Source organism: Metapseudomonas cellulosilytica, assembly GCF_049334135.1.
Taxonomy (GTDB): Bacteria; Pseudomonadota; Gammaproteobacteria; order Pseudomonadales; family Pseudomonadaceae; genus Metapseudomonas.
In genome coordinates this window covers 1-52,468 of record NZ_JBHZGN010000033.1, presented here as the reverse complement: position 1 = coordinate 52,468, position 52,468 = coordinate 1, and the positions used below count along the sequence as shown (strand labels likewise).

Below are 52,468 nucleotides of genomic sequence, written 5' to 3'. Positions count from 1 at the left end.
GGGCAAGCAGATCGTTTGCGCGGCGATGCGCAAGCTGCTGCACATCGCCTATGGCGTGCTGAAATCGGGTCGGCCATTCGATCCGAAACTGGCCCTTGCCCACTAAGGGGCAAGACGGTATCTACGGGGCCGCCATTCCATCGCCCCTCAGAGGAAGAAGTCGGTGCTATCGAGCCCCATGCTCACGCCGCCCAGGTTGAGCGCGTACTTGCCCGGGCAGTTGGCCACGTGGGCGCGGCCGGTGTGGATATCGCGGAAGGCGCGGTTGATGCCGTGTTTGCGGAAGATGGTGGACGCACCGCTGTTGTACATCAGCGCTTCCACCGCCTGGGCGCACTTGTCCGGGACTATGGCGGAGTCGTAGCGCATCTTCACCCGCTCGGCCATGGTCAGCGGCTCGCCGGCCTTGGCGCGCTGCATCATCAGCTCGAAGTTGCGCAGCAGCACGGTGCGGCATTCGTCCACCGTGACCATGGCGTTGGCCAGGGCGGTCTGGGCGCCGGGGTCCTGGATGATCTTGCGGCCATCGTTGACGCCGACCCGGCCCTTGTTGGCCTCGATGAACAGGTCGATGGCGCCTTGCAACGCGCCGATGGTGGAGGACGACACCGCGCGCACGAAGATCTGACCGAACGGCAGGCGGAACAGCGGCGAGGTGTTCACCGCGTTGCCCGGGCTGTTCTGCATGAAGCCGTCAATGGAGCGGTGGGTGTGGTACTCGGGCACGAATACGTCTTCCACCAGGACGTCATGGGAGCCGGTGGCTTCCAGGCCCATCACGTCCCAGTTGTCGATGATGCTGTAGTTGCTGCGCGGAACCAGGAAGGTGCGGTAGTCCGGGCCGTCGCCTTCCTTGGCCGGCGGCACCATGGCGCCGAGGAAGGCCCACTGGCAGTGCTTGCTGCCGGAGGAGAAGCCCCAGCGACCGCTGAGGCGGTAGCCGCCGTCGACGCGGGTGACCTTGCCCACCGGCATATAGGACGAGGAGATCAGCACGCTCGAATCCTGGCCCCAGACATCTTGCGCTGCACGGTCATCGAACAGCGCCAGCTGCCAGTTGTGGATCGCCACCACGCCCAGCACCCAGGCCGAAGACATGCAGCCCTCGGCGAGGGTCATCTGCACTTCGAAGAAGTCCTTGGGTTCCAGTTCATAGCCTTCCCAGCGCGCCGGCTGGAGGATGCGGAAGAAGCCCGCCTCCTGGAAGTCACGGATGGTCTCTTCGGGCAGCTGGCCGTTCTTCGCGGCCAGCGGCGCGCGTTCGCGCAGCACCGGCACCAGTTCGCGGGCACGCTGCTTCAGGCGTTGGCGGATCAGGTCGTGGTCGAGCATGTTGTTGTTCTCCTGTTGAAGGCTTTTTCCACCCATCGCCGGGCATTCAAACAACCGGCAAGGGGCGGGGCATCCCTCAAACGGACCATATGGCTTGTGGGGGCGAATTCATTTGCGAACGCACGAACGCGAAGATGGGATGCGGCACGGCCTGCTTCTTGTAGGGGCGAATTCATTCGCCAAGGGCAGCGCAGCTGCCCCCTTGGGCCTCGCAGGGCAGACCTTCTGCCTGCTTGGCGAATGAATTCGCCCCTACAGGGAGGTCGCCTGGCAGACCGTCGGAGTGACTAGTCCCCTCGGACGATGTTGCGGCGCGGGTCAAGGCGAAGAATCGGCATCACTGTGAGAACAACAAGAGGGCCGTGCCATGAGCCAGGCTGATCTGAAAGGCGACATGCTCCAGGCGATGCGTCGTCTGGCCAAGTCCGTGACCATCATCACCACCAGCAACGGCCAGGAGCGTTTCGCCATGTCCGCCACTGCGGTGGATTCGCTTTCCACCGAGCCGCCATCGCTGCTGATCTGCGTGAACAAGACCGCGTCCCTGCACGCGGTGCTGGATGCCGGCGCGGATTTCTGCGTGAACATCCTCGGCCTGGAACAGGAGGAGCTATCCCACCTGTGCAGCGGCCCGGTGAAGGGCGAAGCGCGCTTCCAGCGTGGCGACTGGCGCAGCAGTTCCACCGGCGTTCCCTACCTGGGCGATGCCCAGTCGGCGATCCTCTGCCAGCAGGATGGCAAATTCAGCTACGGCACCCACACGGTGTTCATCGGCCGCATCGTCGAGATCCACAACAGCGCCGAGATCAGCCCGCTGGTCTACCTCAACGGTGCCTACACCACCACCGCGCCTTCCCTGGCTGTTGCAGGCTGAGGGTCGGAAATGACCGTGATGGAGCAGCACCCGGAAAGCCCGCTGCGGGTCACTGACCCCGCCCAGGTCGCCTGGGACGACAGCGCCGACCTGTTGGTGGTGGGCTTCGGCGGTGCCGGTGTCTGCGCCGCGCTGGAGGCTCGCGGCCAGGGCGTTTCCGTGCTGGCCCTGGAACGCTTCGCCGGTGGCGGCGCCACGGCCCGCAGCGGCGGCGTGGTGTATGCCGGTGGCGGCACCCCGCAGCAGGCCGAGGCCGGGGTGAAGGACTCGCCTGAGGCGATGTTCGCCTACCTCCGCCAGGAAGTCGGCGATGCCGTGTCCGCCGAGACGCTGCAGGATTTCTGTTTGCGCAGCCGCGACAACCTGGCCTGGCTGGAGCGGCAAGGCGCCGGCTTCCAGGGCAGCGTGCCGCCGGTGAAAACCTCCTACCCGAGCGACAAGTACTTTCTCTACTACTCCGGCAACGAGGCGGTGCCGAGCTACGCCGCCGAGGCCCGGCCGGCCCCACGCGGGCACCGCGCCCTCGGCTCGGGCATGTCCGGCTACAACCTGTACACACCCCTCAAGGCCAGCGCCCTGCGCCAGGGCGTGCGCCTGCGCAGCCAGTGCGAAGTGCGCCGCCTGGTGGTGGACGGCAGTGGCCGGGTGATCGGTGTCGAGGCCTGGGAAATCCCGGCGGGCAGTCGCGCCGCGCGGCGCCATGCGCGCCTGGCACATTGGACCGACGCCGTGCATCCCTATGCACCGGCCCTGGCCGATCGGCTGCGGCGCAAGATCAGGGCGCTGGAGCTGGCCCATGCCGAGCGTCGGCTGATCCGTGCCGGGCATGGCGTGGTGCTCTCTGCCGGTGGTTTCGTGTTCAACCGCGCCATGCTCACCGTGCATGCGCCGCGCTACCTGGATGGCCTGCCGCTGGGCACCAGCGGCTGCAATGGCGCCGGCATCCGCCTGGGGCACAGCGCCGGCGGCGCCCTGCAGCGCATGGAAAAGGTCAGCGCCTGGCGCTTCATCAACCCGCCGTTGGCCTGGGCCAAGGGCGTGATCGTCAATGCCGCCGGGCAGCGCTACTGCAACGAAGAGGTCTACGGCGCCAAGCTGGGCCATGCCATGGTGGAAGAGCAGGGTGGCCGCGCCATCCTGATCATCAACCGTGCCCTGTTCCGCGAGGCCTTCGCGCAGATCGGACCGGGCAAGGTCTGGTCCTTCCAGCGCCTGCCGGCCCTGCTCAACCTGCTGTTCAACGCCCGGCGCGGCAACAGCATCGGCCAGTTGGCCGAGCGCATCGGCCTGCCCCGCGATGCCCTGGAGCAGACCCTGGCGGCCTACAACGCCGCCGCGCGGGGCGATCGCGAGGATGCCTTCGGCAAGTCCCGCGGCTTTCTCGCGTCGATGGATGAAGGTCCCTGGTACGCCCTGGATCTGTCCTTCGCCAGCAAGCTCTACCCCTGCCCGGTGATCACCCTCGGCGGGCTGCGTGTCTGCGAGCGCAGTGGCCAGGTGCTCGACCAGGACGGACAGCCGATTCCCGGCCTGTTCAGCGCCGGTCGCAATGCGGTGGGCGTCGCTTCCAACTTTTACGTATCCGGCCTGTCCCTGGCCGACTGCGTCTACTCGGGGCGCCGTGCCGGCGCCCAGGTGGCCGGTCTGGTCCGGGCTGCCAAGGCTTCCCAAGGAGAACAACAATGAAACGAGTCGAAGGCAAGGTCTGCATCGTCACCGGCGCCGCCAGTGGTGCGGGGCGCGCAGACGCCCAGCTGCTGGCCAGCGAGGGGGCGAAGGTGGTGCTCACCGACCTCAATGAAGAGGCCGGTCGCCAGGCGGCCGCGGAGATCGGCGAGAACGCCATTTTCATTCGCCAGGACATTTCCAGCGAGGCCGATTGGCAGCACGTCATCAAGCTCACCCTGGAGACTTTCGGCCGCCTCGACGTGCTGGTGAACAACGCCGGCATCCTCGCCCTGGCCAGTATCGAGGACACAAGCCTGGAGCTCTGGCAGAAGATCCAGCGGATCAACAGCGACGGCTATTTCCTCGGCTGCAAGTACGCCATCGCGGCGATGAAGGACAGCGGCGGCGGCTCCATCATCAACATGTCGTCGGTGGCGGCACTGGGTGGCATGCCGGCCTTCTGCGCCTACTCCGCCTCCAAGGGCGCGGTGGCCGCGCTGACCCGTTCGGTGGCGGTGCACTGCAAGCAGCAGGGCTACCGCATCCGCTGCAACAGCGTGCACCCGGACGGCATCAACACCCCCATGACCCAGCCCCTGACTGGCCTGCAGGATGTGCCGCAGGACGTGCTGGACCAGGACCCGAAGAACCGCATGTGCGCCCCGCGCGACATCGCCAACCTGGTGGTTTTCCTGGCCTCGGACGAGTCGCGCTTCATCAATGGCAGCGAGCTGCGCATCGATAACGCGCAGACCGTCAGCGGCCTGCTTTGATCCGGAGATGAACATGGGCAGCGCGCAGCCACTGGCAATCGAACCCCAGCAGTCCGGCGGCTTCCAGCTGGAAGTGGCCGAGGTGATCGCCGAGACCCACGACAGCCGCTCGGTGGTGTTGCGGATTCCGGCGGGGATGGAGGATCGCTTCCGCTACAAGCCGGGGCAGTTCCTCAGCTTTCGCGTGGTGCTCGGCGGCAAGCGCCTGACGCGCTGCTACTCCATGTCCAGTTCGCCGGACTGCGACAGCCTGCCCAAGGTCACCATCAAGCGGGTGGACGGCGGCCGGGTGTCCAACTGGTTCAACGACCAGGTGCGTGCCGGCGACCGGCTGGACGTCCTGCCGCCGGCCGGGCACTTCCACCTGCGCGCAGGCGAGCATGACCTGGTGCTGTTCGGTGGCGGCTCGGGGATCACCCCGGTGTTCTCCATCCTCAAGTCGGCGCTGAAGACCAGCCAGCGCCGCATCAAACTGGTGTACGCCAACCGCGACGAGTCCTCGGTGATCTTCCGCGATGAGCTGAAGGCGCTGGCCAAGGCCCACGTCGACCAGCTGGAAGTGATCCATGTGCTGGATTCGGTGCAGGGCTTCCTCACGGACGGCGAAGTGCGCCAACTGGTGCGTGGCCACGCCGGTGCGGAGTTCTACATCTGCGGGCCGGGGCCGTTCATGGATACGGTGGAGCGGGCCTTGCTCGCGGCCGGTGAGAGCATGGATCGCATCCATGTGGAGCGCTTCGTCTCGCCGCCCGATCCGGATGAGGTGGTCGCCGAGCCGGTCGAGGCGGGTGGTGTCGAGGTCGAATCCGTCCAGGTCGAGCTGGACGGCGTGCTCGCGGAAGTGGCCTGGACGCCCGGCGAGACCTTGCTGCAGAGCATGCGCAATGCCGGCCTGGATGCGCCCTATTCCTGCGAGGAGGGCTTCTGTGGCGCCTGCATGTGCAAGGTGGAGGAGGGCGAAGTGGTCCTTTCCCGCAACGATATTCTCAGCCCCGCCGAACTGGCCGAAGGCTGGACCCTGGCGTGCCAGGGCCGCCCGGGCAGCGCGCGGCTGAAACTGAGGTTCCCGGAGTGACAGCCGGGAGCTGCCGCCCTGCCGGGTGGTATTGAGCGTGTATGTCTGTGCCTTTATACCCGGCTTCGGCCGGGTATTTTTTTTAGCACCCGGTGGCGCAGTGTGTAGGGTGGAAGTCGCTTTTCACTTCCACCGGCAGTGTTTCCGGTGGGCGTCGGTGGTGGATCGGTAAAGCGTGATCCACCCTACGGCCGCTATGCGGCTTTCGCGATTGAAATCGCTCCCACATTGAGCCTGGGCGTAGTCTCAACGGACGATCAACAGCCTAACCCTCCGGGGTTAGACTGCGACGCAGGCTCCACTCCCATTAGAACAAGAGCGAGGAATCACCATGGCACGTCTTGCGAACAAGGTCGCCGTCATCACCGGCGGCGCATCGGGTATCGGCCTGGCTTGCGTACGCCGCTTCGCCGAGGAAGGCGCACAGGTGGTCGGGCTGGATATGGGCGAGCCGCGCCCTGAGGCTGCCGCGAGCCTGGAAGGGCTGCAGCCGGCGCCGCTGTTCATGACCCTGGACGTTCGTGACGAGGACCGGGTGCAGGCCGTGATGGACGAAGTGGTGAAGCGCTTCGGCCGCGTCGACGCCCTGGTCAATGCCGCCGGCATCGCCAGCCGGGGCAGCATCACCGAGACCAGCACCGAGGAATGGCGCCGCGTGCTGGACATCCATCTCACCGGCAGCATGCTGACCAGCAAGCACGTGCTGCCGCAGATGGTCGCCCAGCGCAGCGGCTCGATCATCAACTTCGGCTCGATCTTCGGCCTCCAGGGTTGCGACGGCAACGCCGCCTACAACACCGCCAAGGGCGGTATCAGCCAGCTCACCCGCTCCATGGCCATCGACTACGGCTACGCCAACATCCGCGTCAACGGCCTGTGCCCGGGGCTGATCGACACCCCCATGACGCAGATGGTCAAGGAGCAGAAGGAGTTCCACGCCTACTTCGCCTCGCAGCACATGCTCTGCCGGGCCGGGCAGCCGGAAGAGGTAGCCAGCGTGGCGCTGTTCCTCGCCTCCGACGACTCCTCCTTCGTCAGCGGCCAGATGATCGCCGTGGACGGCGGCTTCTCCGCCGGCCGCCGCTTCGCACCGCCGCAAGCCTGATTTCCGATTCCCACCACGGCCGGCTCTTCCCGGCCGTTGTCCCGTTGCGCCCCGAGAAAAGCCCATGACCGACCTGGAAAGCGCCCTGACCATTCCTGAACTGCTGGCCGCCGCCGCGACCCGTTACGGCGAGTCCATGGCCATCGAGGACGACAGCACCCGCATCAGCTACCAGCGCCTCGACCAACTGCGCCGCCAGGCCGCCCGTGCCTTGCTGGCGCTTGAGGTGCAGGCCGGCGAGCGGGTCGCCATCTGGGCACCGAACATCCACGAGTGGATCGTCGCCGCCGTCGCCCTGCAAAGCGTCGGCGCCGTGCTGGTGCCGCTGAACACCCGGATGAAGGGCGCCGAGGCCGGCTTCATCCTGCGCGAGAGTGGTGCCCGGTTGCTGTTCGTCATCGGCGAGTTCCTCGGCACCGACTACCCGGCGCTGCTGGCCGGCGAGGCGCTGCCGGACCTGCGCCATCGTGTCTGCCTGCGCGGCGCGGCCTCCGGCTGCCTGGCCTGGGACGCTTTCCTGGCCCTCGGCGCCGAAGTCTCTCCCGCGGAACTCGCTGTGCGCGAGAGCGAGGTGGACGAGAACAGTCTGTCCGACCTGCTGTTCACCTCCGGCACCACCGGCAAGCCAAAGGGCGTGATGACCGCCCACGGCCAGAACCTGCGCATCGTCCGCGACTGGAGCGCCATGGTCGGCCTGCGCGCCGGGGACCGCTACCTGATCGTCAACCCCTTCTTCCACAGCTTTGGCTACAAGGCCGGCTGGCTGGCGGCGCTGATGCGCGGCTGCTGCATCCTGCCGCAGCAGATTTTCGATGTACCGGTGATGCTGGAACGCGTCGCCCGCGAACGCATCACCGTGCTGCCCGGCCCGCCGACGCTGTACCAGTCGATTCTCAGCCACCCCGATCGCCAGCAGTACGACCTCTCCAGTCTGCGCGTGGCGGTCACGGGCGCGGCCTCGGTGCCGGTGGAAATGGTCCGGCGCATGGCCAGCGAGCTGGGCTTCGAGACCATCGTCACCGCCTACGGCCTGACCGAGGCCTGCGGCTTCGTCACCATCTGCCGTCCGGGGGATTCCGCCGAGCGGGTGGCCACCACCTCGGGGCGTGCCTTCCCGGATGTGGAAGTGCGCTGCGTGGATGGCGCCGGCAATCCGGTGCCGCCCGGCGAGCCGGGTGAGTTGCTGGTGCGCGGCTACAACCTGATGAAGGGCTACTTCAACAACCCCGAGGCCACCGCCGAAGCCATCGATGCCGAGGGTTGGCTGCACACCGGCGATGTCGGCGTGCTCGACGAGGACGGTTACCTGCGCATCACCGACCGCCTCAAGGACATGTTCATCACCGGCGGCTTCAACGTGTACCCGGCGGAGATCGAGCAGGTCATCCTGCGCTATCCGGGGGTGGCCCAGGCCGCGGTCATCGGCATTCCCGACGAGCGCCTGGGCGAGGTGGCCATGGCCTTCCTGCTACCCGCCGCGGGCCAGCAGGTGGACACCCAGGCCTTCCTCGCCTGGTGCCGCGAGCAGATGGCCAACTACAAGGTGCCGCGCCGCGCGTTGCTGGTCGACGCCATGCCGCTCAACGCAGCCGGCAAGGTGACCAAGGACGCATTGCGCAAGATGGCGGGGTAAGGCATCAGGCCTGGCATCGAGCTGCTTTTCTGTGGGGGCGAATTCATTCGCCAACCGGACCGCAGGTTCGGCCCGGGAGTCAGCTTGGGGCTGCTGCGCAGCCCTTGGCGAATGAATTCGCCCCCACAACCGATCTACGGACCCCTTTAGCTTCCGGTGCCAGCGGCACTGCCGCCAAGCACCGCCACGCTGTTGTGCAGGACATAGGCCAGTTCGCTCTGACGGGTAACGCCGGCCTTGGAGAAGATCGCCCGCAGGTGGGCCTTCACCGTGTTGCGCCGGATATTCAGCCGCTCGCCGGCTTCGTCCAATGTGTCGCCATGGGCCAGCTGGATGGCCAGGGCGGCCTCGGCGGGGGTGAAGCCGAACAGCTGGCGCAGCGGTTGTTGTTGCACCGGCGCCCGGCGTTCCGGATCGCGCAGGAACACCGCCACCGCCGGGTGCCGGCCTTCCAGGCTTTCCTCACGCGGCAGGCTTTGCACCACCACGCCCAGGCTGCTGCGTCCGGATGGTCGCTGCAGGGTGATGGCTTCGGCGATCTGCGGCCCCGCCTTCTGGCGCTCTTCCAGGGCCAGTTTGACCAGGCGCTGCAAGGCCTGGTTGTCGCGCCGGTAGGCCGCGCCGAGCCGTTCGTTGGACAGGCTCAGGCCATCGCCCTCGTCCAGCAGATCGCTGGCGGCCTGATTGGTTTCCAGGACCTGCAGATTGTTGTCGAGGAGGATGGTGCCGATCTGCATGCGCTCGACGGCCGAGGCATAGAGCTGGCGCTGGACCTCGCTGCGCTTGAGCTGGCCATGCAGGTTGACGGCCCGCTGCAGGTGCGACAGCAGGCGTACACAGAAGGCCTTGTCCTGCGCATTGAACGGGCTCGCCTGATGGGGCCGGCAGATACGCAGCCGGCACTCGATGCCATCCGGGGTTCGCAGGTCGGCGCCCATGATGTGGAACACATCCAGTGGCGCATTGAAGTTGAGGTAGAAGGCCGATTGGCGCCAGCGCTCCTCGCCGAGGAGTTCAGCCACGGTATGAACTTCGCCCTCTGGCAGGCCGACGAAGGGGTCCAGGGCATAGTAGGTGTCGCTGTAGGCGGATATCGCCCAGGTCTCGACCGGGCCCGCGTTGACCATGAAGCCCGGGTCCCCCGGTGTGCTGGGGCGCAGGATCAGGGTCACGTAGTTGGCCTGCAGGGCCGTTCGCAGCTGTTCGAGACTGCGCTGCCAGGGCAGTTCTTCACTGGCCCCCTGGTAGATCTGCTCGATCAGCTGGCTGAGATCATCAAGTGAAAAATCGGATGCATTCATAATTGTTGTTCACCCTGCAGCCCCGCGAAATTCAAGCCCGGTCGCGGGGAATCAACTGGTCCGGGAATACAGCGTTGCCCGGATGGTCGGCCCGCTCATCGTTCGAACGGGCTAGGCGTTTTATCACGAGCCGGACCGTAGAACGGAAGATGCCGGACCAACTGACAATCCTGTATCGATTACCGCACAGAGATGCGTTCAAGCCAGCGAGGCGACGCTGTTCAGCAGGGTCTTCACCAGTTGCGCCTGGCGGGTCGCGCCGGTCTTGGCGAACACCCCGCGCAGATGCGCGCGCACGGTATTGCGCGACACGCCCAGGCGTTCGGCGCTTTCGTCGAGGGTCAGGCCGTCCATCATCAGCATCGCCACCTCGGTCTCCGTGCGGGTCAGCTGGAACAGGCTGCGCAGCAGGCGTCGCGAGGCCTGGGGCGAATCGCTCGGGTCGCGGATGAACACCGCCACCGCCGGCCGCCGGTCGGTGGCCTGGCCTTCGTAGTTCAGGGCGATGGGGCGCAGCAGCACATTGAGCGGCACTTCCCCCGTGGGGCGCGCCAGGGTCAGCACCTCGACGCAGTCGTCCTTGCCGTGCTGGTGGTGCTGCAGCACGGCGAGGATGGCCCGTTGCAGGTTACGGTTGTCCTGGCCGGCGAAGGCATAAAGCTTCTCCTGCCGGCATTCGATGCCGTCACGGGCGGCGAACAGGCGTTGCGCCGCCTGGTTGCTGCGCATCACCTTGCCGGCTTCGTCGAGGATCACCGTGCCCACCAGCAGTCGGTCGATGGTGGCGGCGTAGAGCAGGCGCTCGGAATCCAGTTCGTCCACCGTCGAATGCAGGTCCACGGCCTGTTGCAGGTGGGGTTGCAGCAGGCGGATCAGCGCCATCTCGCCGGCGTCGAAGTCCCTGCCGCCATGTCCGCGGCAGGCGAACAGCGCGCAGTGCATGCCGGCGGCGGTGCGCATGTTGGCCACCAGCACGTAGCGCAGGTCGAGGGGGTGCAGGTAATTACGGTAGAAGTCGTGGGCTTGCCAGGCGTCGCTGCCCATGACTTCGTCGGCGCTGGCGACCTGATCGACGGGCCAGTCGAGGAAGGGGCAGATCGAGTAATAGTGCTCGCTGTAGGAGGGTTCGCCCGGCAGATGCGGCCCGTGGATCGAGGCGTTGACGATCAGCCCCGGCCGCTCGTGGGCAGGGTTGCGCAGTACCAGGGTGAGAAAACTCGCGTCCAGGCGCAGGCGCAGCTCTTCCAGCAGGCTCGCCCAGGGCGTGGGCTCCATCGGGCCGCGGTAGGTCAGTGCCAGCAGTTCGCTGAGTTCGCGGGCGCCGATCCCCGCCAGTTCATGGGCGTGTTCGAGGTTGTGCATCCGCGCCTCGCTTGTTGTGGTTGTCGGGCTGGATGGACGGAGTATTGGCCGTCAGGGCTGTGGATAAATCGTCCGTTTGGCCTAGGTGGCAAGCCTCGCATGACCTGTAGGGGCGAATTCATTCGCCATGGGCCGCAACGCGGCCCCGGATGTTCCCAAGGGCAGGCCTGAGGCCTGCTTGGCGAATGAATTCGCCCCTACAAGGTGGTGTGCCCGTTCGGACAGAGGTGGCGGCGTCAGAGCCCCAGCAGGTACTCCACGATGCGCTCGGCGGCTTCTTCCGCCGACTCGCGGCTGGTGTCGATGCGGATATCCGGCGCCAGCGGCGGCTCGTAGGGCGAGTCGATGCCGGTGAAGTTCTTCAGTTCGCCGCGCCGGGCCTTCTGGTAGAGGCCCTTGGGGTCGCGCCGTTCGGCCAGTTCCAGCGGCGTGTCGATGAAGATCTCCAGGAAGGCGCCTTCGCCGGCCCGGCTGCGGGCCAGTTCACGCTCGGCACGGAACGGCGAGATGAAGGACACCAGGGTGATCAGGCCCGCATCCAGCATCAGCCGCGCCACTTCCGCTACGCGGCGGATGTTCTCCACCCGGTCGGCTTCGCTGAAGCCCAGGTCGCGGTTCAGGCCGTGGCGCACGTTATCGCCGTCGAGCAGGTAGGTGTGCCGGCCCAGGGCGTGCAGCTTGCGCTCCACCAGGTTGGCGATGGTCGACTTGCCGGCCCCGGAAAGCCCGGTGAACCAGAGCACGCGGGCGGTCTGGCCGTTCAGCGCGGCGCGGGCCTGGCCGTCGACATCGATGGCCTGCCAGTGCACGTTCTGCGCCCGGCGCAGGGCGAAGTGCAGCATGCCGGCGCCGACGGTCTGGTTGGTCAGCCGGTCGATGACGATGAAGCCGCCAGTGTCGCGGTTATCCCCATAGGGATCGAAGGCGATCGGCTGGTCCAGGCCGAGGTTGCACACGCCGATCTCGTTCAGCTCCAGGGTCCTGGCGGCCAGGTGTTCCAGGCTGTTGACCTCGACCTTGTGCTTGAGGGTGGCGCAGCTCATGCCCAGGGTGCGGCAGCCGATCTTCATCAGGTAGGGGCGGCCGGGCAGCATGGGCTCCTCGCCCATCCACACCAGGGTGGCCTCGAACTGGTCGGCCACCGCCGGCGGCGCGTCGGCCAGGGCGATAAGGTCGCCGCGGCTGATGTCGATCTCGTCTTCCAGGGTCAGGGTCACCGCCTGGCCGCAGAGCGCTTCCTGCTGCTCACCGGTCATGCCGAGGATGCCGCTCACGCGGCTCTGCTTGCCCGACGGCAGCACGCGGATGGGGTCGCCGACGCGGATGCTGCCGGCGGCCACGTTGCCCGAGTAGCCGCGAAAATCGAGGTTGGGGCGGTTGACCCACTGCACCGGCAGGCGGAAGGGCGCACGGCTCGCGCGGCTGTCGTCCAGGGGCACGCTTTCCAGGTGCTGCAGCAGGCTGGGGCCCTGGTACCAGGGCATCTCGGCGCTGCGCTCCAGCAGGTTGTCGCCCTTGAGCGCGGAGAGGGGGATGCACTGGATGTCGGTCAGGCCGAGCTTCGCGGCGAAGTCGCGGTACTCGGCCTCGATATTGCGGAAGACCGTTTCCGAATAGCCCATCAGGTCCATCTTGTTCACCGCCACCAGCACCTGGCGGATGCCCAGCAGGGATACCAGGTAGCTGTGCCGGCGGGTCTGCGGCAGCAGGCCCTGGCGGGCGTCGATGAGGATCACCGCGAGGTCGGCGGTGGAGGCACCGGTGACCATGTTGCGGGTGTACTGCTCGTGGCCGGGCGTGTCGGCGACGATGAACTTGCGCTTGTCGGTGGCGAAGAAGCGGTAGGCGACATCGATGGTGATGCCCTGTTCGCGCTCGGCGGCCAGGCCATCCACCAGCAGGGCGAAATCCAGCTCGCCGCCCTGGGTGCCGAGCTTCTTGGAGTCCGCTTCCAGCTGGCCGAGCTGGTCTTCGAAGAGCACCTTGGTTTCATAGAGCAGGCGCCCGATCAGGGTGCTCTTGCCGTCGTCGACGCTGCCGCAGGTGATGAAGCGCAGCAGGTCCTTGCGCTGTTGCTGCTGCAGGTACTGGTCCAGGTTGGAAATCGCGGTCATCAGAAGTACCCCTCTTGCTTCTTCTTCTCCATGGAACCGGACGAATCGCTGTCGATCAGTCGGCCCTGGCGTTCGGAGGTCCGGCTCACCAGCATTTCCTGGATGATGGCCGGAAGGCTGTCGGCTTCGCTGTCGATGGCACCGGTCAGCGGGTAGCAGCCCAGGGTGCGGAAGCGCACCTTGCGCAGCTCGGGCGTTTCGCCGGGCAGCAGCGGCAGGCGCTCGTCATCGACCATGATCAGGGTGCCGTCCCGGCGTACCACCGGACGTTCCTGGGCGAAGTACAGGGGCACGATCGGGATGCCTTCGAGGTAGATGTATTGCCAGATGTCCAGCTCGGTCCAGTTGGAGAGCGGGAACACCCGCAGGCTCTCGCCCTTGCGCTTGCGCGTGTTGTACAGGCGCCACAGCTCGGGGCGCTGCTGTTTCGGGTCCCAGCGGTGCTGCTCGGAGCGGATCGAGAACACCCGCTCCTTGGCGCGGGACTTCTCCTCGTCGCGGCGTGCGCCGCCGAACGCGGCGTCGAAGCCGTGCAGGTCCAGCGCCTGCTTCAGGCCCTGGGTCTTCCAGATGTCGGTGTGCAGCGCCGAGCCGTGGGTGAAGGGGTTGATGCCGCGTTCGACGCCTTCCGGGTTGACGTGCACCAGCAGCTCCAGGCCGAGGCGCTGGGCGGTCTGGTCGCGGAAGTCGATCATCTCGCGGAACTTCCAGGTGGTGTCCACGTGCAGCAGGGGGAAGGGCGGCTTGCCCGGGGCGAAGGCCTTCATCGCCAGGTGCAGCATCACTGCGCTGTCCTTGCCGATGGAGTAGAGCATCACCGGGTTTTCACACTCGGCGACCACTTCGCGGATGATCTGGACGCTTTCCGCTTCCAGCCGTTCTAGGTGTGTGAGCATCGCTTGACTCCGTTGGGTGGAGCCGGTGCCGCATGGTGCGGACCGGCTTTTTTCCACGTTAGGGAATGCGTTGCTCCGGGTTCTTCGTCTGACCGGACAAGGTTTCAGCGGTTGGCGGCGAACAGGGATTCGGCCCGTGCCTTGACCGCCAGGGCGACCGCATCGAAGCCCTGCTTGACCCAGGGGCCGTGCAGTTCCATCACCTGGTCGGCGGTGGCGCCGAGGAACTGGTCGGTGGTGTAGTAGCGGCAGCTTTCCGGACCGGTGGCTTCGATCACCTGGTCGCGACGCGCGGCGTCGGGGTTGCTCGCGCTGGCGAACATTTCCCAGGACAGCAGGCGCGCCGGCTCGAAGGCCACCAGTTGCTCGATCACATGCACCAGCTCGCCGGGGCTGGCGGGATTGGGCAGGTACAGGTTCACCGGCTCACCCAGGCGCAGGCTCGATTCCACCTTGACCGTGAAGGGGTTCCATTCGGGGTAGCGCGTGAGGTCGACCAGCACCGACCAGACCAGCTCGGCGGGGGCGGCGATGTCCACGGTCAGCGAGCGGACCAGGTTCTTTTCGTCATGCATCGGGAATTCCTCGGGGAACGGGCGCCGCACCGCGCGGCACCGATCCGGCCGATGCTCCGCGCACGCCGCGCCCCGTTCCTCGTCCGGGTGGACTAGAACCCTCGCGCGTCGCTTATCCGTAGGATGGGTCGGGCGGCGTTCCGCGAGCCTGCGATACCCATCAGCAGTGGTTGATGGGTATCGCGTTGCTCCACCCATCCTACGAAGTCGCCCATCCCCTGTTTAGTCCGCTCAGACGAAGAATTCGGGCCCTCCGCCTCCCTAAGGTGCCTCAAGCGGCGGGCGTTCCGCCGGACCAGAGGAGACCGACATGTCGTCAGATGGAATCGAACAGCAGGTAGTGACCGGGCAGGTCTGGAGCGATTTCTGCGACCAGCTCAAGCGTTGTGGCGAGCAGATCCTGCGGGCCGAAGCGCCCGCCGATACGCAGACCCGCGCCGAGGGCTTCCGCTACCTCACCCGCTTGCTGCGCATCGCCCTGGAAATGCACCTGGAGTTCGCCGACCCGGACTTCCCCGGCTTCTTCTCGCCGTCCCACGAGACGGCCAAGATCGGCGCCGACAACCCGGACAACCTGTACCAGTACGCACGCCTCAACGGTCAGCATCAGTACCGTGTCAGCGGCCGTCGCGGCAGCGTGTCCTACCTCAGTTTCGGTACCCAGAAGGGCGGCTATGAAAGCGACGGCAAGATGATCCAGACCGGCTTCCTCGACGCCAGCCAGCTGCAGCTTGAGGCCGATGGCAGCTTCGAACTCATCCTCAGCCAGGAGCGCCCTGCCAGTGGCAACTGGGTGCGCCTGGAGCCGGAGAGCAACGCGCTGATCGTGCGCCAGACCTTCCTCGACCGCGCCAGCGAGCAGCCCGCGCAGCTGCGCATCGAGCGCCTGGACAGCCAGCAGCAGCCGGAGCCACTGAGTGCCGAACGCCTGCACCAGAGCCTCGGGCGGGTCGCCAGCTTCGTCGAAAACACCGCGCGGCTGTTCGCCGACTGGGCCCAGGGCTACCAGGCCCACACCAACCAGCTGCCACCGGCCGACCAGGCCCTGTGCCAGGCCGTGGGCGGCGACCCGAACATCTTCTACTACCACGGCTACTGGAAGCTGGCGGATGACGAGGCGCTGTTGATCGAAGTCGACCAGCTGCCCGACTGCGACTTCTGGAACCTGCAGATCAATAACTACTGGATGGAGTCGCTGGACTACCGCCACCACCGCATCTGCCTGAACAAGCACTCGGCGCAGCCCGATTCGAACGGCGGCGTGCGCCTGGTCCTGAGCCACCGCGACCCCGGCCTGCCGAACTGGCTGGAAACCGCCGGCCATGCCGACGGCACCTACTGCCTGCGCTGGGTCGGCGCCAAGGGGCCGGCCCATCCCACCACCCGCGTGGTCAAGCTCGACCACCTCAAGGAGCTGCAATGAGCAATCCCATGATGGCGGCCGACGCCTTGGCCCTGGACAGCCTGCTGGCCGAAGCCAGCGCCCGCACCGGCGGGCTCGATGACTTCGGCCCCGGCGACTTCCGCGAGGCGCTGAGGGTGCTGGAGCCCGCGCTGTACGACGAAGCCCGGCTCTCCGCCCAGGGCCGCGCCCTGCTCAGGGAGAAGCTGGTGGCCCAACTGGCCAACCGACTGGTGATCGAGGATCACTGCAAGCGCTACCCGGAGATTCTCCAGCAGCCCGTTGACGATCCCCTGGTGATCGTCGGCCTGCCGCGTACCGGCACCACGCTGTTGCAGCGTGTGCTGGCGGTGGACCCGCAGTTCAGCAAGGCGCAGTGGTGGGAGACCCGCTACCCGGCACCGCTGCCCGGCGAGTCGCTGGAGCAGCCCGAGGTGCGGATCGGCCGGGCAAAGGCCGAGGTCGCCGCGATGATCGAGTTCGTCCCGCAGATCCTCACCATCCATCCGTTGGACGCCGAGCAGCCGGACGAAGAGTTCATGCTCATGGAGCATTCCTTCCTCTGTGCCATGGACTCCTATGTCAACGTGCCGGCCTACACCGCCTGGCTGGATCGCCAGGACCAGACCCAGGTCTATGCCTACCTGAAGAAGATGCTGCAGTTTCTGCAATGGCAGCAGGCACGCCGCGGCATCGCCCCCGGACGCCGCTGGCTGCTGAAGAGCCCGCAGCACCTGCACACCCTGGAATTGCTGCTCAAGGTGTTCCCGCGCGCCCAGGTGATCCTCACCCACCGCGACCCGGGCAAGACCATTCCGTCCCTGGCCAGCTTTATCCATACCCTCTGGCAGATCTACAGCGACCAGGCGGACCCGGCCCAGGTCGGCGAACAGTGGAACAGCCGCATGGCCCGCGCCCTGCGCCACAGCATGGCGGTGCGCGATGGCACGCCCGGCGAGGCCTTCCTCGATGTGCATTTCGAAGACACCGTCAGCCAGCCGCTGGACGTGGTGGAGCGGATCTACCGCTTCGCCGGGCTGGAACTCACGGCGGATGTGCGCGCCGACATGACCGACTGGCTGGCCGCCAACGGCCGCGAGAAACGCGCCGCGCACCATTACGACGCTGAGGCGTTCGGCCTCGACGAAGCACGGCTGCAGCGCGATTACGGCGAGTACCGTGCTCGTCACCTGACGAACTGAGATTCCAAGACCAACAACAAGAGGAACCGAACATGTTGCTGAAAGACAAGGTTGTGATGATTTCCGGCATCGGCCCGGGCATGGGCATCAAGCTCGCCCTGGAAGCCGCCCGTGAAGGCGCTCGCGCCGTCGCCATCTGCGCCCGCAATGAGGCGCGCCTGCGTGACGCGGAGCAGCGCATCCGCGCCCTGGGCACCGACTGCCAGGTGTTCTGGATGCCCACCGATGTGAGCGACGCCAAGGCTTGCCGGGCCTTCGCCGAGGCCACGCTGGAGTGCTTCGGGCGCATCGATGCCCTGGTCAACAGCGCCTATGCCCATGGCGGCTTCGACTCGCTGGAAGGCTGCTCGGACGAGCTGCTGCAGGAGGCCCTGGACGTCAACCTGTTCGGCTCGCTGCACCTGACCCGCGCCGTGCTGCCGCAAATGAAGGCCCAGGGCGCCGGCGCCATCGTCATGATCAGCACCCTGGGCGTGCACCAGCCCTATGCCGGCGGCGGTGCCTATGCGGTCTCCAAGGGCACGCTGGGCGTGGCGGTGCGATACCTGGCATCCGAGCTCGCCGAGCATGGTCTGCGGGTGAACGGCCTGGCCTGCGGCTGGATGTGGGGCGAGCCGGTGCAGGCCCACGTGCGCGAGGCGGCTGCCGCGCGGGGCGTCAGCGAGGAGCAGGTGCGTGCCGAGTTCAGCGCGGGCATCCCGGGCGGGCGCATGCCGGGCGATGAAGAGTGTGCCCGCGCAGCGCTGTTCCTCGCCTCCGACTACGCCAGCGCCATAAACGGTGTGCAACTGGACGCCAACGGCGGCGAGCTGATGCGCTGAGCACGGGGAGATGGAGATGTTCGATCACTGTGCCTTCAACGGCGACGCCGACGGCCTCTGCGCCCTCCAACAATTGCGCCTGGCCGGGGAGCTGTCGGCTGGCGTGCGCCTGATCAGTGGCGTGAAGCGCGACATTGCCCTGCTGCAGCGGGTGCAGGCCGGGGAGGGGGAGCGGGTGACGGTGCTCGACATCTCCCTGGACCAGAACCGCGCCGATGTGGCGCGGCTCCTCGCGGCCGGCGCCCGGGTGCGCTATTTCGACCACCACTTCGCCGGCGAGCTGCCGGAGCAACCGACCTTCGAGCCCTTTATCGACACCGCCGCGGACGTCTGCACCAGCCTGTTGGTGGATCGCTACCTGGCGGGGCGCCATTACCGCTGGGCCGTGGCCGCGGCCTTCGGCGATGGCATGGCCGGGCCCGCCCGGGCCCTGGCCGCGAAGCACGGGCTAGGGGAGGAGGACGTTCGCGCACTCGAGGAGCTGGGCCTGTTGCTGAACTACAACGCCTACGGTGAAAGCCTGGACGACCTGCACTTCGACCCGCTGCAACTGGCGGAGGAGTTGCTGCCCTACGCGGACCCGTTGGACTTCGTGCGGCACAGCCCAAGCTTCGCCCGCCTGCGCGCAGGGCACGCCGCCGACATGGCACAGGCCGCCAGCCTGGAGCCCTGGCACTCGGGGGACGGGGCTTCGCTCTACCGCCTGCCGGCGGCGCCCTGGGCGCGGCGGGTCAGCGGCGTGCTGGCCAACCAGCTGGCCGCGCGCGATCCACGGCGCGCCCTTGGCCTGCTCAGCGTCAGGAGCGACGGCGACTGGACCTTCAGCCTGCGCGTTCCGGCCAGCGCCGGCCTGGAGGCGGACGCCTTCTGCCGGGGCTTCGAAACGGGAGGAGGGCGCAAGCGCGCCGCCGGCATCAACCACCTGCCAGCCGCGGCCCTGGAGCGCTTTGCCGGGCAGTTCCTCGACAGTTATCCACACCCCGTCCCGTAGGGTGCGCCGCGCGCACCAGACAAGGGTGTCGGCAGACCCGGGGTCACGCCCGCGCATCGGATTCGGTGCGCACGGCGCACCCTACGGTCTGGTTCTGCACGGTATGCCCGGATGCAATCCGGGGACAAACCCACCCCCGGACCCGGAGTTCATCCAGGCTACGGGGCCTGCTTTTCGTAGGGTGGACCACGCTTCACCGGTCCACCAGCGGAGCCGGTCCCGGCGACGGCGCGGCGCGTTCCACCACAGGTCTCACCCGTGTGGGCTAGTCCCGGGCAGGGATGTTCGGGAGGCGGCGTTGAAGAATAGTTCGAGTCGACTTCCACACCCTTCAGGAGAGCAGCATGGAACGGTCGACTCCCGCTCAAGGAACCGCTCGGCGCTTTGCCCGAGGCTGGCATTGCCTGGGCCTGGCCGCCGATTACGCCGACGGCAAACCCCATCCGCTGAACATCTTCGGCACCCGCCTCGTGGCTTTTCGTGGCGAGGACGGGGCGATACGCATCCTCGATGGCTACTGCCCGCACATGGGCGCGGACCTGGCCGGTGGGCACGTAGAAGGCGACGCCGTGGTCTGCCCCTTCCACCACTGGAAGTGGGGCAGTGACGGCAAGTGCGTGTCGATCCCCTACTGCAAGCGCGTGCCGGCGCGGGCGCGGGTCAAGGCCTGGCCGACCCTGGAGAAGAATCAGCTGCTCTACGTCTGGCACGACGCCGAAGGTGGCGCACCGGACCCAGCGGTGGAGATCCCGCGCATCGAAGCCTGCTACTCGCCTGACTGGACCGAGTGGATGATGCGCAAGATGGTGATCCAGACCAACTGCCGCGAATTGGTGGACAACCTCGCCGACTTCGCGCATTTCGGCCCGGTGCACGGCTCCCCGGCCAGCTACTTCTGCAACACCTTCGACGGCCACCTGGGCTACCAGATGTTCCAGGGCGAGGACAGCGAGCTGCTCGGCAGCGGCCTGCGCGCGGACAGCGCCTACTTCGGCCCCGCCTACCACATCACCCGCATGACCGCGCAGGCCGGCGGGCAGACCGTCGACTCGCTGTTGCTCAACTGCCACGTGCCGATCGACCAGAACAGCTTCGAGCTGCGCTACGCCATCAAGATCAGGAAGCAGCCGGGACTCTCCGAAGCACAGAACCTGGCCATCGCCGAAGGCTATGCCGGGCAGGCGCACAAGTCCTTCTTCCAGGACGTGGAGATCTGGCACAGCAAGACCCGCATCGACAAACCGATTCTCTGCGACGGGGATGGCCCGGTGTACCAGCTGCGCGAGTGGTACGAGCAGTTCTACACCGACGTCGCCGACCTGCCTGCGCCGAGCCGCAAGGTATTCGAGTGCAAGGGCGGTATCTGGCAGCAGCTCGCCGAGGTGCCCGAGCAGGCCCGCAGCCAGCTGCACCTGATCTGAGCACGGCATTGCACAACAACAAGAGAAGGGGGAGCGACATGAGGCTCGAAGGCAAGGTCGCGCTGGTTACCGGCGCAGGATCGGGAATGGGGCGCGCCACCGCGGCATTATTCGCCGCCGAAGGGGCGAGCGTGGTGGTGGTGGATATCGACGAGGCGGCGGCGCAGCGCACGGTCGCCGAACTGGCAACGCGCGAGAAGAGTTTCGCCAGGGCCTGCGACATCGGTGACAGCGCGGCGGTGGCGAGATTGTTCGCCGAGGTGGAGGCGCGTTACGGCTGCCTCGATGTGCTGGTCAACAACGCCGGCGTCGGCCAGGTGCCGGGCGATGGCTTCGACCAGTACCAGCAGCGCCTGGCCAGGCGCAGCGAGCAACTGGCCGCGGGCGTGGAGCCCGACGTGTTCACCGACATGATCGTCGACCTGACCGATGCCGGTTGGCAGCGCATCGTCGATATCAACCTGGGCGGCACCTTCTACTGCAGCCGTGCGGCGGTGCGCCTGATGATCGCCAGCGGCCGGCGTGGCTCGATCATCAACATCGCCAGCCTGTCCGCGCTCAGCGGCGAAGGGCCGGCGGCCTACTGCGCGTCCAAGGCCGCGGTGATCGGCCTGGGCAAATGCCTGGCGCGGGACCTCGGCCCGCGCGGCATTCGCGTCAACACCATCTGCCCGGGACCGACCCGCACGCCGATGATGCAGTCGATCTCCCGCGAATGGCAGCAGGCCCTGGAGCGCGCCATTCCCCTCGGCCGCCTGCTGGAGCCGGAAGAAATCGCCCGCACCTGCCTGTTCCTGGCCAGCGACGAAGCCAGTGCTTTTACCGGACAAACCCTCGCCGCCGCCGGCGGCATGATGATGCTCTGAGAGGACTTCCCATGAGTGGACGACTGCAAGGCAAGGTGGCGCTGATCAGTGGCGCCGGTACGGGGATCGGTGCGGCGGCGGCGCGGCTGTTCGCCGCCCAGGGCGCCAGGGTGATGGTCTGCGGCCGCCGCCAGGCGCCGCTGGAAGCCGTGGTGGCAGAGATTCGCGCGCAGGGCGGGGAGGCCGACTGGGTGCAAACCGACGTCACCGACGAACAGGCCGTGGATCGCGCTGTGAGCAAGACCCTGGAGCGCTTCGGCCGCTTCGACATCATGGTCAACAACGCCGTGAACTACACCTGGGGCCCGCTGGTGGGGCTGTCCACCGAGGAGTGGCACAAGAGCCTGCGCGGCAGTCTGGACGTGGCCTTCTTCGGCACCCGTGCGGCCATGCGCGTGATGCAGGGCAAGGGCGGTTCGATCATCAACATGGGCTCGGTGGCAGGCCTGCTCGGCAGCCCCGGCCTCAGCGCCTACGGCGCGGCCAAGGCGGGCGTCGTCAACTTCAGCCGCGCGGCGGCACTGGAAGGCGCCCCTGAAAGCATCCGGGTCAACGTGGTGATTCCCGGCATCGTCTGGAGCGAAGGCACCCGCGAGGCGATGCGCAGCGAAGAGATGGCCGCCGGCACGGCGCGGGCCGTGCCGCTGGGGCGCATCGGCCAGCCCGAGGAGGTCGGCAACGCCATCCTCTTCCTCGCCTCCGACGAGTCCTCCTACATCACCGGCCAGACCCTGGTGGTCGATGGCGGCAAGACCTGCGAACTCAACGTCGGCGCCAGCGACTACACCTCGGCGACCTCCACTGAAATCAGATCGGCCCTGAGCGAGGCGTGACCCATGGAGATCCAACTGAATGTTCCAACCAGCCCGGTGCTGGTGACCGGCGGTGCTTCCGGTATCGGTGAGGCCACTGCCGAGGCGCTGGCGGCCGTGAAGCGCCCGGTCGCGATCTGGGACCTGCAGGCCGACAAAGCCCAGGCCGTGGCGGCGCGTCTTGCCGAGCAGTACGGCGTGCCTTGCCTGGGCGTGGGCATCGACCTGCGCGATCCGGCGGCCATCGATTCGGCCCTGGACGTTACCCGCGCCGAGCTGGGTGCGCCGGGCGCCCTCGTGCATGCCGCTGGCGTCGTTGACCAGAGCGGCCTGGAAAATCTGACGGCGGACAGCTGGGACATGGTGCTGAACGTCAATCTGCGCGCCATGGCGCTGCTGGTGCAGGCCATGCTGCCGGACCTGCGCGCCAATCCGGGCTCTGCGGTGGTCGGCATCGCCTCGATCAACGCCACCCTCGGCAACGGGCTGATTCCGGCTTACAGCGCCTCCAAGGGCGGCATGCTGTCGATGGTGCGTTCGCTGGCCGACGCCCTGGGCGCCGATGGCATTCGCGTCAATTCGGTGTCGCCGGGGCAGATCCTCACGCCGATGGTGGCGCCGATCGCGGCGGCGCGGCCCGGTCATTTCGAGCGCCGGATCATCCTCGGCCGCCTGGGCCAGCCGCAGGAGATCGGCCGGGTGGTGCGCTTCCTGCTGTCTGACGAAGCCAGCTACATCAACGCCGCCGAGATCGTCGTCGACGGCGGCAACATTTCCTCGCAGCGCTGATCCGGGAGAAAGCCATGAACGAGCAAAGCTTGCAGGCGCGCCTGGACCGGCTGGAATCGCTGGAGGAAATCCGCATGCTGCCGGCCAAGTACGCGCTGGCCCTGGACATGCGTGACCTGGACGCCTGGGTCGGGTTGTTCCCCGAAGACATCAAGGTCGGCCAGGACAAGGTCGGCCGCGCTCACTTGAAGGCCTGGATCGACGACACCCTGCGCCTGCAGTTCAGCACCACCTCGCACCATGTCGGCGGCCACATCATCGAGTTCAAGGACCCGGACAACGCCAGCGGCGTGGTCTATTCGAAGAACGAGCACGAGGCCGGCCCCGAGTGGGTGATCATGCAGATGCTCTACTGGGACGACTACCAGCGCATCGATGGACGCTGGTACTTCCGCCGGCGCCTGCCGTGCTACCTCTACGCCAGCGATCTGAACAAGCCGCCGATCGGCGAGAAGAAGATGCGCTGGCCGGGCCGCGAGCCCTATGACGGCTCCTGGCACGAGCTGTGGCCGAGCTGGAAGGCCTTCTGGAACGACAAGCCCGGCGATGCCCTGCCGGAAGTGGCCGAACCGGCGCCGCTGGACGCCTTCCTCGAACGCATGCGGCGGGGTTCGTCCGCGCCCCGGGTGAGGGTGCGCTGATGTCCCGTGTCGAACCCACTTGCTTCAATCGCCTCTTCGAGCCGGTGCAACTGGGCGAACTGCGCCTGGCCAACCGCATCGTCATGGCGCCGATGACGCGCAGCCGCGCCGACGCCTTCGATGCGCCGAGTGAGTTGCACGCGGCCTACTACGGCCAGCGTGCCGATGCCGGCCTGATCGTCGCCGAAGGCACCTATCCCAGCCTGGATGGCAAGGGTTATTGCCGCACGCCGGGCATCGTCACGCCAGGCCAGGTCGAGGCCTGGCGCCAGGTGACCGCAGAGGTGCGCCAGCGCGGCGGCGCGAGCACGGTACTGCAGCTGATGCACGTCGGCCGTGTCGCCAGCCGCCACAACAAGGCGGCGGATGCCGAAACCGTGGCGCCTTCGGCCATCGCTGCGCGGGGCGACCTGTTCAGCGACAGCCATGGCATGGTACCGATGGAGGTGCCGCGGGCCCTGGACACCGCGGAAGTGGTGAAGGTGATCGAGCAATACCGGCAGGCGGCGCTGAATGCCCGCGAAGCGGGATTCGATGGTGTGGAGCTGCACTGCAGCAGCGGCTACCTGCCAATGCAGTTCCTCCTGGCCGGCAGCAACCAGCGCCAGGATGGCTATGGCGGCTCGCTGCCCAAACGCATCCGTTTCGCGGTGGAAACCCTGGAGGCCATGGCCGGGGCGATCGGCGCTGGCCGGGTGGGCCTGCGGATCATCCCCGGCAATCCCTACAACGACATGCAGGACGACGATCCTGCCGCCACCTACGGTGCGTTGCTGGATGCGGTGGACCCGCTCGGCCTGGCCTATGTGCAGGTCAGCCGTTCACCCCAGGCCGGGCTCGACGCCTTCGCCCTGGTGCGCCGGCATTTCCGTGGGCCGTTGATCCTCAATGACGGTTTCGATGGCCGCAGCGCCGCGCGGGCCATCGAGGCCGGGGAGGGCGAGGCGGTTTCCTTCGCTCGCCATTTCATCGCCAACCCCGACCTGGTGCAGCGCCTGCACGAGCAGCGCGCACTCAGCGGGTTCGACCGCTCGACGCTCTACACACCTGGCGCCCGTGGCTACACCGACTACCCGGCCCTGGGCGAAATCGCCGATCCGCAGGAATGCCAGCCATGAGTCTGCCCGCCGCCAAACCACAAAGCATTCCCGCCGCCCTGGCACTGTCTGCGTGCCGCCACGGGCAACGCACCGCCATCGAGGACGGCGAGCTGAAGATCACCTATGGGGAGCTGCAACGCCTCAGTCGCGAGGCGGGACGGGCCCTGCTGGCCCTCGGGCTGGAACGGGGGGAACGCGTCGCCATCTGGGCGCCGAACAGTCATCACTGGCTGGTCGCCGCACTGGGCAGCCTGATGGCCGGCGCCGTGCTGGTGCCACTGAGTACCCGCATGAAAGGTGCCGAAGCCGCGGACATCCTCCGGCGCAGCGGCACGCGCGTGCTGTTCAGCATCGGCGAGTTCCTCGGCAGCTACTACCCGGACCTGCTGGCGAACCAGCCGCTGGATGGCCTGCGGCAGACCATAGTCGTCGAGTCCGCCCGCAGCGGCGACTGCACCTGGGAGGGTTTCCTCGCCCTGGCCGGACAGGTCCCCGATGCGGCGCTGGAACAACGCATCGCCGCCCTCGACGGTGACAGCCCGTCCGACCTGATGTTCACCTCCGGCACCACCGGCTTCCCCAAGGGCGTGCTCTGCGCCCATGGGCAGAACCTGCGGCTGTTCGACAGCTGGGGCGAGACCGTCGGCCTGGAGGCGGGCGACCGCTACCTGATCGTCAATCCGTTCTTCCACAGCTTCGGCTTCAAGGCCGGCTGGCTCGCCGCGCTGATCCGCGGGGCCACCATCCTGCCGCAGCGAACCTTCGAGGCCGAAGCCGTGCTGCGCCGGGTCGAAGAGGACCGCGTCAGCTTCCTGCCGGGGCCTCCGGCACTCTATTCCGCCATGCTGGAGCACCCGCGCCGGCGTGACTTCGATCTGTCCTCATTGCGTGTCGCGGTCACCGGGGCCGCCTCGGTGCCGCCGGTGCTGGTCGAGCGGATGGGATCGGAGCTGGGGTTTCGCCACGTCGTCACCGCCTACGGCCTCACCGAGTGCTGCGGCCTGGCGACCGTCTGCCGGCCGGGCGACGATGCCCTGACGGTGGCCACCACCTGTGGCCGGCCGCTGGAGGGCATCGAAGTGCGCTGTGTGGATGCCCAAGGCAACCCGCAGCCGGTGGGCCAGGCGGGGGAGGTGCTGATCCGTGGCTACAACCTGATGCAGGGTTACCTCGATGACGCCGAGGCCACCCGCGAGGCCGTGGATGATCAGGGCTGGCTGCACACCGGCGACGTGGGCGCGCTCGACGAGCGCGGTTACCTGCGGATCACCGACCGGCTCAAGGACATGTTCATCGTCGGCGGCTTCAACTGCTATCCGGCGGAAGTCGAGAGGTTGCTGATGGAGCACCCGGCGGTGGCCCAGGCCGCGGTGATCGGGGTGGCCGACGAGCGCCTCGGCGAAGTGGGCAAGGCCTTCGTGATGCTGCGTCCCGGGGCTGGCCTGGTGGCTGGGGATCTGATCGCCTGGTGTCGCGAGCGCATGGCCAACTACAAGGTGCCGCGCAGTATCGAGGTCGTTGCGAGCCTGCCGCTCAATGCCTCCGGCAAGGTCCTCAAGGGCCAATTGCGTGAGCGGGAGCTGGCGCGGGTTCCGGGCGAGGTGAGCTGAAGCCGCTGGTTGGTCGATAGCCCCGGCGCTGGGCCGGGGCTTTGCGGTGTCCTTCCGCGGCGCGGGTGCTGCGCGTCCGAAGGGTTCACCAGTTGCGGATCAATACTGGTAATCCACGCCTTGATCGTGGGTGTCTGATTCATCGCCGGCTGCGGGTTTCGCGGCCGGTCCTGCCTCTTCCTCGGCGGTCCCGGAACCGGCTGCCGTCGGTTTCTCCTCGACCAGCGTGGCGAAGCGTTTGCTTTCGTCATCGGTCGTCTGCATGCGTACTGCCTGCAGCTCCCGATAGTTCACAAGACGATCACTGCCTCCTTCGGCCAGCATCAGAAGCGGCTGCTGGTCCGCCGGTTGAAGAGATGCACTGAATGCCTGTAACGAAGTGAACGCGACAACAGAAAACAGCAGGCTGGAAAAGGCAGTGGTGGTTAGTGCGGATTTCATTGTGTCTTCCTCTTAAAACCCCCTGATATCCCCCGAGTGCGGATATTAAGGGTGTTGAGGAAGTTCTCCAGCGCTATCTGAAGTTGCCGGATAGATGGTTGACTCCAAGATGACTGGTAGTTTGTAACGCTATGATTGGCATGCATTATTCCTGTGTTTGTGCCCATTTGAAGTGCATGTAACGAACTGTATTCTTGTTTGTAATTGCGTGTGGCTTGAATGTTTCTGTCTGGTTTCATGGAAACACTCAAGAAACAAATTCGAATAATCGTTAGTGCGGTCTGGCTCGACTTATGAATATTTCCGTTCAGGCCGATTGCCGCTTATCGCGAAATGCCCCGCCGGCACCTTCCAATTCCCCTCCTGCAAGCGCCAAAGCCCCCGTCCTGAGCGCCTTTCGCGCTAGTCCCATCGGACGATGCCTCCCCGGGGGGCAGCCGATTAAATCCCTCCTCATAGAGCCCTGCGCCCGCTACGCGGGGCGAGAACGAGAATGAGGAGAACCGCATGGATATCCGTGGCCTGGGCTACGTCACCGTAGCCTGCACCGACCTGGAGCGCTGGCGCGAGTACGCCACCGGCGTGCTCGGCATGATGGTCGAGACTGCGTCGGACGAGGCGCTCTACCTGAAGATGGACGAGCGCCATTACCGCATCCTGGTGGAAAAGGCCGGGCGCGACGGTTACGGCGCCTGCGGATGGGAAGTGGCCGGCAAGGCCGCGTTCGAGCAGGCCATCGCCGAACTGCAGCAGGCCGACGTCGAGGTGCAGCGTGGCAGCGCCGCCGAGGCCGGGCTGCGCAAGGTGCAGGAGCTGGCGCGCTTCGCTGATCCGGATGGCAACCGCCACGAGCTGTTCTGGGGCGCGCGGCAGGACTTCGCGCCCTTCGTTTCCCCGGCCGGGGTCAGCGGCTTCGTCACCAGCGACCTGGGCATGGGCCACGCGGTGATCCCGGCGCCGAGCTTCGACCGCTGCCTGGACTTCTACGAGAAGGTCATGGGCTTCGGCCTCTCCGACCTGATGAAGGTGCGCTTCACCCCCGATCCCGCCGAGCCGGAAAAACGCATCCACTTCCTGCACTGCAACAACGGCCGCCATCACTCGCTGGCGCTGTTCGAGTGCCCGATTCCGTCCGGCTGCGTGCACCTGATGGTGGAGGTGGCCGAACTCGACGACGTGGGCCGCGCACTGGACCGCATGCACGCCAGCGGGGTGAAGCTCTCGGCCACCCTGGGGCGCCACACCAACGATGAGATGACCTCGTTCTACATGCAGACCCCCGGCGGCTTCGACCTGGAGTACGGCTGCGGCGGCAAGGTCATGGATTGGGATCGCCACCTGCCGTTCGAGAGCACCGTGGTGAGTTACTGGGGCCACGATTTCAGCGTCGGCCGTCGTTGAGGGGAACAGCAATGGACAAACGCATGACAGCGGCCGACGTGGTCGGCCAGCTCCACGACGGCATGACCCTCGGCATCGGTGGCTGGGGCCCGCGACGCAAACCCATGGCGCTGATCCGCGAGATCCTGCGCTCGGACCTCAAGGACCTGACGGTGGTCGCCTACGGCGGCGCCGACGTCGGCATGCTCTGCGCCGCCGGCAAGGTCAGGAAGCTGGTGTACGCCTTCGTCTCGCTGGACTTCATTCCGCTGGAACCCTATTTCCGCAAGGCCCGCCAGGAAGGCGCGGTGGAGGTCATGGAAATCGACGAAGGCATGCTGCTGCTCGGCCTGCGCGCCGCCGCCATGCGCGTGCCCTTCATCCCCACCCAGGTGGGGCTGGGCACCGACGTGCTGCGGATCAACCCGCAGCTGAAACTGGTCACCTCGCCCTATGACGGCAGCCGTGACTGGGTCGCCATGCCGGCCCTGAAGCTGGATGCGGCGCTGATCCACGTCGATCGTGCCGACGCCCGTGGCGTGTGCCAAATCAGTGGTCCCGACCACTACATGGACGATCTCTTCGTGCGTGCCGCCGACAAGGCCTACGTGAGCTGCGACGAGCTGGTGCCGAGCGACTTCTTCCACGCCGACCCCGAGCAGTCCCGCAAGGTGTTCTGGGAGCGCAACCGCACCACGGGCGTCGTGCACCTGCCCGGCGGCGCGCATCCGTCTTCCTGCGCGCCGCTGTACGGCTTCGACGTGGCCCACTTCAAGGCCTACAACGCCTCGGCCGCCGAGCCGGAGGGCTGGCAGGCCTATGTCGAGCAGTACGTGAACTGTGGCGAAGAGGAATACCTCGCCCGCGTCGGTGGCCTGGAGGCCATTCGCAAACTGCCGCTTCCCGTATTCTGAGGACGCCCAGATGACTCCGACCAATCAAGCCTACAGCCTTGCAGAGCTGATGATCTGCGCCGCCTCCGAAACCTTCCGCGAAGACGGCGAAGTACTGGCCACCGGCATCGGTGTGTTGCAGCGCCTGGCCGCTTCCCTGGCCATGCTCAACAGCAATGCCGAACTGATGATGACCGACTCCGAGGCCTTCATGGTCGCCGAGCCGGTGCCGCTGGGGCCGCGTGGCGGCTACCGGCCCCGGGTCGACAGCTGGATGGGCTTCTCGCGCATCTTCGACAACGTCTGGAGCGGCCGTCGCCATGCCCTGGTCGGGCCGGTGCAGATCGACCGTTTCGGCCAGGCGAACATCTCCTGCATCGGCGATCACGCCAAACCGAAATCGCAGATGCTCGGCGTGCGCGGCTTCCCCGGCAACTCCATCAGCCACGCCAACTCCTTCATGGTGCCCAGCCACAACAAGCGGGTATTCGTCGAGGGCGAAGTGGATGTGGTGTCCTCGGTCGGCTACAACCCGGCGCGCCTGGCCCGTGGCTGGTCGCTGGACGAGATCGACATCCGCCTGGTCGTCACCGACCTCTGCGTGCTGGACTTCCAGGGCCCCGAGCGGCAGATGCGCATCCGCTCCCTGCACCCCGGCGTGACCGTCCAGGAAGTGCAGGACGCCACCAGCTTCCCGCTGCACGTGCCGGATGACATCCCGACCACCGCCGCGCCGACCCTCGAACAACTGATCCTCATCCAGCAACTGGACCCGCACAACCTGCGCGCCAGCCAGCTCAAGGACAACCCGCCGGGCGTGCGCGCCCGGGCCACCACCCACTGAGGCGGAGCCGCGCAGATGAACCACGAACAGGCCGAAACAGAGGTGGTGCAGTACGAGGTGCAGGGCCCGCTGGCCCTGGTCACCATGCACCGCCCCGAGTACCACAACGCGCAGAACTCGCGCATGACCTACGCGCTGGACGCGGCCTTCCGCCGCGCCTGCGACGACGACGCCGTCAAGGTCATCGTCCTGCGTGGCGCCGGCAAGCACTTTTCCGCCGGCCACGACATCGGCACCCCCGGCCGCGACGTGAACCAGAGCTTCGACCGCGCCAGCCTCTGGTACGACCACGTGAACAAGCCGGGCGGCGAATTCCTCTACGCCCGCGAGCAGGAGGTCTACCTCGGCATGTGCCGGCGCTGGCGCGACATGCCCAAGCCGACCATCGCCATGGTCCAGGGCGCCTGCATCGCCGGCGGGCTGATGCTGGCCTGGGTCTGCGACCTGATCATCGCCTCGGAGGATGCCTACTTCTCCGACCCGGTGGTGCGCATGGGCATTCCGGGCGTCGAGTACTTCGCCCATGTGCATGAGCTGAACCCGCGCATCGCCAAGGAGTTCCTCTTCCTCGGCGAGCGCATGGGCGCCGAGCGCGCCTATCAGATGGGCATGGTCAACAAGGTGGTGCCCCGCGACGTGCTGGAGGACGTGACCCTGGACGTGGCCCGGCGCATCGCGCAGATGCCGCGCCTGGGCCTGCAGCTGACCAAGCAGGCGGTGAACAACGCCGAAGACCTGATGGGCAAGCGCGCCACCATGGACATGGTGTTCGGCCTGCACCACTTCGCCCACGTGCACAACGAACTGGTCAGCGGCGACAAGCTGGGCGGCTACGACGCCCGCGCCATGGCCCAGTCCCAGCGCAATTCGGCGGAGGCGTGATGGCGATCTCCCTCGACACCCGCCTGACCCGACTGCTCGGCTGCCGCTACCCGATCATCCAGACCGCCATGGGCTGGGTGGCCGATCCGAGACTGGTGGCCGCCACCGGCAACGCCGGCGGCTTCGGCTTCCTCGCCGGTGCCACCATCGAGCCCTGGAAGATGGAGGAAGCCATCCTCGAAACCAAGCGGCTCACCGACCAGCCCTTCGGCGTCAACTTTCACATGTACCAGGCCAATGCCGGCGAGATCGTCGAGCTGGTGCTCAAGCACGGCGTGCGCGCCGTGAGCTACAGCCGGTCGCCGGGCAAGGCGATGGTCGCCCGGCTGAAGGACGCCGGGGTGGTCTGCATTCCCACCGTGGGCGCCCTCAAGCACGCGCAGAAGGCGGTGGAAATGGGCGCCGATGCGGTGACCGTGCAGGGCGGCGAGGGCGGTGGCCACACCGGCTCGGTACCCACCTCGATCCTGCTCGGCCAGGTGGTGGACGCGCTGGACGTGCCGGTGGTCGCTGCCGGCGGCTTCAAGGACGGCCGCGGCCTGCTCGCTGCCCTGGCCCTGGGTGCCGAGGGCATCGCCATGGGCACGCGCTTCCTGATGAGCGCCGACAGCCCGGTGCCGCCGGCCACCCTGGAACGCTACCTGAAGGTCCGCGACCCGGCCGCGATCATCATCAGCCGCGCCATCGACGGCCTGCCGCAACGGATGATCCGCAACGAACTGCTGGACGGCCTGGAACGCTCGGGCGGCCTCAAGCGCCTGCTGCTGGCCCTGCGCAGCGCCCTGGCCTATCGCCGCCATAGCGGCGCCAGCATCGCCCAGCTGCTCGGCAGCGCACTCAAGCTCGGCAGCAATGACGGCCTCAGCGCCGCGCAGACGCTGATGGCCGCCAACGCGCCCATGGTGATCCAGAAGGCCATGGTCGACGGCCTCCCGGCCGAGGGCGTGCTGCCCGCCGGGCAGATCGCCGCCGCCATCGACAGCCTGCCGGGCTGCGCCGAACTCATCGAATCCATCGTGCAGCAGGCCGAGCAGCGTCTCGCCGAGCTGTGCCGCCGGACGGAATAAGAAACAAACAACTGGGGGATAGTCGGATGAGCAATCCGTTTCATGTAACGCTGGACAACGGAATCGCCGAGATGGTCTTCGATCATCCGCCGGTGAACGCCTTCGACAGCAAGGGCTGGGCGGCCATCGCCGCCGAGCTGGAACGCCTCGGCGAGTCGCCCGAGGTTCGCGTCATCCTCATCCGCGCCGAGGGCCGGGGCTTCTGCGCCGGGGTCGACATCAAGGAACTGGCTGCCGACCCGAACCTGATCGTCGCCGTCAACAAGGGCAACTACGACAGCTTCAAGGCCGTACACCGCAATCCCAAGCCGGTGATCATCGCCGTGCACGGCTTCATTCTCGGCGGCGGCATCGGCCTCTGTGGCGCGGCGGACATCCTGGTCGCCTCCGACTGTGCGCGCTTCGGCGTGCCCGAGGTGGACCGCGGCGCCATGGGCGGCGGCGCCCACCTGCAGCGCCTGTTCCCGGTGCAGAAGGTGCGCCACATGTACTTCACCGGCGAGATGATCGACGCCGCCGAGGCCTACCGCCTGGGCGCCGTGGAGCGCGTGGTGAAGCGCGAGGAACTGCGCGAGGCGGCGCTGGAAATCGCCCGCGCCATCGCCGCCAAGAGCCCGGAGATGATCGCCCTGGCCAAGGAAGCGCTCACCGGTATCGAAGACGGCAACCTCGAGGACAAGTACCGCTGGGAGCAGGGCTTCACCCTGCAGGCCTACCGCTCGCTGGACTCCCAGGAAGCCCGCGATGCCTTCGTCGACAAGCGTGCCGCCAACTTCAAGGGCTAACACCATGGAACTGACCTACACACCGGCACAACAGGCCTTCCGCGAGGAAGTCCGCGCCTGGCTGGCGGCCAACGTGCCCGCCGAGCCGCTGAAGTCCTTCGACTGCGAGGAAGGCTTCGCCCAGCACCGCGCCTGGGAAGCGAAACTCAACGAGGGCCGCTGGGGCATGGTGACCTGGCCGAAGGAACTCGGCGGGCGCGGCTGCGACCTGATCGAGTGGCTGATCTTCGAAGAGGAGTACTACCGCTCGGGCGCCCCGGCCCGGGTGAACCAGAACGGCATCTTCCTGCTCGGCCCGACCCTGATGGAGTTCGGCACCCCGGCGCAGCGTGAGCGTTTCCTGCCGAAGATGGCCACGGGCGAGGAAGTCTGGGCCCAGGGCTGGTCCGAGCCGAACGCCGGCTCCGACATGGCGGCCATCCGCTGCCGCGCCGAGCGCCGTGGCGACCGCTTCGTGATCAATGGCCAGAAGACCTGGTCGACCCGCGCGGTCTGGGCCGACTGGCTGTTCGGCCTGTTCCGCAGCGAACCGAATTCGAGCCGCCACCACGGCCTGACCTTCATCCTCTTGCCGCTCAACAGTCCCGGCATCACCGTGCGGCCGATCCCGCAGCTCAACGGCCTGCCGGGCTTCGCCGAGATCTTCTTCGACGACGTGGAAGTACCGGTGGAGAACGTGCTGGGCGAGGAGGGCATGGGCTGGCACGTGGCGATGTCCACCGCCGGTTTCGAACGCGGGCTGATGCTGCGCTCGCCGGCGCGCTTCCAGGAAACCGCGCGGCGCCTGGTGAAGCTCTACCAGGACAACCGCGAAGCGGCCGACCAGGACCCGGCCATCGGCGAGGCGGTGATGCGCGCCTGGCTGGACGCCGAGGCCTACACCCTGAACACCTACATGACCGCCTCGCGGCTGGTGAAGGGCGGCAAGATCGGCCCGGAATCCTCCACCAACAAGATCTTCTGGTCGGAGCTGGACCAGCGCATGCACGAGACGGCGCTGTCGATCCTCGGCCTGCGCGGCGAGCTGCTGCCCGAGGCGCCGGATGCCGGCGACGTCGGCCACTGGCTGGACGGCTTCCTGTTCGCCCAGGCCGGCCCCATCTACGCCGGCACCAACGAGATCCAACGCAACATCATCGCCGAGCGGATGCTCGGCATGCCGCGCGCATAACGGGGGCGCCATGGACTTCACATTCAGCGACGACCAACTGCTGTTCCAGGAAAACGTGCGCGGGTTCTTCACCAACGAAGTGACCCCGGAGCGCATCCGCGAACTCTGGCAGGACGAGAGCGGCCGCAGCGACGGACTCTGGGCCCAGCTCACTGATCTGGGCCTCACCGCCACCACCGTGCCGGAAGACTTCGGCGGCCTGGACATGAACGAGCTGGACTTCGTCCTGCTGGCCCAGGAATGCGGCTATGCCGGCCTGCCCGAGCCCCTGGTGGACACCATGCTGGTGGGTGTACCGCTGCTGGGCGCCCTGGAGGCGCGCTCCGACCTCACGGGCGAGTGGCTGGCGCGTATCGCCGAAGGCCAGACGCGCCTGGCGGTAGGCCAGCCGGGCAACCCCCTGGTGGCCGACGCCCACGTGGCCGGGCTGCTGCTGCTGCCCCACGGGGACGAAGTGCACGCCGTACCCCGTGAGCAGGTGAGTCTGGTGCGCAATGAGTCGGTGGACCCGAGCCGCCAGCTCTTCCGCGTCCAGTGGACCCCCACCGCCGCCACCCGCGTCGCCGAGGGCGAGCAGGGCAGGGCGCTCTGGGCCGCCACCCAGAACCGCGGCGCCCTGGGCACCGCCGCCCAGCTCCTCGGGCTGGCCAAGCGCATGGTGGACCTGGCGGTGGACTACAGCTTCGAGCGCAAGCAATTCGGCAAGCCGGTGGGCTCCTTCCAGGCGGTGAAGCACCTGATGGCCAACGTCGCGGTGCAGATCGAGTTCGCCAAGGGCCCGCTCTACCGCGCCGCCTATGCCGTGGCCCACAACCTGCCGGAGCAGGACGTGCAGGTCTCCCATGCCCGCCTGGCCTGTACCGAGGCCGCCCTGCTGGCGGCGAAGAACGGCATCCAGACCCACGGCGCCATGGGATACACCTGGGAAGTGGACCTGCAGATCTTCATGAAGCGCGCCTGGGCCCTGGACAAGGTCTGGGGCGACCGCGGCTGGCACAAGGCGCGGATTCGTGAGGCGCTGTTCTCCAGTGCCGTGCAGCCCGGGGCGGGCAATACGTTCTGACCGCCAGCCCCTCTCCCCCGGCCCCTCTCCCTGAAGGGAGAGGGGAGACAAGCAGCCCGAGCCAGACTCGACCGCTGCACGGACGGCTCCCTCTCCCTCTGGGAGAGGGCTGGGGTGAGGGAAGCCACCCTTCACTCCGAACTTGAACAACCGAGGTACCCATGCCCGAAGCCTACATAGTCGACGCCCTGCGCACCCCCACCGGCCGGCGCAAGGGCGGCCTGAGCCAGATCCACGCCGCCGACCTGGGCGCCCATGTGCTGCGCGAACTGGTGGCGCGCAATGGCATTCCCGACGACGAATACGATGACGTGATCTTCGGCTGCGTCGACACCATCGGCCCGCTGGCCGGCGATATCGCCCGCACCTGCTGGCTGGCCGCCGGCCTGTCCCAGGCCGTGCCCGGCACCACCATCGACCGCCAGTGCGGTTCGTCCCAGCAGGCCGTGCACTTCGCCGCCCAGGCGGTGATGAGCGGCACCCAGGACGTGGTGGTCGCCGGTGGCGTGCAGACCATGACGCAGATTCCCATCTCGTCGGCCATGACCGCCGCCGAGCCCCTGGGCTTCACCGATCCCTTCTCCGGCTCCGAGGGCTGGGTGAAGCGCTACGGCAAGGTGCCGCCGACCCAGTTCCGCTCCGCGCAGATGATCGCCGAGAAGTGGGGCCTGACCCGCGAGGCGCTGGAAGCTTACGCCCTGGAATCCCACCGCCGCGCCCTGAAAGCCATCGAAGAAGGCCGCTTCACGCGCGAGATCGTGCCCCTGGCCGGCGTCGAGCACGACGAAACCCCGCGCCAGACCAGCCTGGAGAAGATGGCCGAACTGGAAACCCTGTTCGGCTGCGACCGCGTCACCGCCGGTGTGTCCAGCCAGACCTGCGACGGTGCCAGTGCCCTGCTGGTGGTTTCCGAGGCGGCGTTGAAGCGCTACAACCTCACTCCCCGCGCGCGCATCCAGCACATCAGCGTGCGCGCCGATGACCCGGTCTGGATGCTTACCGCACCCATCCCGGCCACCGAATACGCGCTCAAGCGCGCCGGCATGAAGCTGGACGACATCGACCGGGTGGAGATCAACGAAGCCTTCGCTTCGGTGGCCATGGCCTGGCTCAAGGAGACCGGCTATCCCCACGAAAAGACCAACGTCAACGGCGGCGCCATCGCCCTCGGCCACCCCCTGGGCGCCACCGGCACCCGGCTGATGTGCACGCTGCTCCACGAACTGGACCGCAGCGGCGGCCGCTACGGCATGCAGACCATGTGCGAAGGCGGCGGGCAGGCGAACGTGACGATCATCGAAAGACTCTGACGCCGCTGGCCCTCACCCCCGGCCCCTCTCCCTGAAGAGGAGAGGGGAGACAAGCAGTCCGCGCCGAACGACACCACTGCACGGACAGCCCCCTCTCCCTTCAGGGAGAGGGTTGGGGTGAGGGTAGCCACCTATTACTCGGACTATCCGGAGATTCCAAGAATGCCAATCTGCCAAAACCGCTCCGTCATCATCACCGGCGCCGGCGGCGGGCTGGGCCGGGCTTATGCCCTGGCCTTCGCCGCCGAAGGCGCCAAGGTCGTCGTCAACGACATCAACCTGCCGGCCGCTGAAGCCGTGGTCGCCGAAATCCGCGCCCAGGGCGGCCAGGCCGTCGCCAACAACGGCGACATCACCAACTACGCCGCCGCCGGCGAGATCGTCCGCCACGCCATTGAAGCCTTCGGCGACCTGCACGTGCTGGTGAACAACGCCGGCATCTGCCGTGACCGCATGTTCGCCAGCCTGACCGAAGCCGACTGGGACGCTGTGATGTCGGTGCACCTCAAGGGCCACTTCTGCCTCGCCAGCCACGCCGTCAAGCACTGGCGCGAGCAGGCCAAGGGCGGTGTGGAGGTCAAGGCGCGGATCATCAACACCAGCTCCGGCGCCGGCCTGCAGGGCTCCATCGGCCAGTCCAACTACGCCGCCGCCAAGGGTGGCATCGCCTCCCTGACCCTGGTGCAGGCCGCCGAACTGGCGCGCTACGGCATCACCGCCAACGCCCTGGCCCCGGCCGCCCGCACCGGCATGACCGAGCAGGTGTTCGCCGATGTGATGAAGAAGCCGGAAGACGGCTTCGACTACTTCGCCCCGGAAAACGTCGCGCCCCTGGTGGTGTGGTTGGGCTCCGAAGCCTCCCAGCAGGTCAACGGCCGCATGTTCGAAGTGGAAGGTGGCAAGCTCTCCATCGCTGACGGCTGGCGTCGTGGTCCCGAGTTCGACAACGGCGCTCGTTACGTGCCCGGCGAACTGGGCGCGGTGGTGGAACGCCTGCTGGCCGAAGCCGTGCCGGCGCAGAAGGTGTATGGCAGCTGAGTCTGTCGCTGTCCTGAGGCGCCCGGTGATGCAAGCCCCGGGCGCCAGCCTCACGGTATTGCCCGAGCTGATCGGGCTGGTCTACGAAGGCCTGAACGAAGCCACTCCCTGGTTCGGTCTGGCCGAGCGCCTGCGGCACGTGCTGGCCGCGCGCAATGTCACGGTCACCTTGCATCATTCCGATGACTGCCCATCCGATCTCCAGGTCATGTCCGTCGAGGAGAACAACGAGACCGACTGGCTGCTGGCCGAACGGGTCCACCGCGAGCGCTTCTCGCATATCGAGCTGGTGGACCCCGAGTCGGTGCTGCCGGGCGATGTCATCGTCTTCGGCCCCGCGGATGTGGAGCCGGATTGCGCGGCTTTCATGGCTTCGGTCAACGTCGCCAGCTGCCTGCGCACCTGCTTCGCCGAACCTGGCGGCATGCGTTGCTGGGTCGATGTGATTCGTGGGCGACGGACCCCGGAGCATCACTTCTCCGTCAGCGACCTGGAGCTGATCCGCGCCCTGTTGCCTCACCTCACCCGCGCCATCGGGCTCTACGCGCGGCTCAAGCGCCAGGAGGCGGAAAGGTCGATCTACGAAGGCTGCCTGGATCACCTGGTGCTGGGCTGCCTGCTGCTCGACGGCGATGGGCAGCTGTTGTGCGTGAACCATGCCGCCCGGGCCATCATCGACAAGCGCCAGGGTATCGAGTTGAGCCACCGCCGCGTGCAACTGCAGGACCGCACGGTCCAGCGTGCGCTCGAGAAGGCCATTGCCAATGCCCTTGCGTCCAGGGCGCAGCCGAGCGGGCAGCACCGTGGCGAGCTGGTGCGCCTGCACGCCCAGGATGGGGTGCTGCTGGGCATGCTGGCCGCACCGGCGCCGCGGGTCGAGTACTACCAGGGCCGGCATGTGCCGAGTGTGATCCTCTACCTTTCGGAGCTGACCGAGAACCTCGCCATGCAGCAGGCCCTGAACGGTTCCCCTGCCGAGCTGATCGCCCAACTGCTCGACCTGACCCGCCAGGAAGCCCGGCTTGCCGCATTGCTGTCCTCCGGCCGCACCATCAGCGAAGCCGCCGGACAGATGGGCATCGCCGTGACCGCGGCGCGCAATTATTCGAAGAACATCTACGCCAAGCTGGGGATCAAGGGGCAGACCGACCTGGTGCGGATTCTGTGCAAGAGCTTCGCCTTGTTGCGTTGAGATGAGGCCGATCCCGGAATCAGTGCGCACAGCGCACCCTACGCTCCAGGGGCCAGGGTCGAGCCTTGTAGGGTGGGCTTTAGCCCACGCTGACCTCCGGTGGTGGGCTGAAGCCCACCCTACGGGAGAGCAGGATGAAGCCGATCCGGTTGGGGGCTCCGTGCGCACCGGCGGTTCGACGGGGTGCCGAAGCCGATCCCGGAATTGGTGCGCACAGCGCACCCTACGCTCAGCTACTCCGCTGCTGCAGGGCGATCGGCAGCATCGCCATGGCCGCCAGGCCCGCGCACAGCAGCAGGGCCGAGGTGTAGGAATGGGTGCTGTCCACCAGGTAGCCGACCGCTTCCGGGCCGAACGCCGAGCCGAGTCCTGCGACCAGATTGCCGATGCCGAGCAGGCTGCCGAAATTGCGCTGACCCGTGGCTTCCACCAGGAGCAGCGGCGAGAGCTGGTTGACCAGGTTGAAGGTGCTGCCCCAGCTCAGGGAAAAGACCACGACTGCGGTCAGGCCCAGCGACGGGTCATGGGCCAGCAGCAGCAGGAGGATCCCGGCGGTGCCGATGATGTTCCCGAGCAGCAGGATGGTCCTGGCACTCCAGCGGCGACTCAACGCGCCGAATATGAAATTGCCCACCAGCGCCGCGGCGCCGACGCCGGCATAGAACGCAGCGGCGTCCTGCGCCGAATGACCGGCTGATACCAGATAGGGCACCAGCGCAATGTAGATACCCAGGCTGCTCAGGGTCAGGAGCAACTGCATGGCGATCCACAGCCAGTAACGGGGCATGCGCAAGGCCTCGCCGATACCCTGTCCGGGCAGCGGGTCCGCCGGGCCGTGGCTCGTTGCCGACACGACGTGCGGCATGCGCGCTAGCCACAGCAGCAGGGGTACGCAGGTCAGCAGGATCAGGCAGGCGCTGGCGTGCATCGCGCTGCGCCAGCCGAAGGTGGCGATCCCCTGGGTGAGCAGCACGGGGAAGATCACCGCGCCCATCGAGGCACCGGCGAGCAGGATGCCGAAGGCCAGGCCCTGCCGGTCGGGCGCGATCCAGCGCGTGGCCAGGGTGATGGCGGGGACGTAGGTCGAGGCGCCGACGCCAATGCCAGTCACGGTCAGGGCCAGGGTGAGGCGGTCGATGTCGGGGCTCCAGGCGGCGAGCAGGTAGCCCAGTGCTGCGGTGGCGGCGCCAACGGCCATGACCGGGCGCGGTGTGATGCGGTCGAGCAGCCAGCCGGTCAGTGGCATCGCCAGGGTCATGCTGAACATGAAGGCGGTGGCCAGGCGCGCGGCCTGTTCGCTGGTGCACTGCAGGTCCGTGGTGATCGGCAGGGTGAAGACGCTGATGGCATTGAGGGTGGTGCCGAAGATGACGCACAGCACCAGCGCCAGCCCACCGACAAGGGTCCAGCCCTGGCGCTGGTCCGGCAGGGGAGAAACTGAGGGCGAAGGGCCGAGGGGCTCCGCCATTACCACTGCGCTATCCAGCGCCACTGCCGTCTGTTGCCAACGCGCCATGCTGACTCTCTCTGAGGGTGACGGGCCGGAGCGCCCGGCCCGGAGTCTAACCAGCGCGCAGTCCTGCCTATCAGTACCAACTGGTACTGGAGCGTCGATTCGCCCCCTCAATAGGATCGAAACCGCTGTGGCAGGTAGTGGCGGATAGATCCCGTTTCTCCTCGATCAGTCTTGAGCGATGTTTCTGACAAGAATGCGAGGAGACGGCGGTGAGCTGGAGTGAATATCGGCGTGCGGTGGCGGGACAGGTTCCGGTCTTTCCGGTTGCGGACGCCTATGAGTCGGGTGTGGTGCCCATTCGCTTCAGCGGTTGGCCCTTGTCACAGCAGGCTCCGGCCTACCCAGCACTGGACCAGGACATCGCGGCAGATGTGGTCGTTGTCGGTGCCGGGCTGGCCGGGGCCTCCCTGGCCCTGCGCCTGGCCGAGAACGGCGTGCGTGTCGTGGTGCTGGAGGCCGACCAGCCCGGCAGTGGTGCCTCCGGGCGCAATGCCGGGCATGTGCAGCCCTACCTGGCGTCCTTCGCCCCCCTGCGCGCCCATGCCGATCAGGGGCGGCGCTTTACCGAGTACTTCGTCGAGCACCGCGACATCGTCTTCGACCTGTGCCGCAAGCATGGGCTGGAGGCCGATGCCGCCAAGTCCGGCATGGTGGATGCGGCCTGCCGCCGGCATGGGGCCCTCGAAGACAAGGTGAAGCGCTGGAAAGACTTCGGCTATGACCTTGATCTGGTGGGCGCCGAACAACTGCGGGAGCTGCTGGGGACCGATGCCTACAGCCACGGTATCCACTGGCGCGAAGGCGGACGGGTCAACCCTTACCTGTTCACCAACGGCATGATCGCCGCCGCCATCGGCCTGGGCGCCCGGGTGCACGGCAACTCCTGCGTCCAGGCCTGCGAGCCTAACGGGGCGTCCTGGCGTGTGCGCACCGCCACCGGCAGCGTGGTGGCGCAGCAGGTGGTGATCTGCACCAACGGACACGCCGGCAATGCCTTCTTCCCGGAGCTGGCCCGTACCCAGTTCCCGCTGGTGGCCTGTGGCATGGCGACTCGACCGCTGTCGCGGGACGTGCTGGATATCGTCAATCCGGCCCGGGTCACCCTCATGCAGTACCCCGCCGGGCTTTACCCGCTGATCATCGACGGACGCGACCGGCTCATCACCGCGACCATTCCAGGCGTGGGGCGTGCGCAGCGGGCGGCGGACCATTTCGCCTACTTCCTGCGCTACCTGCGGCGCACCTACCCGCAGCTGGGGGATGCCCGTATCGAACTGGAGTCCTACTGGACCGGCATGACCGCCAATTCCTCCTCCGACTACGAGGCGTCCTACCCGAAGCTTTACCGGGTGGCCGACGGCGTGTTGGCCCTGATCAATTTCGGCTCCTGGGGCAACGTCATGGGGCCGATGATGGGCACCAACCTGGCCGATGCGCTGGCCGGTGACCGCTTCCAGGACTGCCTGCTTCCGCTGGAAACCCCCAAGGCCGTGCAGTTCCCCGGCCTCTTCGAAACCAAGATCCGACGTGTGCTGATCCCCGCAGCGAGGTTGGCCGACAGGCTCAACCTCGTCTGAAGAACAGCTCGACAGGTAACGCCAGGAACCCGGCAAGGACTATCGGGCAAGGATGTCCTGCCCGGGATGGCGACGCGCGGCGGCCATGAATCGCCAACACACAACAACAAGAAGTGGAGATTGAACAATGAAAGTCTTGCTGCTGGGCTGCGGTAACGTCGGCGCGAATGTCGCGCGCCAGTTGCTGCCCCGTCACCCCGAGGTCGAGTGCATCCTCGGTGACCTCAACCTCGGCGCCGCCGAGAAGCTGGCCGCCGAGCTCGGTCCAAGGGCGAGTGCCGTCCGCGCCGATATCCGCGATGCGGCGGGGCTGGATGCGCTGCTCGATGGGGTCGATCTGGTGTTCAACGCCGTGGGGCCGTTCTACCGCAGTGCGGTTCCAGTCATCGAGGCCGCGCTGCGGGCGCGGGTCGACTACATCGACATCAACGACGACCACGATGTGGCCGAGACGCTGTTCCTCGATCCGACCTGGCACCAGCGCGCGCTGGACGCGGGGATCAGGCTGGTCATCGGTTGCGGTTCGACACCGGGCCTGACCAACGTGATGGCGCGGATGCTCGCCGACCGCCTCGACACGGTGCGTGAAATCCACCTGGCCACCGCCGTGCCCTTCGTGCCGGACCTGCTGTCGCCGGCAGTGATCGACCACATGATGCACATCACCGCCGACGAGGTGGTGCAGTTCATCGACGGCCAGTACCGCAAGATGCCGGGCTGGGGTGGCCGCCTCGAAGTGCCTTATGCCGCGCCGTTCAAGGCCTATCCGTCGTTCTTCATCGGCCATGGCGAAACCGTTACCCTGCCGCACTTCATCAAGGGTCTGGACCAGGTGACCAACCGCATCGCCTTCTTCCCCGAGGCCGGTGCCGAGGTGTGGCGTTCCCTCATCGACCTCGGCCTGGGCAATTCCGAGGTGATCGAGGGGCTCGGCATCTCGCCGCTGAAGTTCCTCACCCATCACCTGTCCAGCGACGTGGGCCGCAAGAGCGTCACCGTCGACCTGTCCGACGAGCCCTGGGCCGTCGCTTCCCGCGTCGAGGTGGTGGGCGAGCGCAACGGCGATGAAGTGCGCTGCGTGCTGGAGCACCACCTGGACCTGCCCACCGAGCAGGCCGAGGACAGCACCGCCGACCCGACGCCGACCTGCGCCCGCCTGGTCATCGAGGCCTGGCTGGCCGGTGGCATCACTGGCAAGGGGCTGCTGGCGCCCGAGGTCTGCCTGGACGCGGAGGCCTACGTACGCGCTTTCGCCCAGGAGACCGGCGGCCGCCTGATCGAGACCGAGACGGTGCTGAAGCGCGATTGCTACGCCTGAAGTTCGTCGGCGCCGCCTGGCAACAGGGGCGCCGCATCGACCTGTCGACCAATCCGGGGTCGCCCTCCGCTGGAGGGCCGCTCCCCAACAGGACAACAAGAAGCATGATGAACATGTGTATTCGCAGCACCTGGCCGCTGCTGGCGGCCGTGCTGTTCACCCAGGGGGCCTGGGCCGTGGTCAGCGAGAACGAGGCCGCGAAGCTGGGTGGCGAGCTCACCTGTGTCGGCGCGGAAAAGGCGGGTAATGCCGATGGCTCCATTCCCGCGTTCAGCGGACAGTGGCTCGGCACCCCGCCGGGTATCGCGTTCGGTGGCCTGGGCAAGCGCCATCCTGATCCCTATGCCGCCGAGAAGCCGCTGTTCGTCGTCACGGCGCAGAACATGGCGCAGTACGCGGACAAGCTTTCCGATGGGCAGAAGGCGCTGCTGAAGAAGTACCCCGACAGCGTGTCCATCCCTGTTTACCCGAGTCATCGCGATTTCCGCTACGAGGACTTCCGCTGCGACCTCACCCGCAAGAATGCGGTCAGCGCGGAGCTGGAAGACGGCAACATGGGGGTGCGTGCGCTGAAAGGCGGGACGCCGTTCCCCATCCCGAAGAACGGTGACCAGTTGCTGCGCAACATCCTGCTGCCGGCCTATGCCAACCAGGAAGATGCGGTGTACGACCAGGCCGTGGTCTACCCGGACAGCAATGTCGCCTGGGGGCGCATGCGCTACGAAATCCTCGACCAGACCGGCGACGCGGAAAATGTCGGCAAGCCGACCGAGGGCATTTTCGCCTACTCGCGAGTCACCATCCTCAAGCCCGAACGGCAGAAGGGCGAGGTGATGCTGACCTACACCTACTTCAACGAGGCGAAGAACCCGCAGACCAGTTGGACGTACAACCCGGGCACGCGGCGGGTCCGCCAGTCTCCCGGTTTCGGTTTCGACATGCCGCTGGGGGTTGGCGGCTTCCGCACCATCGACGACGACCGTCTCTTCAACGGCTCGCCAGAACGCTACAACTGGAAGCTGGTGGGCAAGCGCGAGCTGTTCATCCCGTACAACGGTTATCGCCTGGAGGCTGCAGGGATCAAGTACGACGCCCTCCTCAAGACCGGCAGCATCGATTCGCAGTTCATGCGCTACGAGCTGCACCGGGTCTGGGTGCTGGAGGCGACCCTGAAGGAAGGCTACCGCCATCAGTACGCCAAGCGCGTCCTGTACGTGGACGAGGACACCTGGAACGCCGTCATGGCCGACAATTACGACGCCCACGGTGAGTTGTGGCGCACCAACTTCATGAACACCTACTACGCCTATGGCGCGAAGCTGTTCCACGCCGGCGTCACCGTCTATCACGACCTGGTGTCCGGGGCCTACCTGGCCGACCGCCTGACCAATGAACTCCTTGCACCGAGGGTCAATGGCGATCGGCTGAAGCCGTTCATGTTCACCACCGACCTGCTGCGCCAGGCGGGCAAGTAAGGCTGCCGGGCCCGGCGCCCGGCAACGGAACTTCTTCACCCAACCTTTCACATGACGACAGCCCTGGCGACGGTACGACCGCCGCCAGGGTGTGCGGCTGCGCGCCCGTGGCCGCTGGATTGGCGGGACTGGCGCGCGGAACAGGAGACTGTAGATGAAGCATTTCGCAGGCAATCAGGTACGGGAAAGCAGGGCGGTTCGGGGCGGGCGCTTGCGCCAGTTGATGCTCGGGCTGTCGATGGTGCCGTTTGGCGCGCCCGTGTCCGCCGGCCAGTTCAGCATCGGCGAAGAGATCGGTGTCGATTACCTGGTCAACATGTCCTACGGCGCCGCGTACCGGCTGAACGACCCTGCGCGGGCCCTGGTGGACGGGCCGGTCGATCCGGCCACGGGGCTGCCCACCACGGTCAACGCCGATGACGGCGACCGCAACTTCAAGAAGGGCGCGCTGATCAACAACCGCGTGTCCCTGCTGGGCGAGATGGACATCAAGGTCCGCAACTACGGCGCCTTCGTGCGGGCCAGCAGTTTCTACGACGATGTGTACCAGCACGAAAACGACAACGACTCGCCGGACACCGTGAACAAGAGCGGGGCCCACGACCATTTCACCAGCCATGCGCAGAACCTCGCGGGCAGCCGCAGCCGTTTCCTGGATGCCTACGTCTACGGCAGTTTCCAGACGGCCGAGCAGTCCATGCTCAATGTGCGTCTCGGGCGCCAGGTGGTGCAGTGGGGGGAAAGCCTGTTCTTCCCCAACATCGCCGGCGCCCAGTCGCCCGCCGATGCCACCAAGGCCAACGTGCCGGGCGTCGAGGTGAAGGACATCCTCCTGCCGGTGGGCCAGGCCTCGGCCCAGTGGCAACTGACTCCGGATTTCGGCGTGGCGGCCTACTACCAGTACGAGTACAAGCGCACCGAGCTGGACCCGGTGGGCACCTACTTCTCCTACACGGACGTGGTCGGGCCAGGGGCGGAGTTCATCCGCGCAGCGCCCGGGTTCAACATTCCCCGGTCCCCGGACGACCAGCCCAGCGACAGCGGCCAGTGGGGGGTGAGCACCCGTTTCTCGCTGGGTAGCGAGAGTGAATTGAGCCTCTTCTACCTGCGCTACCACGACAAGAACCCCAACGTGGTGACGAACTTCGATGGCGCGTTCCCGACCGACTACAACATCGTGTATTTCGACGACATCGCGCTGACCGGGGCCAGCTTCTCGACGCGCCTGGGCGATTTCAACGTGGCCGGCGAAGTCAGTTACAAGGACGGCGTGCCGGTCCTGGTCGATTCGCTGATCGGCCCCTCGGCAACGCGTGCCGATGCCACCCAGGCGAACCTGTCCGCCATCTACCTCCTGGGGCCGATGGCGCTCTCGGACCAGACCACCTTCATCGCTGAAGCCAGCTACCTGCACGTGAACGATGTCGATCCGTTCGAGTTCGCCGGCGAGCAATCCGACGAGCTCACCCTGGACCGCAATTCCTGGGCCTACCAGCTGGTGATGACGCCGTCATGGAACAACGTGGTCGATGGCTGGGACCTGACCATGCCGGTTTCCTTTGCCCATCAGGTCCGTGGGGCGCCGGCCGTGGCCGGTGCCTTCGGCAGCCTGGTAGGCGAGGGGGACAAGCGGATGAGCGTCGGGCTCACGGCCAAGTACCTCAACAACCTGGAACTGGGTGTCACCTACAACGGCTTCCTGGGTGAGGCGGACCTGGAGAAGCGGCCGCTGGCTGACCGTGACTACATGGCCGTCAGCGCCAAGTACAGCTTCTGATCGAGCCGGCGGGGGCATGGGGCGCGGCTCCCATGCCCTCCGCCATCAAGGAGGGCGTCATGAAAGTGTTTGTAGGGCTCGTGATATCGGCCCTGGTGGGGCTGGCCGGCGTGCTGGCCTTCTCTCCAAGATCGATGCCGCCGTTGCGGCCAACAGAGATTCCCGTCGAGCGCATGCAGATCAACGGGATAGAGGTAACCGGCATGGGCTGGGTCATCGCCGGAGAGTTGGGGCATATCCTGATCTCCCGTGACCAAGGGAGGTCCTGGACCTCCGCGTCCGTGCCGTCGTCGCGCCAGGCGCTGATCAATCGCCTGGTCTTCGCCGACGACACCAACGGCCTGGCCCTGGGCCACGAAGGCTGGATCCTGCGTACCGCCGATGGTGGGCGCAGCTGGAAGGAGTCGGCGTTCCAGGCCGAAGCAGGCGAGCCGCTGATGGATGCGGCACGCCTGCCGTCCGGCGATTGGCTGGCCGTGGGCGCCTTCGGCCGCGTGCTGCGCTCACGCGATGGCGGCAAGACCTGGCAAAGCGAGGCGATGCCGGGATCTACGGACTGGCACCTGAACGGCATCGCCGCATCGAAGGATCGACGGAACTGGCTGATCCTGGGCGAGGCGGGGACGCTGCTGCGTTCCCAGGATGGCGGGGAGAACTGGCAAACGGTGGAGCCGTTCTACAGTGGCTCGCTGTATGGCGCCGTCAGCCTCGGCGGGTCCACCTGGGTCGCCTACGGCATGCGCGGACACCTGTTCCGCAGCAGCGACAACGGGCGCAACTGGTCCGAAGTCACATTGCCCAGGTTGGCGTCCCTCTATGCCGGCACCCTGCTGCCGGACGGCAGGCTGCTGCTCGCGGGGCAGGGCGGTGTGGTCCTGGCCAGCGATGACCGGGGCCAGTCCTTCCGGGTCCTGCGTGAAACCGGTCGGGAAAACCTGACGGACATCCTGGTTCCGCCGTCGGGCCCGTGGCTGCTGGTCAGCGACGCCGGCCTGCGCAGGTTCGAACGGCCTGGCGCAGAGCCCCATGCCCCTACCACCTTGCCGATTACCTCATCGCATCAGGGAACCCCGTGATGACCCACTCGCCACCTTCGACTCGCACCGAACGCCTGGTCGCCGTCCTCGCCCGCGGCCTGATCGCGCGGCGCCTGCCCCTGGGCATCCTGTTCCTGCTGTTGACCGCAGGTCTCGGTTTTTCCGCCCTGGATACCCGGCTCGACCCCGGCTTCAACAAGCTGATCCCGCTTTCGCACCCCTATATGGCGGCCTTCAAGGACCACGGCACCACCTTCTCCGGCGCCAACCGCATCATGGTCAGCGTGCACTGGAAGGGGCCGGGCGACCTCTACAACCCCCACTTCCTCGATGTGCTGCGCAAGGTCACGGACGACGTGTTCTTCACCCCAGGGGTGAACCGCAGTCGCGTCCGCTCCCTGTTCACCCCCAATGTGCGCTACATCGAGGTGACCGAGTCCGGCTTCACCGGTGATGTGGTCGTACCGTCACGCTTCGAGGCCAATGGCGCCGGGCTGGCGCAGATCCGCTCCAACGTGGCCAAGTCCGGGGAGATCGGCCAGTTGGTCGCCAACGACCTGCGCTCGGCCATGGTCCAGGCCGACCTGCTGGAGACCGACCCGCAAACCGGCAGGAAGCTGGACTACGCGGCGGTGGCGAAGAAGCTCGAGTCGATTCGCGCCAGCTACGGCAGCGATCAGATCGATATCCAGATCGTCGGCTTCGCCAAGGTCATGGGCGAGGTGATGGACGGTCTGCTGGGCGTGATCCTGTTCTTCGCCATCGCCTTCGCCATCACCGCAGTCATGCTGTGGCTGTATTGCCGTTCGCTGAAGCTGACGCTGTTGGCGATCAGCGTCGCCCTGCTGCCGGTCATCTGGCTGCTGGGGCTGCTGCCCCTGCTGGGCTACGGCATCGACCCGATGTCGGTGCTGGTGCCCTTCCTGATCTTCTCCATCGGCGTGTCGCATGCCGTGCAGATGACCAACGCCTGGAAACAGGATGTGCTGGCCGGCGCCAATGCGCGGGATGCCGCAGAGGGCGCCTTCCGCAAGCTCGCCGTGCCGGGCACCGTCGCCCTGCTGGCCAACGCCCTGGGCTTCATGGTGATCATGGTGATCGACATTCCAATTGTCCGTGAGCTGGGCCTGACCGCCTGCCTCGGCGTGGCGCTGATGATCGTCACCAACAAGATGTTCCTGCCGATCATCCTCTCCCGCCTGCAGCTCGAACCAGGCAGCCGTGGCGCCGGTGGGCCCGCTACTCGACATCGGCTCTGGTGGCGGCTATCGGCCCTGGCCGAGCCCGGTCCGGCGCTGGCCAGCCTGGGCGCCATGTGCCTGCTGCTGGTGGCCGGCACCTACCAGGCGCGCTTCCTGCTGACCGGCGATGTGGGTGCCGGCGCCCCGGAACTGCACGCCGATTCGCGCTACAACCGCGACAACGCGGCGATCATCGGCAGCTATGCCATCAGCATGGATGTGCTCTCGGTGTTCGTGGAAACCAGCGGGCAGGAGGAAGCCTGCCTCGACTGGTCGATGATGAACGCCGTCGAGCGTTTCGACCTGTACATGCGCGGGGTCGCCGGCGTGCAGTCGGTCAGCACCGTGGCCGGCGGGGTGAAGCTGTATGTCGCGGCCAACAACGAGGCCAACCCGCGCTGGGCGGCGCTGCAGCGCGCCGCGGCCGCGCTGCGTACGGGCGGTGGCGCGGCGAACCCGGAGCTGGGCCTGAACACCGATGGCTGCCGGGTGCTCAACCTGCTGGTGTACCTCGACGATCACCAGGGCTCGACCCTCAAGCACGTGACCCGCGAAGTGGAGAAGTTCATCGCCCAGGAACACGCGCCCAATGTCCGCTTCCGTCTCGGCGGTGGCAACGCCGGCGTGGCCGCCGCCACCAACGAAGCGGTGGAGCAGGCCGAGGTGCAGATGCTGGCCTCGATCTTCGCTGCGATCTCGCTACTGTGTTGGCTGACCTTCCGCGCCTGGCGCGGCGTGCTCTGCGTGATCGTGCCGCTGATGCTGGTGACCATTCTCTGCAACGCGCTCATGGCCCTGCTCGGCATCGGCCTGAAAGTGGCCACCCTGCCGGTGATCGCCCTCGGGGTCGGCGTGGGCGTGGACTACGGCGTTTATCTCTATGAGCGCATGCAGCACGAGATGGCGGACGGTCTCCCCCTGCGCGAAGCCTTCTACCAGGCCATGTGCCAGCGCGGCACGGCCGCCGTCTTCACCGCATTGACCATGTCCATCGGCGTCGGCACCTGGGCCTTCTCGGCGCTCAAGTTCCAGGCCGACATGGGCGTGCTGCTGGCCTTCATGTTCCTGGTCAACGTGCTGGGCGCGATCTTCCTGCTGCCGGCGCTGGCCGTGTGGCTCGGGGTAGGGCAGGCCGCGCACCGGGTGGAGCAGGGGAGCAGCCAGGTCGTGTCGTAGGGTGGAAATCGCTTTTTATTTCCACCGTCCCTGCCATGCCGTACACCGATGGTGGACCGGTAAAGCGTGGTCCACCTTACGATGCTAGCTGAGCCTTGTGGGGGCGAATTCATTCGCCAAGGGCAGCGCAGCTGCCCCTCTTGGGGTCTGCAGGGCAGGCCTTCGGCCTGCATGGCGAATGAATTCGCCCCCACAGGGAAACCGGAAGCCACGGGCCATCGGTTTCGCATTCCCAAAAAGAAAGAAGGCGCCACAAGTGGCGCCTTCTGCCTTTCGAGGTGCATACGTCATGAATTGCCTGCCTCTGAACTGCTCCGGGACTTAGCTGATGCGGTTGGCGATAGTGCGGTCAGCACCGCCTTCAGCCACCTGGAAAGCCTGGGTGCGGTCGGAGCCACCTTCGGCAACGCGCAGGGACTGGGAACGCCCGGAACCATTCTCTGCGACATCGAAAGCCTGGGTGCGGTCGGAGCCGCCTTCGGCAATGCGCAGGGACTGGGAACGCCCGGAACCATTCTCGGCGACATCGAAAACCTTGGTGCGCTCGGAGCCACCTTCGGCTACACGCAGCGACTGGGCGCGCTCGGAACCATTCTCGGCAACGCGATGAATGCTCGTGCGGTCAGCGCCACCTTCGGCAACGCGGTGGGCGGAAGTGCGTTCGGCACCACCCTCAGCAACCGACAGTGCAAAAGCGGAGGCGGACAGGCTGGCGATGAACAGGCTGGCGAAGATTTGCTTTTTCATTTTGGTCACCTTGGTTAGAGGGGGTTGGAATTCGTCTACGGGGCTCATGTTACTGATGTGATTTCGATGAAGAAGTGATGCTGCGTGATGGTTGCAATCGATGTAAGTGATAGTTGTTTAAATGCCAATAAAAACAATTAGGTAAAATGTTTTTGCGGCGAAGTTTCGCTAATTGGAAAGGCTTTTTCCGTCAGTTGGAATAATCAGGTTGTTAGATATATATGGGCTGGATTTGCTCGTTTTCTGAGCACTTCGTCAATCCGAACTGCAGCATTGGCAGCGGAAGGATCGACCAGCCGACCCAGCGACGATGCTGATTGCCGGGTTCTGCAATGCCATCTTCATGGGGATGTCTCCGTTGCAAGCGATTGGCGGGGGCGGGTCGCTCCCCTTCATGTCTCGCTAGCAGTTGAACACCGCGACGTATCAGGCCTGTGTCGTTTTCCGGGGCGGTGGGATGCCCAAGTATCCCGATGCCGTGCAGACACACTGTGATGCAATGCGATGCCGCCGTTCGCTATCCCCGACCCGCGCAACTCGCCTCGCACGTAGGGGAACCCCACACCAATTCCCGGCCCAACCTGTAGGGGCGAATTCATTCGCCAAGGGCAACCCCGTTGCCCCAAAAACCAAAGGCCCCTCCCCGCACAGGAGAGGGGCCAACCCACACCTCAAATCACCCACGCCCCAACGGCAACTGCTCCAGCTTCACCAACTGCCAGAAATCCTCCAGGTTGCTGCGGGACAGATGAATCACCGCATCCATCAGCGCGCTTTCCCGGATGTTGTCCAGATAGGGCCCGGGAATCCCCTCCCTCAACGCCGCATTGTCCAGGATCACCTCCGCAAGCATCTGCACCGTATGCAGCCGCGAATCCAGGCGGTCCAACAGCTCCCGCAGCCGACGCTGCTCGAAATCGACGCTCATGCCGACACCTCTTTGCCCGAAGTCATCAACGCCGGCAGATCACGCCAGGCCACCCAGACCTCGCCCTGCCAGCGCACTACGCCAATCCGCCTGCCCTCGTAGCTCAGAACGTCACGGCACGGCGCCGCATCCGGTACCCGGTGATAGTCATGCAGCGTCGGCACCAGCACCTCGCTGAGCCAACGGCCGATATCGCCATGCTCCGGCCCGCCGAAATGGAACAGCGCCTTGTAGGCACCGATATCGCTGATGGCCGCCACCTCTTCATGGAAGTCGCGGGTGTATTCGAGGCAGAGCGCCTGCTGCTCGTGGGGCGCCAGGGCCGCGAGCAAGGATTGGGCATCGGGAACCCCAATCAATCGGGCGAAGTCATGGGCGACGAACCAAGGCTGGTCATCGACCATCAGGGCGCGCAGGCGAAGGGAATGGTGGAAGAAAACGAGAGGGGTATATGCGTCGTGCATGGCGAAGGTCCTTGTCTAGTTGACTCCTCGCCACCCTGCGCTGTCAGTCGAAGGGTGGCGAACCGCACGGGGTTGACAGACCGGGACAAGGACCGGCAGACCCGAGGGTCTCCCCGCGCGATCCGCCATAAAGCAGTGCAGCTAAAAGCTGCATGCGTGCTAGTGCCTGCAAAAAACATTCGCCGTTTTTCGCATGCACCTTGCGGCGCAATCGCGCCTTGTCGTCAGGCTGTCAAACCCGGCCACGGGATTGACCGTGACGGAGGGACACTAGCTATGGCGTGCGTAGGGCCTCAAGGCTAACGGTCTGTAAGAAAGTTCTCTGTAGGTCGGAGAAATGCGAGTCAGAAATATCTGTAGGAAGTAGCCGCGTGAGTGATGCTGTTGCGTTGGGCAAGCCAACGGTTTCCATGCCTTGGCCATACAAGGGGGCTGGTGGATAAAAAATGGCTGCTTCGGCCCGATAGCCGTCTGCCGAGACAGTCCCAGGCCACGCCACCGAATCGGGCACTCCATGTAGATGTAGGCACTGGGCATCAGAAGTCCTCTGCATTGCTGCGCGGTAGTCGTACACGCTTGTTGGCATTGGTTTCCAGAAAATCGGCATCGATAAAGGGGACAGATCTATTTTTCCTACTCTAATGCCCCCTCTTGGTCGATAGCCGTCTGCCGAGACAGTCCCAGGCCACGCCACCGAATCGGGCACTCCATGTAGATGTAGGCACTGGGCATCAGAAGTCCTCTGCATTGCTGCGCGGTAGTCGTACACGCTTGTTGGCATTG

General features: G+C 66.6%; 45 protein-coding genes and 1 pseudogene. 35 read left to right on the top strand and 11 right to left on the bottom strand.

What is annotated here, in order from left to right; genetic code table 11:
* Positions 1-106 (top strand): annotated as a pseudogene (locus ACFW0H_RS27705) (IS110 family transposase); the annotation flags it as partial.
* A gap of 41 nt (positions 107-147) precedes the next feature.
* Here ACFW0H_RS27705 and ACFW0H_RS27700 read toward each other — a convergent pair.
* On the bottom strand, positions 148-1,332 hold the full coding sequence (locus ACFW0H_RS27700; RefSeq protein WP_422917059.1) for a flavin-dependent monooxygenase: 1,185 nt from the start codon (positions 1,330-1,332) through the stop codon (positions 148-150).
* Between the two features lie 367 nt (positions 1,333-1,699).
* Between ACFW0H_RS27700 and ACFW0H_RS27695 the strand changes: the two genes are divergently transcribed.
* The 6 genes from ACFW0H_RS27695 to ACFW0H_RS27670 all read left to right on the top strand — a co-directional run bounded on the left by ACFW0H_RS27695 (position 1,700) and on the right by ACFW0H_RS27670 (position 8,460).
* Entirely contained in the window at positions 1,700-2,206 is a 507-nt protein-coding gene (locus ACFW0H_RS27695; protein WP_422917058.1) for a flavin reductase family protein, read from the top strand.
* A 9-nt stretch (positions 2,207-2,215) separates the two neighbouring features.
* Positions 2,216-3,892 (top strand): FAD-binding protein, encoded by a 1,677-nt coding sequence (locus tag ACFW0H_RS27690; protein ID WP_422917057.1) that lies wholly within the window; start codon positions 2,216-2,218, stop codon positions 3,890-3,892.
* Positions 3,889-4,647: a glucose 1-dehydrogenase gene (locus ACFW0H_RS27685; RefSeq protein ID WP_422917056.1), complete on the top strand. Its 759-nt coding sequence runs from the start codon at positions 3,889-3,891 to the stop codon at positions 4,645-4,647. The genes ACFW0H_RS27690 and ACFW0H_RS27685 overlap by 4 nt, the downstream gene beginning before the upstream one ends.
* Before the next feature lie 13 nt (positions 4,648-4,660).
* Entirely contained in the window at positions 4,661-5,722 is a 1,062-nt protein-coding gene (locus tag ACFW0H_RS27680) for a 2Fe-2S iron-sulfur cluster-binding protein (RefSeq protein ID WP_422917055.1), read from the top strand.
* Between the two features lie 331 nt (positions 5,723-6,053).
* Complete coding sequence (locus ACFW0H_RS27675) at positions 6,054-6,827, top strand: SDR family NAD(P)-dependent oxidoreductase (RefSeq protein WP_422917054.1); 774 nt, start codon at positions 6,054-6,056, stop codon at positions 6,825-6,827.
* 64 nt (positions 6,828-6,891) lie between these two features.
* On the top strand, positions 6,892-8,460 hold the full coding sequence (locus tag ACFW0H_RS27670; RefSeq protein ID WP_422917053.1) for a FadD3 family acyl-CoA ligase: 1,569 nt from the start codon (positions 6,892-6,894) through the stop codon (positions 8,458-8,460).
* 146 nt (positions 8,461-8,606) lie between these two features.
* On the opposite strand, the gene ACFW0H_RS27665 is transcribed toward ACFW0H_RS27670, so the two are convergent.
* The 5 genes from ACFW0H_RS27665 to ACFW0H_RS27645 form a co-directional block, all read right to left on the bottom strand.
* Positions 8,607-9,761: a helix-turn-helix transcriptional regulator gene (locus ACFW0H_RS27665; RefSeq protein WP_422917052.1), complete on the bottom strand. Its 1,155-nt coding sequence runs from the start codon at positions 9,759-9,761 to the stop codon at positions 8,607-8,609.
* A 198-nt stretch (positions 9,762-9,959) separates the two neighbouring features.
* Positions 9,960-11,123 (bottom strand): helix-turn-helix transcriptional regulator, encoded by a 1,164-nt coding sequence (locus tag ACFW0H_RS27660; RefSeq protein ID WP_422917051.1) that lies wholly within the window; start codon positions 11,121-11,123, stop codon positions 9,960-9,962.
* A 236-nt stretch (positions 11,124-11,359) separates the two neighbouring features.
* A complete protein-coding gene (gene cysN, locus ACFW0H_RS27655) occupies positions 11,360-13,237 on the bottom strand; it encodes a sulfate adenylyltransferase subunit CysN (RefSeq protein ID WP_422917050.1) in 1,878 nt (625 codons plus the stop codon).
* Positions 13,237-14,190, bottom strand: coding sequence for a sulfate adenylyltransferase subunit CysD (cysD, locus tag ACFW0H_RS27650; protein WP_422917049.1), 954 nt, complete (start codon positions 14,188-14,190; stop codon positions 13,237-13,239). The genes cysN and cysD overlap by 1 nt, the downstream gene beginning before the upstream one ends.
* A 47-nt stretch (positions 14,191-14,237) precedes the next feature.
* Positions 14,238-14,708 (bottom strand): SRPBCC domain-containing protein, encoded by a 471-nt coding sequence (locus ACFW0H_RS27645; protein WP_422917048.1) that lies wholly within the window; start codon positions 14,706-14,708, stop codon positions 14,238-14,240.
* A 310-nt stretch (positions 14,709-15,018) separates the two neighbouring features.
* Here ACFW0H_RS27645 and ACFW0H_RS27640 point away from each other — a divergent pair, with 310 nt between their 5' ends.
* The 11 genes from ACFW0H_RS27640 to ACFW0H_RS27590 all read left to right on the top strand — a co-directional run bounded on the left by ACFW0H_RS27640 (position 15,019) and on the right by ACFW0H_RS27590 (position 26,363).
* Positions 15,019-16,131, top strand: a complete 1,113-nt coding sequence (locus ACFW0H_RS27640; protein ID WP_422917047.1) for a DUF1214 domain-containing protein — start codon at positions 15,019-15,021, stop codon at positions 16,129-16,131.
* Positions 16,128-17,312: a sulfotransferase family protein gene (locus ACFW0H_RS27635; RefSeq protein WP_422917046.1), complete on the top strand. Its 1,185-nt coding sequence runs from the start codon at positions 16,128-16,130 to the stop codon at positions 17,310-17,312. Before ACFW0H_RS27640 ends, ACFW0H_RS27635 begins: the two co-directional genes overlap by 4 nt.
* A 32-nt stretch (positions 17,313-17,344) precedes the next feature.
* Positions 17,345-18,133 carry an SDR family oxidoreductase gene (locus ACFW0H_RS27630; protein WP_422917045.1) on the top strand — a complete coding sequence of 263 codons (789 nt, stop codon included), beginning with the start codon at positions 17,345-17,347 and terminating at the stop codon, positions 18,131-18,133.
* Between the two features lie 16 nt (positions 18,134-18,149).
* Entirely contained in the window at positions 18,150-19,124 is a 975-nt protein-coding gene (locus ACFW0H_RS27625; RefSeq protein ID WP_422917044.1) for an acetyltransferase, read from the top strand.
* Positions 19,125-19,468: 344 nt separating this feature from the next.
* Positions 19,469-20,545, top strand: coding sequence for a Rieske 2Fe-2S domain-containing protein (locus ACFW0H_RS27620; RefSeq protein ID WP_422917043.1), 1,077 nt, complete (start codon positions 19,469-19,471; stop codon positions 20,543-20,545).
* Between the two features lie 38 nt (positions 20,546-20,583).
* The gene (locus ACFW0H_RS27615; protein WP_422917042.1) at positions 20,584-21,411 is read left to right on the top strand and encodes an SDR family NAD(P)-dependent oxidoreductase; all 828 of its coding nucleotides are present in this window, start codon (positions 20,584-20,586) and stop codon (positions 21,409-21,411) included.
* Positions 21,412-21,422: 11 nt separating this feature from the next.
* A complete protein-coding gene (locus tag ACFW0H_RS27610; protein WP_422917041.1) occupies positions 21,423-22,244 on the top strand; it encodes an SDR family NAD(P)-dependent oxidoreductase in 822 nt (273 codons plus the stop codon).
* A gap of 3 nt (positions 22,245-22,247) precedes the next feature.
* On the top strand, positions 22,248-23,012 hold the full coding sequence (locus ACFW0H_RS27605) for an SDR family NAD(P)-dependent oxidoreductase (RefSeq protein WP_422917040.1): 765 nt from the start codon (positions 22,248-22,250) through the stop codon (positions 23,010-23,012).
* Positions 23,013-23,026: 14 nt separating this feature from the next.
* Positions 23,027-23,653, top strand: a complete 627-nt coding sequence (locus ACFW0H_RS27600; protein ID WP_422917039.1) for a nuclear transport factor 2 family protein — start codon at positions 23,027-23,029, stop codon at positions 23,651-23,653.
* On the top strand, positions 23,653-24,771 hold the full coding sequence (locus ACFW0H_RS27595; protein ID WP_422917038.1) for an alkene reductase: 1,119 nt from the start codon (positions 23,653-23,655) through the stop codon (positions 24,769-24,771). The genes ACFW0H_RS27600 and ACFW0H_RS27595 overlap by 1 nt, the downstream gene beginning before the upstream one ends.
* Positions 24,768-26,363, top strand: coding sequence for a FadD3 family acyl-CoA ligase (locus ACFW0H_RS27590; RefSeq protein ID WP_422917037.1), 1,596 nt, complete (start codon positions 24,768-24,770; stop codon positions 26,361-26,363). Before ACFW0H_RS27595 ends, ACFW0H_RS27590 begins: the two co-directional genes overlap by 4 nt.
* A gap of 99 nt (positions 26,364-26,462) precedes the next feature.
* On the opposite strand, the gene ACFW0H_RS27585 is transcribed toward ACFW0H_RS27590, so the two are convergent.
* Entirely contained in the window at positions 26,463-26,804 is a 342-nt protein-coding gene (locus ACFW0H_RS27585) for a hypothetical protein (protein WP_422917036.1), read from the bottom strand.
* A 507-nt stretch (positions 26,805-27,311) separates the two neighbouring features.
* Between ACFW0H_RS27585 and ACFW0H_RS27580 the strand changes: the two genes are divergently transcribed.
* The 11 genes from ACFW0H_RS27580 (at position 27,312) to ACFW0H_RS27530 (ending at position 38,429) form a co-directional block, all read left to right on the top strand.
* Positions 27,312-28,205, top strand: coding sequence for a VOC family protein (locus tag ACFW0H_RS27580; protein WP_422917035.1), 894 nt, complete (start codon positions 27,312-27,314; stop codon positions 28,203-28,205).
* 11 nt (positions 28,206-28,216) lie between these two features.
* A complete protein-coding gene (locus ACFW0H_RS27575) occupies positions 28,217-29,098 on the top strand; it encodes a CoA transferase subunit A (RefSeq protein ID WP_422917034.1) in 882 nt (293 codons plus the stop codon).
* 10 nt (positions 29,099-29,108) lie between these two features.
* Positions 29,109-29,921 carry a CoA-transferase subunit beta gene (locus tag ACFW0H_RS27570; RefSeq protein WP_422917033.1) on the top strand — a complete coding sequence of 271 codons (813 nt, stop codon included), beginning with the start codon at positions 29,109-29,111 and terminating at the stop codon, positions 29,919-29,921.
* Between the two features lie 15 nt (positions 29,922-29,936).
* Complete coding sequence (locus tag ACFW0H_RS27565) at positions 29,937-30,803, top strand: enoyl-CoA hydratase (protein WP_422917032.1); 867 nt, start codon at positions 29,937-29,939, stop codon at positions 30,801-30,803.
* The gene (locus tag ACFW0H_RS27560; RefSeq protein WP_422917031.1) at positions 30,803-31,870 is read left to right on the top strand and encodes an NAD(P)H-dependent flavin oxidoreductase; all 1,068 of its coding nucleotides are present in this window, start codon (positions 30,803-30,805) and stop codon (positions 31,868-31,870) included. The genes ACFW0H_RS27565 and ACFW0H_RS27560 overlap by 1 nt, the downstream gene beginning before the upstream one ends.
* A gap of 26 nt (positions 31,871-31,896) precedes the next feature.
* The gene (locus ACFW0H_RS27555) at positions 31,897-32,655 is read left to right on the top strand and encodes an enoyl-CoA hydratase family protein (protein ID WP_422917030.1); all 759 of its coding nucleotides are present in this window, start codon (positions 31,897-31,899) and stop codon (positions 32,653-32,655) included.
* A gap of 4 nt (positions 32,656-32,659) precedes the next feature.
* Complete coding sequence (locus ACFW0H_RS27550; protein ID WP_422917029.1) at positions 32,660-33,826, top strand: acyl-CoA dehydrogenase family protein; 1,167 nt, start codon at positions 32,660-32,662, stop codon at positions 33,824-33,826.
* 10 nt (positions 33,827-33,836) lie between these two features.
* Positions 33,837-34,889, top strand: a complete 1,053-nt coding sequence (locus tag ACFW0H_RS27545) for an acyl-CoA dehydrogenase family protein (RefSeq protein ID WP_422917028.1) — start codon at positions 33,837-33,839, stop codon at positions 34,887-34,889.
* A gap of 161 nt (positions 34,890-35,050) precedes the next feature.
* On the top strand, positions 35,051-36,199 hold the full coding sequence (locus ACFW0H_RS27540; RefSeq protein WP_422917027.1) for an acetyl-CoA C-acetyltransferase: 1,149 nt from the start codon (positions 35,051-35,053) through the stop codon (positions 36,197-36,199).
* Positions 36,200-36,361: 162 nt separating this feature from the next.
* Positions 36,362-37,237: an SDR family oxidoreductase gene (locus ACFW0H_RS27535; RefSeq protein WP_422917026.1), complete on the top strand. Its 876-nt coding sequence runs from the start codon at positions 36,362-36,364 to the stop codon at positions 37,235-37,237.
* 28 nt (positions 37,238-37,265) lie between these two features.
* Positions 37,266-38,429: a helix-turn-helix transcriptional regulator gene (locus ACFW0H_RS27530; RefSeq protein ID WP_422917025.1), complete on the top strand. Its 1,164-nt coding sequence runs from the start codon at positions 37,266-37,268 to the stop codon at positions 38,427-38,429.
* A 229-nt stretch (positions 38,430-38,658) separates the two neighbouring features.
* On the opposite strand, the gene ACFW0H_RS27525 is transcribed toward ACFW0H_RS27530, so the two are convergent.
* The gene (locus tag ACFW0H_RS27525) at positions 38,659-39,945 is read right to left on the bottom strand and encodes an MFS transporter (RefSeq protein ID WP_422917024.1); all 1,287 of its coding nucleotides are present in this window, start codon (positions 39,943-39,945) and stop codon (positions 38,659-38,661) included.
* 209 nt (positions 39,946-40,154) lie between these two features.
* On the opposite strand from ACFW0H_RS27525, the gene ACFW0H_RS27520 reads away from it, so the two are divergent.
* From ACFW0H_RS27520 to ACFW0H_RS27495, 6 genes are all read left to right on the top strand, one after another.
* Complete coding sequence (locus ACFW0H_RS27520; protein ID WP_422917023.1) at positions 40,155-41,522, top strand: NAD(P)/FAD-dependent oxidoreductase; 1,368 nt, start codon at positions 40,155-40,157, stop codon at positions 41,520-41,522.
* 127 nt (positions 41,523-41,649) lie between these two features.
* The gene (locus tag ACFW0H_RS27515; protein WP_422917022.1) at positions 41,650-42,840 is read left to right on the top strand and encodes a saccharopine dehydrogenase family protein; all 1,191 of its coding nucleotides are present in this window, start codon (positions 41,650-41,652) and stop codon (positions 42,838-42,840) included.
* 104 nt (positions 42,841-42,944) lie between these two features.
* Entirely contained in the window at positions 42,945-44,315 is a 1,371-nt protein-coding gene (locus ACFW0H_RS27510; RefSeq protein WP_422917021.1) for a DUF1329 domain-containing protein, read from the top strand.
* A 154-nt stretch (positions 44,316-44,469) separates the two neighbouring features.
* On the top strand, positions 44,470-46,092 hold the full coding sequence (locus ACFW0H_RS27505; RefSeq protein WP_422917020.1) for a DUF1302 domain-containing protein: 1,623 nt from the start codon (positions 44,470-44,472) through the stop codon (positions 46,090-46,092).
* 59 nt (positions 46,093-46,151) lie between these two features.
* Positions 46,152-47,168, top strand: a complete 1,017-nt coding sequence (locus tag ACFW0H_RS27500; protein ID WP_422917019.1) for a WD40/YVTN/BNR-like repeat-containing protein — start codon at positions 46,152-46,154, stop codon at positions 47,166-47,168.
* Positions 47,168-49,546, top strand: a complete 2,379-nt coding sequence (locus tag ACFW0H_RS27495) for an efflux RND transporter permease subunit (RefSeq protein WP_422917018.1) — start codon at positions 47,168-47,170, stop codon at positions 49,544-49,546. The genes ACFW0H_RS27500 and ACFW0H_RS27495 overlap by 1 nt, the downstream gene beginning before the upstream one ends.
* Before the next feature lie 321 nt (positions 49,547-49,867).
* Here ACFW0H_RS27495 and ACFW0H_RS27490 read toward each other — a convergent pair whose 3' ends face one another.
* The 3 genes from ACFW0H_RS27490 to ACFW0H_RS27480 all read right to left on the bottom strand — a co-directional run bounded on the left by ACFW0H_RS27490 (position 49,868) and on the right by ACFW0H_RS27480 (position 51,685).
* Positions 49,868-50,293 carry a hypothetical protein gene (locus ACFW0H_RS27490; protein WP_422917017.1) on the bottom strand — a complete coding sequence of 142 codons (426 nt, stop codon included), beginning with the start codon at positions 50,291-50,293 and terminating at the stop codon, positions 49,868-49,870.
* A 676-nt stretch (positions 50,294-50,969) separates the two neighbouring features.
* Positions 50,970-51,221, bottom strand: a complete 252-nt coding sequence (locus ACFW0H_RS27485; protein ID WP_422917016.1) for a hypothetical protein — start codon at positions 51,219-51,221, stop codon at positions 50,970-50,972.
* Positions 51,218-51,685: a BRO-N domain-containing protein gene (locus ACFW0H_RS27480; RefSeq protein WP_422917015.1), complete on the bottom strand. Its 468-nt coding sequence runs from the start codon at positions 51,683-51,685 to the stop codon at positions 51,218-51,220. Before ACFW0H_RS27480 ends, ACFW0H_RS27485 begins: the two co-directional genes overlap by 4 nt.
* Between the last annotated feature and the right edge of the window lie 783 nt (positions 51,686-52,468).

Coding starts and splice junctions, on each gene's coding strand:
- ACFW0H_RS27670 (WP_422917053.1), top strand. CDS start 6,892: ATGACCGACCTGGAAAGCGCCCTGACCATTCCTGAACTGCTGGCCGCC.
- ACFW0H_RS27575 (WP_422917034.1), top strand. CDS start 28,217: ATGGACAAACGCATGACAGCGGCCGACGTGGTCGGCCAGCTCCACGAC.
- ACFW0H_RS27685 (WP_422917056.1), top strand. CDS start 3,889: ATGAAACGAGTCGAAGGCAAGGTCTGCATCGTCACCGGCGCCGCCAGT.
- ACFW0H_RS27595 (WP_422917038.1), top strand. CDS start 23,653: ATGTCCCGTGTCGAACCCACTTGCTTCAATCGCCTCTTCGAGCCGGTG.
- ACFW0H_RS27615 (WP_422917042.1), top strand. CDS start 20,584: ATGAGGCTCGAAGGCAAGGTCGCGCTGGTTACCGGCGCAGGATCGGGA.
- ACFW0H_RS27560 (WP_422917031.1), top strand. CDS start 30,803: ATGGCGATCTCCCTCGACACCCGCCTGACCCGACTGCTCGGCTGCCGC.
- ACFW0H_RS27565 (WP_422917032.1), top strand. CDS start 29,937: ATGAACCACGAACAGGCCGAAACAGAGGTGGTGCAGTACGAGGTGCAG.
- ACFW0H_RS27675 (WP_422917054.1), top strand. CDS start 6,054: ATGGCACGTCTTGCGAACAAGGTCGCCGTCATCACCGGCGGCGCATCG.
- ACFW0H_RS27665 (WP_422917052.1), bottom strand. CDS start 9,761: ATGAATGCATCCGATTTTTCACTTGATGATCTCAGCCAGCTGATCGAG.
- ACFW0H_RS27600 (WP_422917039.1), top strand. CDS start 23,027: ATGAACGAGCAAAGCTTGCAGGCGCGCCTGGACCGGCTGGAATCGCTG.
- ACFW0H_RS27590 (WP_422917037.1), top strand. CDS start 24,768: ATGAGTCTGCCCGCCGCCAAACCACAAAGCATTCCCGCCGCCCTGGCA.
- ACFW0H_RS27645 (WP_422917048.1), bottom strand. CDS start 14,708: ATGCATGACGAAAAGAACCTGGTCCGCTCGCTGACCGTGGACATCGCC.
- ACFW0H_RS27580 (WP_422917035.1), top strand. CDS start 27,312: ATGGATATCCGTGGCCTGGGCTACGTCACCGTAGCCTGCACCGACCTG.
- ACFW0H_RS27570 (WP_422917033.1), top strand. CDS start 29,109: ATGACTCCGACCAATCAAGCCTACAGCCTTGCAGAGCTGATGATCTGC.
- ACFW0H_RS27525 (WP_422917024.1), bottom strand. CDS start 39,945: ATGGCGCGTTGGCAACAGACGGCAGTGGCGCTGGATAGCGCAGTGGTA.
- ACFW0H_RS27640 (WP_422917047.1), top strand. CDS start 15,019: ATGTCGTCAGATGGAATCGAACAGCAGGTAGTGACCGGGCAGGTCTGG.
- ACFW0H_RS27605 (WP_422917040.1), top strand. CDS start 22,248: ATGGAGATCCAACTGAATGTTCCAACCAGCCCGGTGCTGGTGACCGGC.
- ACFW0H_RS27485 (WP_422917016.1), bottom strand. CDS start 51,221: ATGAGCGTCGATTTCGAGCAGCGTCGGCTGCGGGAGCTGTTGGACCGC.
- ACFW0H_RS27695 (WP_422917058.1), top strand. CDS start 1,700: ATGAGCCAGGCTGATCTGAAAGGCGACATGCTCCAGGCGATGCGTCGT.
- ACFW0H_RS27630 (WP_422917045.1), top strand. CDS start 17,345: ATGTTGCTGAAAGACAAGGTTGTGATGATTTCCGGCATCGGCCCGGGC.
- ACFW0H_RS27490 (WP_422917017.1), bottom strand. CDS start 50,293: ATGAAAAAGCAAATCTTCGCCAGCCTGTTCATCGCCAGCCTGTCCGCC.
- ACFW0H_RS27610 (WP_422917041.1), top strand. CDS start 21,423: ATGAGTGGACGACTGCAAGGCAAGGTGGCGCTGATCAGTGGCGCCGGT.
- ACFW0H_RS27515 (WP_422917022.1), top strand. CDS start 41,650: ATGAAAGTCTTGCTGCTGGGCTGCGGTAACGTCGGCGCGAATGTCGCG.
- ACFW0H_RS27530 (WP_422917025.1), top strand. CDS start 37,266: ATGCAAGCCCCGGGCGCCAGCCTCACGGTATTGCCCGAGCTGATCGGG.
- ACFW0H_RS27545 (WP_422917028.1), top strand. CDS start 33,837: ATGGACTTCACATTCAGCGACGACCAACTGCTGTTCCAGGAAAACGTG.
- ACFW0H_RS27540 (WP_422917027.1), top strand. CDS start 35,051: ATGCCCGAAGCCTACATAGTCGACGCCCTGCGCACCCCCACCGGCCGG.
- ACFW0H_RS27550 (WP_422917029.1), top strand. CDS start 32,660: ATGGAACTGACCTACACACCGGCACAACAGGCCTTCCGCGAGGAAGTC.
- ACFW0H_RS27625 (WP_422917044.1), top strand. CDS start 18,150: ATGTTCGATCACTGTGCCTTCAACGGCGACGCCGACGGCCTCTGCGCC.
- ACFW0H_RS27680 (WP_422917055.1), top strand. CDS start 4,661: ATGGGCAGCGCGCAGCCACTGGCAATCGAACCCCAGCAGTCCGGCGGC.
- ACFW0H_RS27700 (WP_422917059.1), bottom strand. CDS start 1,332: ATGCTCGACCACGACCTGATCCGCCAACGCCTGAAGCAGCGTGCCCGC.
- ACFW0H_RS27535 (WP_422917026.1), top strand. CDS start 36,362: ATGCCAATCTGCCAAAACCGCTCCGTCATCATCACCGGCGCCGGCGGC.
- ACFW0H_RS27555 (WP_422917030.1), top strand. CDS start 31,897: ATGAGCAATCCGTTTCATGTAACGCTGGACAACGGAATCGCCGAGATG.
- cysN (WP_422917050.1), bottom strand. CDS start 13,237: ATGACCGCGATTTCCAACCTGGACCAGTACCTGCAGCAGCAACAGCGC.
- ACFW0H_RS27660 (WP_422917051.1), bottom strand. CDS start 11,123: ATGCACAACCTCGAACACGCCCATGAACTGGCGGGGATCGGCGCCCGC.
- ACFW0H_RS27690 (WP_422917057.1), top strand. CDS start 2,216: ATGACCGTGATGGAGCAGCACCCGGAAAGCCCGCTGCGGGTCACTGAC.
- ACFW0H_RS27635 (WP_422917046.1), top strand. CDS start 16,128: ATGAGCAATCCCATGATGGCGGCCGACGCCTTGGCCCTGGACAGCCTG.
- ACFW0H_RS27500 (WP_422917019.1), top strand. CDS start 46,152: ATGAAAGTGTTTGTAGGGCTCGTGATATCGGCCCTGGTGGGGCTGGCC.
- ACFW0H_RS27505 (WP_422917020.1), top strand. CDS start 44,470: ATGAAGCATTTCGCAGGCAATCAGGTACGGGAAAGCAGGGCGGTTCGG.
- ACFW0H_RS27510 (WP_422917021.1), top strand. CDS start 42,945: ATGATGAACATGTGTATTCGCAGCACCTGGCCGCTGCTGGCGGCCGTG.
- ACFW0H_RS27480 (WP_422917015.1), bottom strand. CDS start 51,685: ATGCACGACGCATATACCCCTCTCGTTTTCTTCCACCATTCCCTTCGC.
- ACFW0H_RS27620 (WP_422917043.1), top strand. CDS start 19,469: ATGGAACGGTCGACTCCCGCTCAAGGAACCGCTCGGCGCTTTGCCCGA.
- ACFW0H_RS27495 (WP_422917018.1), top strand. CDS start 47,168: ATGACCCACTCGCCACCTTCGACTCGCACCGAACGCCTGGTCGCCGTC.
- ACFW0H_RS27585 (WP_422917036.1), bottom strand. CDS start 26,804: ATGAAATCCGCACTAACCACCACTGCCTTTTCCAGCCTGCTGTTTTCT.